Here is a 55,762-nt window from a genome sequence, read left to right as displayed (position 1 = left end):
ACATGCGCCGGATAAGCGAGCAGCAGAGCGCCTGACAACACCAACAGCAACACCAGCAGACGGCGCTGCCAACGCGAAGGGTGCAGCCGGAAATATTGGGGCGGCTGCACGCTTGGCTCGTTGGATTTAGACCTGACTCAAACCCGCTTGAAAACCAGCGAGCCGTTGGTGCCGCCAAAGCCGAAGTTGTTCTTCAGCGCAATATCGATTTGCATCGGGCGCGCGGCATTGGCGCAGTAATCCAGATCGCACTCCGGATCCTGATTGAAGATATTGATCGTCGGCGGCGAAATCTGGTGGTGAATCGCCAACACAGTAAACAAGGACTCCACCCCGCCAGCACCGCCCAACAGGTGGCCGGTCATTGACTTGGTCGAATTGACGACGATTTTCTGCGCCGCATCACCAAAAGCCGCCTTGATGGCATCCGATTCGTTCTTGTCGCCCAGGGGAGTCGAGGTGCCGTGCGCATTGACGTACTGTACATCGGCTGGCGTGACACCGGCATTTTTCAGCGCATTGACCATGGAGCGGCGCGGGCCGTCCATATTCGGCGCGGTGATGTGGTAAGCATCGGCGCTCATGCCGTAGCCGGCGACTTCGGCGTAGATTTTCGCACCCCGCGCCTTGGCATGTTCGTATTCTTCCAGCACCAATACGCCCGCACCTTCGCCGAGCACGAAACCATCGCGGTCTTTGTCCCAGGGACGGCTGGCCGTGGCCGGATCGTCGTTACGTGTAGACAATGCACGCGCCGCGCAGAAGCCGCCCATGCCGAGCGGCGACACCGTCGATTCCGCGCCACCCGCGACCATTACGTCGGCATCGCCGTACTCGATGATGCGCGCCGCCTCCCCGATCGAATGGGTGCCGGTCGTACACGCCGTGACGATGGACAGATTCGGCCCTTTGAAGCCGTACTCGATCGACAGATTGCCGGAAATCATGTTGATGATCGAACCCGGCACGAAGAAGGGCGACACCTTGCGCACGCCGGCGGCGGCGTATTCTTCCTTGGTGGCTTCGATCAGCGGCAAACCGCCAATCCCGGAACCGATCGCTACGCCCACCCGCTCCGGGTCGGCCGCGCCCGCTTGATCCAAGCCCGCATCGCGCACCGCCTGCATACCAGCGGCCAGGCCATAATGGATGAAGGTATCCATGCGGCGAGCGTCTTTGGCGGAAATGTATTGCGTGATGTCGAAATTCTTCACCTCGCCGGCAAACTGCACGGGAAAAGTCGAAGTATCGAAACGGGTAACCGGGGCAATGCCGGACACCCCGGCAATGATGTTCTGCCAGCCTTCGGCGACCGAATTACCGACCGGGGAAATCAGGCCGAGGCCCGTAATAACAACTCTGCGACGTGCCAAGGTGCGCTCCGCATAAAATAGCAAGGCCGGCCTTGCGGGCCGGCCTCGTCAGGTTAAATCCAGTAGAAATGCTTCATCACCGGCCAGGCCGGCAAGGAATTACTTCTTATTGGCGAGGATGTAATCGACAGCTTGCTGAACCGTCGTGATCTTCTCAGCCTGGTCGTCCGGAATTTCACACTCGAATTCCTCTTCCAGGGCCATGACCAGCTCAACGGTGTCCAGCGAATCCGCGCCCAGATCGTCTACAAAAGAGGACTCATTCTTGATGTCCGCTTCGTTCACGCCCAGTTGTTCGGCGACGATCTTCTTGACGCGCTCTACGATGTTATCCATGCAAAAAACTCCTTCCCCTCGGGGGTTCGAAAAAAAACGTGTTGATTCTACCAAAAGCCAAGCCCGGTGTAATCAATCCATAAACATGCCGCCATTCACATGCACGGTGGTACCCGTGACGTAAGCGGCAGCGGCTGAAACGAGAAAACCGACGGCACCGGCGACATCTTCCGGCGTCCCGGCACGGGCCAGCGGAATCGTGGCCAGCATGGCGGCGCGCTGCTCTTCGCTCAGCGCCTGCGTCATGTCGGTGGCAATGAAACCAGGGGCGACGCAATTCACCGTAATGTTGCGGCTGCCCAGCTCGCGCGCCAAAGAACGGGTCAAACCGGCAACACCGGCCTTCGCGGCGCAATAGTTGGCCTGCCCGGCATTGCCGGAATAGCCGACGACCGAAGAAATATTGACGATGCGGCCAAAGCGCAGCTTCATCATGCCGCGCATGACGCCGCGCGACAGACGAAATACCGCTTTCAGATTGGTATCGATCACCGCGTCCCATTCGTCATCGTGCATGCGCAAGGAAAGATTATCGCGGGTGATGCCGGCGTTATTGACCAAGATACCGATCGCGCCAAACTCCTTGGCAATATCGGCGAGCAGCGTATCGGTTTGTGCCGTATCGGTCACATTGAGCACCACACCTTTGCCTCGCACACCAGCTTCAGCAAGATAAGCACTGATTTGCGCCGCGCCGTTTTCACTGGTCGCTGTACCGACCACGGTTGCGCCCTGGCGGCCCAATTCGAGCGCAATGGCACGGCCGATACCACGGGTGGCACCGGTCACGAGGGCAATTTTATCGTTCAGCATGGCTCACTCCAGCGTCAGATTAGCGTCAATGGCTGCCGCATCGGCGAGTGCCACACCGGCCACGCCCTCGGCGCAGCGCTTGGTCAAACCGGCCAGCACCTTGCCCGGGCCGCATTCGGCCACCGTCGTCACGCCCATGGCGGCCATTTTCTGGATGGTTTCCACCCAACGCACCGGTTTATAGGCCTGGCGAACCAAGGCGTCCTTGATACGCGCCGGATCGTTTTCAATCGCCACGTCGACGTTGTTGATGACCGGAATCCGCGGCGCTTTGAAATCCAGTTCTGCCAACCGCGCCGCCAGTTTATCGGCGGCCGGGCGGATCAGCGAAGAATGGAAGGGGGCCGAGACCGGCAGCGCCTTCGCCATTTTCGCACCGCGTTCCTTGCAGGCGACCATGGCGCGCTCGACGGCGGCCTTGTGGCCAGCAATCACGGTCTGACCGTTGGCGTTGAAGTTGACCGGCTCGACCACTTCACCCTGCGCCGATTCGGCACAGGCGGCAACGATACCGGCATCGTCCAGGCCAAGCACGGCGGCCATCGCCCCGGTGCCGAGCGGCACCGCCTCCTGCATGGCGGCGGCGCGCAGGCGCACCAGCGGTACGGCATCCTTGAAGTCGATGACGCTGGCTGCAACCAGCGCCGAGTACTCGCCCAGGCTGTGTCCTGCCACCACGGCCGGTAGGCGACCGCCTTTTTCCAGCCACAAGCGCCAGGCGGCGATGCCGGCGGTGAGCATGACCGGCTGGGTGTTGACGGTTTGCGTCAGCAATTCGGCCGGGCCGTCGGCGACCATCGCCCACAGATCGTCGCCGAGCGCGGAGGAAGCTTCGTCAAAAGTGGCGCGCACCACGGCGGCATCGCCGTAAGCGGCCATCATGCCGACACTCTGTGAGCCTTGGCCGGGAAAAACGAACGCGAAAGACATCTCGGGCATCTCCTGTAATCAGAATTCAAGCAGGGCAGCGCCCCAGGCAAAACCGCCGCCTATCCCTTCGAGCAGCACCTTCTGACCGCGCTGGATGCGTCCGTCACGCACCGCTTCATCCAGCGCCAGCGGCACTGACGCGGCCGAGGTATTGCCGTGGCGGTCGACCGTAACGACAACTTTTTCCGGCGCAATGCCGAGTTTTTTGCCGGTCGCATCGATGATGCGCAAATTAGCCTGGTGCGGAATCAGCCAATCAATCGCCGACGTTGCCACACCGGCTGCGGCGCACACTTCCTCGGCCACTTCCGCCAGTACGCGCACGGCAAATTTGAACACCGCCTGTCCGTCCATGCGCAGAAAAGGGTCGCCCGTCACCTGGCCGCCGCAGACCTGCCCTGGCACGTTGAGGATGCCGGCGTAACGTCCATCGGCGTGCATGGCACTGGCCAGAATGCCGGGGGTTTCGGAGGCCGCGAGGACGACCGCGCCGGCACCGTCACCGAACAATACGCAGGTGCCGCGATCCTGCCAGTCGAGGATGCGCGAAAAGACTTCCGCGCCGATCACCAGGGCTTTTTTATGGCTACCCGAACGGATAAATTTTTCGGCAATCCCCAGCGCGTAAGCAAAGCCGGCACATACCGCCTGCACGTCAAAAGCGGTTGCCCCGCGATTATTGAGCTGCGCCTGAATCAAACACGCCGTACTGGGGAAAATAAAATCCGGTGTCGAGGTGGCAACGATGATCAGATCAAGCTGTTCCGCATCGACTCCGGCCATCTCAAGGGCGCGCCGCGCCGCTTCCAGGCCGAGCTGACTGGCGGTAGTGCCGGGCGCGGCCAAATGACGGCTACGGATGCCGGTGCGTGTCGTAATCCACTCATCCGACGTTTCGATGCCGCGCGCGGCCAGCGCCGCGTTGCTCACCGCCTCCCCGGGCAGATAACTGCCGGTGCCGATAATCCGTGCATACATATTAGGAAACCTCCGCCGCCGGCAAATGCGCCATTTGCTCGGCGATCCGCTCGACCACCCGGTTTTGCGCTGCATCGCGGGCGCGGGCCAGGGCTTGGTAGAAAGATAAAATATCGGCCGAACCGTGGCTTTTTACAGAAATGCCTTTCAAACCCAAGAGCACTGCGCCGTTGTAACGGCGCGGATCGAGCCGCTGCTTGAAACGCTTGAGCACGGGCAAAGCCAGTATGGCGACGGCCCTGGTCAGCCAATTTCGGGAAAACTCGCTTTTCAGCAAGCTGGCCAACATGTGCGCCACCCCTTCCGAGGATTTCAGCGCCACATTGCCCACGAAACCATCGCAAACAATGACATCGGCTTCGTGGCGATAGATGCCGTCGCCTTCGACGTTGCCGACGAAATTCAGTCCGGACGCCTTGAGCAACTGCGCGGCTTCCTTCACCACCTCGTTCCCCTTGATGTCCTCCGAACCGATATTGAGCAGCCCGACACGCGGGCGCTCCAGCTGATCGACGGCGGAGGCCAGCATCGCCCCCATCACACCGAATTGCAGCAAATCTTGCGCCGAACAATCGACGTTGGCCCCAAGATCGAGCATATGCACATGCCCGCCGTCAGCCGTTGGCAAAATCGGGCAAAGCGCCGGGCGGTCGATACCCGGCAACATTTTCAGCACGAAACGGGAAATTGCCATCAAGGCCCCGGTATTGCCGGCCGAGACACAGGCGTCGGCCTCGCCGGCCTTGACGAGATTGAGCGCAACGCGCATCGATGCGTCTTTTTTACTGCGCAGCGCCTGCGCCGGTGCCTCATCCATGCCAATGACCTCTGAGGCATGCTGTAGACGCCAGCGGCTGTTCGCCTCCTCGCCTTGCAGCAAAGGGCGCACCAAAGCCTCCTGACCGACCAGGATGAGCTCAACCGCCGGATTATCCTTGAGAAAACGGAGCGCCGCCGGCACCGTCACCGACGGTCCGTGGTCCCCCCCCATGCAATCAATGGCGATGCGGGTTGTCATGGCAAAAGAAAGGGCAGGCGCTTCGCAAGAAGCCCTGCCCCCACCTCAATGCTTTACTCGCCCTTGCCCTTCATGACTTTCTTGCCACGGTAAAAACCGCTCGGCGACACGTGGTGACGCAAATGCGTTTCACCGGTGGTTTGCTCGATCGCGATCGGCGCAGCGCTCAAAAAATCGTGCGCGCGGTGCATGCCACGCTTGGACGGGGATTTCTTGTTCTGTTGAACGGCCATTTTCTTACTCCAAAAAAATCAGTTGGGCTTACCCTTGAAACCGGCCAGCGCAGCAAACGGATTGATCCGCTCACCCGCCTCGGCGGTACCAGGCAAAACACAGTGTTCGTGGCGCGGTGCCACCGGCAGGGAGAGAAGAATTTCGTCCTCCACCAGTTCCACCACATCCAATTCCTTTTCCAGCGGGAGAAAATCCCGGCTGTCGTCTTCCAGTTCATCTTGGGAAAGCTCGGCATCGACTGGCACCAACTCCAGCAGGTTATCGACTTCCACTTGAAAAGGAATGGCACCCAGACAGCGCTGACAAGCCAGAGGAATCACCCCCTCCACCGTCAAATGCAAGAGGAACTCCCCGCGCGCACCGCGCCGACCTTCCAGTTGCCAACTGAGCTCACCCGACACTTCCGCCAGCAGATCATGCAGGCGCTCCAAACCGGAAACCGCCGTCGTTCCTTGAAGAACGCGAGCTTCACGGGCAAAGAGAAAGGCGTCGTTGATCCTTTTCAATTTGAATCTGTTGCGACTTAAACGGCGGATGATATTATTTTCGGCTCACCAAGTCAAAGAAAAACCCAGCACACGCCATGTCCGCACCGCACGTACCGCTCGTTCTCGCCTCCACCTCTCCCTATCGCCGCGAGCTGCTCGCCCGTCTCGGGCTGCCGTTCACCGTCGCCAATCCGCACACCGACGAAAGCCCCTTACCCAACGAGGCAGCAGAAGCCCTTGCCTTACGCCTGGCCGAAGCCAAGGCCCGCGCTGTGGCCGCCGCCCACCCCGGGGCGCTCATCATCGGCAGCGATCAAGTCGCCGTCGCTCAGGGCAAAATCTACGGCAAGCCCGGCGATCTGGCACGCGCCACGGCGCAGCTGCGCGAACTGTCCGGGCAAAGCGTTACCTTCTACACCGCACTGTGCCTATACGACAGTCGCAACGACCACTGCCAGATCGAGGGCGTGCCGACCCAGGTCGTTTTTCGCGCACTCAGTGAGCGCGACATTGCACACTATCTGAGCCGCGAAGAGGCCTGCAACTGCGCCGGTTCCGCCAAATCCGAGGGCCTGGGGATTGCGCTGCTGGAGCGCATCCGCGGCGACGACCCCAACGCCTTGATCGGACTGCCGCTGATCGCTTTGTGCCGCATGCTGCGCAGCGCCGGCCTCGATCCCCTCACCTGAGCACAGCGATGACCGGCACCCTTTATCTCATCCCGGTGCCGCTTGGCCCCGGCGCGCCGCAAGCCGTACTGGCACCGCAAACGCTGGCCGCACTTCACCCACTGCGCCACTTCGTCGTGGAAAACGCCAAGAGCGCGCGCGCCTTTCTGAAAGCGGCGGGCACGGCGCTTCCTTTACAGGAATTACAGTTAAACGAGCTCAACGAGCACAGCCGCCCCTCTGACATTGCCCCCTTGCTCGCCCCCCTCCTCGCCGGCGAAGATGTCGGCCTGCTCTCGGAAGCCGGCTGCCCGGCGGTGGCCGACCCGGGGGCGGCGCTGGTCGCGCTGGCGCAAGAAAAAAACATCCGGATCCTACCTTTGATCGGCCCTTCCGCCTTGCTGCTCGCCCTCATGGGCAGCGGCCTGGACGGCCAGCGCTTCGCCTTTCACGGCTATCTGCCGGCAAAAGAAGCCGAACGTTCCAGCGCTTTGCGCGAACTGGAAAAAGAATCGCGACACAAGCGCCAGACGCAACTGTGCATCGAAACTCCGTATCGCAACACCGCCCTCTTCGCGGCTTTTCTGAAACACTGCCAGCCCACGACCCGGCTTTGTGTCGCTAGCGATTTAAGCTTGCCCAGTGAAACTATCCGCACGCAGACAATCGCCGCCTGGAAAAAACAAACGCCGCCCGATCTCGAGCGGCGTCCGACGGTTTTTCTACTGCTCGCTTAGTACAGCGTAAACCCCGCCATACGACTGCTCAGCCCCTGCCACAAGCTGTCCATCGCGCCCGCGCCAAAGCGTTTGGCAAAGCGCTCAGCGAGGTTTTCCTTGACAGTGTAGTCGAGCAACTCCTCGTTTTTCACTACCTCGCGCGCCACGCTATCGACCGAACCAAGTGCATCAGCCAGCCCCAGAGCGAGGCTTTGTTCGCCGGTCCACATCAATCCGGAGAAGGTCTGCTCGTCTTCTTTCAAGCGCTTGCCCCGACCTTCGCGCACCACCTGGACAAATTGCGCATGGATATTGGCCAGCAGCGCCTTGGCGTGCGCCGTTTGCCCTTCGACCTGCGGCGAGAAAGGATCAAGAAAACCCTTGTTTTCGCCCGCCGTCAGCAAACGCCGCTCGACGCCCAGTTTTTCCATCGTCCCGGAAAAACCGAACCCGTCCATGAGTACACCGATGGAGCCAATGATGCTGGCTTTATCGACGTAAATCTGATCCGCCGCTGCGGCGATGTAGTAACCGCCGGAGGCGCAAATATCCTCAACCACGGCATACAAGGGCTTGTCCGGATATTTGGCACGCAGACGGCGGATTTCGTCATTGACCATTCCCGCCTGCACCGGGCTGCCGCCGGGGCTGTTGATACGCAAAATCACGGCTTGCGAATTGGGCGCTTCGAAGGCGGAGTTCAGCGACGCCACGAGGTTTTCCGCGCTGGCTTCCGACTGCGGCGCAATCACGCCGCGCAATTGCACTAAGGCGACGTGCTTGTCCGCCACCTTGGCGGCATCCCAATCGACCAGGGCAAACAGGATGAAACTGACGTAAACAAAACCCAGCAGCTTGAAAAAAATCCCCCAACGGCGCTTGGCGCGCTGCTCGCTCAAAGCGGAAAAAGCGAGTTTTTCCAGAGTTTTCCGCTCCCAGGACGGGTCGCTATCTGGGTGGGAAGGCTTATCCATTGAAATATCCTGCATCTGTAGATCAAATGAGAAGCGCGCATCATGCCATTATTTGCGGCGCATTTGTTGCAGCGCACAGATCATGCAACAAGCGCCGGTCAACTCAGCCGTTGACGCGCAACCAGGCATCGAGTTCCGCCACATCCTGCACACAGGCGCGCGGCGCATGAGCGTGCAACTGCACCGCCGGATGTGCGCCATAGCTAACGGCGAGGGCATCGACCCCGGCATTTTTGGCCATCAAGAGATCGTGCGAAGTGTCTCCAATCATCACGGCGGCGGTTTCAGCCATACCAAACTCAGCCAGCAATTCTTCCAGCATCTGCGGGTGCGGCTTGGAGTGACACTCATCGGCGCAACGCGAGGCGGAAAAAAATGTGCGCAAGCCCGAATGATCGAGCGCACGCTCCAGCCCGACGCGGCTTTTCCCCGTCGCCACGGCGAGAATATGCCCAGCATTTTGCAGGCGCGCCAACATCTGCGGCACCCCTTCGAACAAACGCAACTCGTGGTCAGCGGACAAATAATGGAAGCGATAACGCTCGATCATGTCTTGATAATTTTCTGCTGCCAGATCCGGCACCGCATGGCGCATGGCATCGCCCAGCCCCAGACCAATCACATGGCTGGCCTGGGCGCGGCTGGGTACCGGCAACTCGAGATCGGCGCACGCGGCCTGAATGGCGCGCACAATGGCACCGGTGGAATCGAGCAAAGTGCCGTCCCAGTCAAAAACCACCAATTCGTATTTCATTTGTCTGCGTACTCCAGGATTGCTGCGCAGTTTTCTGCTGAAAATTCGCGCGCCATTTGCGCATCGGCCTGCGCCACATAGGTGCGCAAATTGGCGGGCAGCGGCGCACGACATTCCAAGGATTCGCCGTTTATCGGATGCTTGAAGGCCATGCGCCAGGCGTGCAGGCCCATGCGCTTCAAACCTTGCGCGGCCAACTGTTTGTTCAAGGCAAAATCACCGTATTTTTCATCGCCCAGAATAGGAAAGCCCAGGTGCGCCAGATGCACGCGGATCTGATGCGTACGCCCGGTTTTCAACTGCGCTTCCAAAAGACTGCAGCCTGGCCAGCGCGCCAGTAGCCGAAATACCGTATGCGCCGGCTTGCCCGATGCATCCACACGCACCCGCCGCTCACCGTTTTCCAGCAAATATTTATGAAGCGGCAATTTGACCTGCTGCACGCCATTCATCCAGCGCCCTTTGACGAGCACCAGATAGCGCTTGTCCGCTCCCTTGCCGTGCTCACGAAACATGTCGTGCAAGGCGGTCAGGGCAGAGCGTTTCTTGCCGACCAACAAAATACCGGAGGTTTCCCGGTCGAGCCGGTGCGCCAGTTCCAGAAATTTTGCCTGCGGCCGCTGTTCACGCAAGGCTTCGATCACCCCGAAACTGACCCCGCTGCCGCCATGCACGGCAACTCCTTCCGGTTTGTTGATCACCAGCAAGGCGTCGTCCTCGTACAGCACGGGCAGGTCGACTCGCACTTTCGCTGCCGCCGTGATTTCCGCCACCGGCCGCTGTGCCAGACGCAGCGGCGGCAGCCGCAAGACATCGCCCGCTTGCAAGCGGTAAGTGGCATCGACCCGCCCTTTATTGACGCGCACTTCGCCGCTGCGCAAGATGCGATACACATGACTCTTGGGCACGCCCTTGCAGTGGCGAAACAAAAAATTATCCAACCGCTGGCCGACGGCATCCTCGTCGAGTGTCAGATAAGTGACCGAATTGTTTCCTATTGGGTTCATTTTTCTAATATACTGCGCGGGTTTTACGTCGTTGTTTGAAGGGATGCCAAACCATCAGACCATGCGCAGCGTGCTCGTAGGGGAACTTCCCCGGAGGCAGACACCGCGTGGCAGGCCACGAATTCTCTCCCGTGCGAATGGCGCGGGGCAAACCACGACAAACATCGGGTTAAGTTCGCTCACCCAAAGTAGCGATGGTAATAGATTAGCTTGCCACAAGCACGCACGGATCGTCCGTTGCAGGAATTTCAAGCCACGCCCTCTCAAAACCGCGCGGCCATTTAACGATCAGCACACTCATCATCGCCTTGCCTTCCATCTCTATGACGCAACCCGATCACTGAACCTGTCGCTGCCTGCATGGGCGTTTCGCCGTGCTCCGGTAGGCTGGAGCCCCATTACAATGAAACGCATGCTCTTCAATGCGACACAGGCGGAAGAACTCCGTGTCGCCATTGTCGATGGTCAAAAACTGATTGACCTCGACATTGAATCCGCCGCCAAGGAACAACGCAAAAGCAACATCTACAAAGGGGTTATCACCCGCATAGAGCCGTCGCTGGAAGCCTGTTTCGTCGATTACGGCGCGGACCGCCACGGTTTTCTGCCCTTCAAGGAAATTTCCCGCAGCTATTTCCAGCCCGGCGTCGAGCCCAGCCGCGCCAAGATCAACGAAGCGCTCAAGGAAGGTCAGGAGCTCATCGTCCAGGTCGATAAAGACGAGCGCGGCAACAAGGGTGCGGCGCTCACCACCTATGTTTCGCTGGCCGGGCGTTACCTCGTGTTAATGCCGAACAATCCGCGCGGCGGCGGCGTCTCGCGCCGGGTCGATGGCGACGAGCGCACCGAGTTGCGCGAAGCCATGGATCAGCTCGAAGTGCCGCAAGGCATGAGCTTGATCGCGCGCACCGCCGCCATTGGCCGCCAGGCCGAAGAACTGCAATGGGATCTGAACTACCTGATGCAGCTGTGGACGGCCATCGAAGGCGCGGCCAAGGAGCATTCCGGTGCTTTCCTCATCTACCTGGAAAGCTCGCTGGTCATCCGCGCCATTCGCGATTACTTCCAGCCGGATATCGGCGAAATCCTCATCGACACCGACGACGTCTACGAGCAGGCGCGCGCCTTCATGGGCACGGTGATGCCGGGCAACGTCAATCGCGTCAAACGCTATCGCGACGACGTGCCGCTTTTCTCGCGCTTCCAGATCGAACACCAGATCGAAACCGCCTTCGCCCGCCAGGTCAACCTGCCTTCCGGCGGTGCCATCGTCATCGACCACACCGAGGCGCTAGTCGCCGTCGACGTCAACTCCGGGCGCGCCACCAAAGGCGCCGACATCGAAGAAACCGCGCTCAAAACCAACCTCGAAGCCGCCGACGAACTGGCCCGCCAGCTGCGCCTGCGCGACCTGGGCGGCCTGATCGTCATCGACTTCATCGACATGGAAAGCAGCAAGGCCCAGCGCGAAGTCGAAAACCGCCTGCGCGACGCCCTGCGCTTTGACCGCGCCCGCGTCCAGATGGGCAAAATCAGCCGCTTCGGCCTGATGGAGCTATCGCGCCAGCGGCTGCGCCCGGCGCTCGCTGAAACCAGCTACATCGCCTGCCCGCGCTGCTCCGGCACCGGCCACATCCGCTCCACCGAATCGGCGGCGCTACATATCCTGCGCATCCTCGAAGAAGAGGCGATGAAAGAAAACACCGGTGCCGTGCATGTGCAGGTGCCGGTCGACGTCGCCACCTTCCTGCTCAACGAGAAACGCGCCGACATTCAAACCATCGAATTGCGCCACAAGGTCAACATTTTGTTGATCCCCAACATCTACCTGGAAACGCCGGCCCACCAGATCACCCGTCTGCGCCACGAGGATCTCAACAGCGAGGACGAACGTGCCCCCTCGTACAAGATGGTCGACCAACCTGCCGAAGAAGACACGCGCAGCAGCAACCCGGCAGAAAAACAAAAACCGCGCCAGGAAGCCGCCGTCAAAGGCATCACCCCGGCGCAACCGGCCCCGCTGGTCGCTGAAAAACCGGCGGCGCTGCCCGTACCGGCAAGCCCCAGCCAGGGCGGCCTGCTCGGCTGGCTGAAATCTCTGTTCGCCGGTGGCGCTGCTGCCCCCGCCCCGACCGAGCCCGTCACCCCGGCGCAAAAACCGCGCAACGCTCGTAATGGCGAACGTAATGAGCGCCAAGGCAACCGTCGTAATGGGCGCAATAACCGCAATGGCCGCAACGAGGAAAACAGCGAACGTAACGGCGAGCGCAATGAGCGCCAAAGCGGACGCAACAACGAGCGCAACCCCAAACCGGTCGCCGAGGAAAACCTCGCTGCGCCGCAAACCACCGCCAGCACGGGCAATAGCGAACGTCCGGAACGCAAGCGGCGCGAACGGCGCGAACGCACTCCGGCAGAGAACAAGCCACAAACGGAAGTCGCTGCCCTGCCCGTTGCCAACGACAATACTCCTGCCCCTGGCGAGAACACCACGGGCGTCAACAACGACGAGCAAGGTAATTCCCGTCGCCGAGGCCGTCGCGGCGGCCGCAACCGGGGCGAACGCCCAGAGTCTCGCGATGTTGAAACGCCGATCGACAAGCTCGAGAGCAGCACAGCGAGCAAGGAGGCAGACAGCGCGCTCGAAACCGCGGCAGAAACCACCGCCGCCAAATTCCAGCTGACCACACCGCTGCCCACCGCCCTCGTCGCCCTCGACCAGCCGGTCGTGAGCACTGCCGTTGCGCCAGAAAACAGCACTCTGGCAACAGAAGCAGGCACCTCCGAAACCGCTGCGCTACCGGCTGAAATCGCCGCGCCTGCCGTAACAGCAGCTCCGGTAACACCAGCCCCGGTCCTCGCCGCCGATCTCGCCAGCGAGACTGTCGCAGCGCCCACCGCCGACACGCCGCCGTCAAGCTTTACCCCCCCGGCAGCAGTCCTGCCGGAGGCTGCGCCAGAAACCCCGGCGGAAATCGTCACGCCACCGAGCGCGCCCGAAATCGCACCCGAAATCGCGCCCAGCCTTGCCGCGGCAAGCGACACCCCGACAACCAAGCTCGATCTTGACGCAGCGCTTGCCGACAGCGGCCTGGTCATGGTGCAAACCACGACCGCAGCCACCCACAGCGCCGTCGCCGAGCCGCCGAAAAAGCTGGGACGGCCGCGCAAAGCCAAGGCAGCCCCGGCGCAAGAGGAAGCCATGGTGATGATCGAAACGCAAAAATAAGCGCAAGCAAAACGCCTTGCCTGCAAAAACCGGGAAGCCTTCCACTTCCCGGTTTTTTTACGCCGCGCGCCAAGCAAGCGATACGCTACCGGCCTTGCGGCCTGTTTTGCGGCCTCTCGTCATGACAAAATTTGCCAGGGGTTTGCCCTCCGGCCAAACCGCCGCAGCGGAACAATGCTGCGTTACAGGGCGAAAAACGAGAACACCGCGCAAACCTTCCGCGCCGCCGCGTTCTCAGGTGTTTTTCAGCTGTTTCTTGAGCACGATAACCAAGCCCTGCGCAGCGTCCTCGACCATATCGAGTACCAGATCAAACCCGTGGCCGAGGCCGTAATAGGGGTCCGGCACTTCGTGGTCGTCGAAGTTTTTGGCGTATTCCATGAACAGGTGGATTTTTTCCTGTTGTGCTGGTGTCGCCATGCGCTGCAGGTTGTCGCAGTTGTTTTTATCCATGGCCAGAATCAGATCGAAATAATCGAGATCCTGGTACGCCACCTTGCGCGCGCGCAACTGCGACAAATCATAACCACGCGCCGCCGCCGCACGCTGGGTGCGCGGATCTGGTGCTTCGCCAACGTGATAACCGTGCGTCCCCGCCGAATCGATCTCTACCCACTCACCGATACCGGCCTGCCGCACACAATGCCGTAAAACGGCTTCTGCCGTGGGTGAGCGGCAGATATTGCCCATACAAACCAGCAAAACGCGAATTGTCATTGTTGTTTTCCTCCAATCGCGTGTTCTCCTGAAATATCGTGCTGCGCTGCGCCAAAAACCTGTTCACGCAGACGGAACAAGCTGTCGCGTGCTGCTGCCGCTTTTTCGAATTCGAGGTTTTTCGCGCAGTCGAGCATCTCTTTTTCCAGCCGCTTGATCTCTTTTGCCACGGCCTTTTCGCTCATCGTCGCATAATTTTCCCGCTCTTGCGCTACTTTCAGCGTGTTTTGTGCCGGGCCTGCGTCATAAACGCCGTCAATGATGTCCTTGATTTTTTTCGCCACGCTGCGCGCCACGATGCCATGCTGGGCATTGAAGGCAAGTTGTTTTTCCCGCCGCCGCGCGGTTTCGTCGATGGCTTTTTGCATCGACTGCGTCATCTTGTCAGCATACAAAATGGCCGTGCCGTGAATATGCCGCGCCGCCCGGCCAATCGTCTGAATCAGCGAACGCTCGGAACGCAAAAAACCTTCCTTATCCGCATCCAGTATCGTCACCAAGGAAACTTCCGGAATATCCAGACCTTCGCGCAAGAGGTTGATACCGACCAGCACGTCGAATTCGCCCAGACGCAGATCGCGGATGATTTCCACCCGCTCGACGGTGTCGATGTCCGAGTGCAGATAGCGCACGCGTACACCATGCTCCGAAAGAAAATCCGTCAAATCCTCGGCCATGCGCTTGGTCAGCGTGGTGACCAGCACTCGCTCTTGCTGCGCCACCCGCAACTTGATTTCACCAAGCAAATCATCAACCTGCGTTCCCGCCGGACGAACGATGATGTCCGGGTCCACCAAGCCGGTCGGGCGCACCAATTGCTCCACCACCTGCCCAGCGTGCTGTGCTTCGTAATCGGCGGGCGTCGCCGAAACGAAGATGGTCTGCCGCATATGCGTCTCGAACTCATTGAATTGCAGGGGCCGGTTGTCAAGCGCGGAAGGCAGGCGAAAGCCATAGTCGACCAGGTTTTCCTTGCGCGAGCGGTCGCCCTTGTACATGCCGCCGACCTGGCCGATGGTGACGTGCGATTCGTCGATGAACATCAGCGCATCGCGCGGCAGGTAGTCGATCAGGGTGGGCGGCGGCTCGCCCGCCTGGCGTCCAGAAAAATGCCGGGAATAGTTTTCGATGCCCTTGCAAAAACCGATCTGATCCAGCATTTCCAGATCGAAACGGGTGCGCTGCTCGATGCGCTGCGCTTCGACCAGTTTCTGATTGGCGCTGAAAAACGCGATGCGCTCGCGCAACTCGGCCTTGATGGTTTCGATGGCCTTCAAGACCGTGGCGCGTGGCGTGACGTAGTGCGACGCCGGAAAAACGGTAAAGCGCAAGGCTTTATGCAAAAGCTGGCCGGTCAAGGGATCAAAAAACTGCAAGCCTTCGATTTCGTCGTCGAACAAGGCCACACGCAGCGCGTGCTCGGCGTTTTCTGCCGGAAAAATATCGATCACATCGCCGCGCACCCGGAAAGTGCCGCGCTGAAAGTCGATTTCGTTGCGCTCGTACTGCATGTCCGTCAGGCGCTTGAGGATATCGCGCTGATCCATGCGATCACCCACCCGCATGGTAAGGATCATGTTGTGGTATTCGTCGCGGTCGCCAATGCCGTAGATGCACGACACCGTCGCCACGATCACCACATCGCGCCGCTCGATCAGGCTCTTGGTGGCGGACAGGCGCATCTGCTCGATGTGGTCATTGATCGAACTGTCCTTCTCGATAAACAGATCGCGCGACGGCACATAGGCTTCCGGCTGGTAATAGTCGTAGTAGGAAACGAAATACTCGACGGCGTTTTCCGGGAAGAACTCCTTGAACTCCGAATACAACTGCGCCGCCAGCGTCTTGTTTGGGGCCAGCACCAGCGCCGGGCGGCCGCTGCGGGCGATGACGTTGGCCATGGTGTAGGTCTTGCCGGAGCCGGTCACGCCGAGCAAAGTCTGAAAAGAAAGGCCGTCGCCCACCCCTTCGACCAGTTGCGCAATGGCCGCCGGCTGGTCGCCAGCGGGCGGAAAAGGCTGGTGCAAACGGTAGGGGCTGCCGGAAAAAGTCAGCACGGGCGTGCTGTCGGTCGATGCGCTCATGTTAGTATTTTACGTTTTCTGCCGCGCCAACAGGCCCGCAGCATTCCGGCGACCCCGACGGCCGCCGCACATTTATCTTCCCATTATCCACGGAGTCAGTCATGTCCTCTTCGATCTTTGCGGCGGTGGAACTTGCCCCGCGCGACCCCATTTTGGGGCTGAACGAAGCCTTTAACGCCGATGCACGCGATATCAAAGTCAATCTTGGTGTCGGCGTGTATTTCGACGACAACGGGAAAATCCCCCTGCTGGCCGCCGTCAAGGCCGCCGAAGACGCCCGCGTCAAAGCCGCCCTGCCGCGCGGTTATCAACCGATCGAAGGCGTTCCTGCCTATAACAGCGCAGTACAAAATCTGCTGTTCGGCAAGGATTCCGAACTGCTTGCCGCCGGCCGCGTCATCACCGCCCAGGCCATTGGCGGCACTGGCGCGCTGAAAATCGGTGCCGATTACCTGAAACGCCTGAACCCGGACGCCAAGGTCTATATCAGCAACCCGTCCTGGGAAAACCACCGCGCGCTGTTTGAATCTGCGGGTTTCATCGTCGAGGATTACGCCTATTACGATGCCGCCACCCGTGGCGTGAACTTCGCCGGCATGAAGGCCGATCTCAACAAAATGGCTCCTGGCGCCATCGTGCTGCTGCACGCCTGCTGCCATAACCCAACCGGTGCCGACCTGTCCGACGCGCAGTGGGCGGAAGTCGTCGAAATCTGCCAGGCGCGCGGTTTGGTGCCTTTCCTCGACATGGCCTACCAGGGCTTTGCCGACGGCATCGATGCCGACGCCGTGGCCATTCGCGCTTTCTCCGCTTCCGGCCTGCAGTTCTTCGCCTCCAGCTCCTTCTCCAAGAACTTCTCGCTCTACGGCGAGCGTGTCGGCGCGCTGTCCATTGTCACCGCCAGCAAGGAAGAATCGGCCCGCGTGCTGTCGCAGGTGAAGCGCGTCATCCGTACCAATTACTCCAATCCGCACACCCACGGTGCCGTGTTGGTGGCCAATGTGCTGACCTCGCCCGAATTGCGCGCCCAGTGGGAAGGCGAACTCGCCGCCATGCGCGAGCGCATCCGCGCCATGCGCAGCGGCCTGGTGGACGCGATCAAGGCCACCGGCTGCGCGCAGGATTTTTCCTTCGTCACGCAGCAACGCGGCATGTTCTCCTACACCGGCCTTTCCGCTGCGCAGGTCGAGCGCCTGAAAGAAGAATTCGGCATCTACGCCGTTTCCACCGGTCGCATCTGCCTTGCCGCGCTCAACAGCAAAAACATCGGTTATGTTGCCCAGGCAATCGCCAATGTCATCCGCTGACTATTGGCCACGCCAAGGAAAAGGCCGCTGAATGCGGCCTTTTTCTTGGGTATCACTCCGCTTGCCTGCCGTTTGAAGCCTTTCGATCAAGCCGGTTGATGGGCTTGAGCAAACTCGAAACGAATAAGCCTGCAAATTTCAGCGCTCGATCACCACTTCCGGGTTGGGCAGCATGCCGCTGACGCGCACCGGCACACGCAAGGCCGCCACCGAAGAGCGCACATCGACTGTCAGCCGCCCCTCGATCTGCCCGTCTGGCGTATGGCGCAAAGCCCCGCTGGCGCGCATCGCCCCGGCATCGAGATGCAAATCGTGCAAGCCGATGCCGCGTGCATCCGCCTGCACCCGTGCGGCCAGTCGATCAAAGCGCGTATTGCCGGCACGCACCACGCTGCCCGGACCACGCCGCCCGGCCTCGCCAAGATCGATGCCAAACAGGGTGCCGCGCAAAACCGTTGCCTGCATGTCCAGATTCACGCCCGACCATAAAGCGGCCCAATCGCTGCCGCTGCCGTTAAGACGCAAGGGCCCTTCCAGCACGCCAGCCCATTTGAATTTTGGCAAAACACTGCTGCTCAATTGCTGCAAATCTACTCTTGCCAGCTGCAAATCGCCGCGCATGGCCAGCCCCTGTTCGTTCCAACCCAAGCTCCACTCACCCTGCAGCAGACCGCCGAAAATACTGGCCTCAATCTCACGCACCTGCAAGCCTTGCACATCGAGGGTTGCTTTTGCATCGAGCGCGCCAAAGCGCAGCGGCAACGCGGGCGGCTGCCAGGCCCGACCTTCGATGCGTAGCGCAAGCTGCCCAGGGGCTGGATTGATCTCGAGCGCCAAGGATTTATCCTGGTTCTCCAAACGCCCACGCACAAAACGCCCCTGTGCATAGCTCAAAATCCCATTGAATTCGGCAAACACCAGCTGCGGCGCGGCCATCAGCTGCACATGGTTCAGCTTGATCTCGTGCAAGGCCGGCAAAGCCAAGTCACTCGCGCTGGCCACACCGGGTTGCATCAACAAGGCCGGCAGCGACCAACTGACCTGCGACGCTTCCATGTGGCCAAGCTGCGCCCGCCCCGAGGCCCACAACTGCCACGGCGGCGGTAAATCCAAACGTCCAATCCGCCCAAGCTGGGACGCTGCCCCCTCCGGGCCGCCCAGGCGCAGATCGTGTAATTCAAGGTGCGGACGAGGCAGGGCAACAAAAATGATCGCACCGATCGTCACCGGCGTCTGCAACAGCTCGCTCGCCGTTTTTTCCAGCTCGGCACGATGCCTGTCGTAAGGATAGAAAAACACCAGCAGCAGCGCCCCCACGATCAGCGCCAGCACACCTCCCACCAGCCAAGGCAGTAAACGCAAACGGCGGGGCGCATCAAAAACATCCTCCGCATCCTGCTGGCGCTCCTGTTTTACCGCCTGGGCAGTTCGCTGGCTGGCCGCCAACACGGGTTTGCCAAAAGCCGAAAATACGCTGACTGGCCCAGGCTCATCGTGCGTAATGCGCGGCGACTCACGGGTGCCAAAGGTAGAAAACTGCGACAACGCCGAATGCCGCTCCGGCGTCTCCGGCGGCAAACCCACCGCCCATGCGGCGGCTGCCTCGGCTAGCGGGACGATATAACCGCCGCGCTCCAGCTCGCTGATTGCCCCTTCCACCAACCGGGCATTGCCGATTTTGGCCGTCAACTCCTCGACACTGAGCTTGCCGTCGATCTGCACCAACACCAGGCGCAAATTACGCTGCACCACACGCGTACTCTGCCGAACGGCCTCATCGCCAGCCGGCGTTTTTGCATAAACTCGTGCTGAAACCATCGTTCACCTTCCCTCGAAACCCACAACTGGCCTTGACTTTTGTCCATTCTACTACTATAATGCCATCTTTCTATTCCCCGATAGCTCAGTCGGTAGAGCGCCGGACTGTTAATCCGTAGGTCCCTGGTTCGAGCCCAGGTCGGGGAGCCAAAGAAATTCAAGCAAAAAGCCCACATTCTTGTGGGCTTTTTGCTTTTCTGGCCCGCCGTCCGGTCGATCCAACCGCCGCAGTGCAGAAAACTGCGGTGCGCGCAGTAATCAAATCGCGTACGGTGGCAGGTGCCGGGGCAAAGATATGTTTTTTAAGCGCACATAGGCCGGCAAGCCATCAACGAAAGGCGGCAGATCCTCGCCAACGATCAAAGGGCGCAGATAGCGGCGGCAGGCCTCGGTGATGTGAAAACAGTCGGCACTGATGAATTCCGCCGGCAGACGACGCTCGACATTGGCCAAATCGGCCAGAGGAGCGGTGCGAATCTCCCAACGATACGGCATATCGCTGAGGCGGTGCAGAATCGGCGCAACATCGCTCTCCCCCGCCATGGCCAGGCGCAAGGCCGCGGCACCCAGGGCGTAAGCCTGTTCGACGTCGACTTTGGAGGCCAAATGGCGGGCCGAACGCTGCAGGTAGTCGGCCACCGCCAGGTGTTGTTTGTAGCCCAGGTGCACTTCCACCATGTCGGCGATATAGCGGCCGACCGTGCCGGCGCGCCGGCTGGAAACGCCGAAATTGCAGCCTCCCGCATCGCACAGGCCTTCTGCCGTGACCACCACGCAATAACCGTAGGTTTCTACGCATTGCCGCACACGCGCCAGAAATTTGCGATCATCGAAGCCGACTTCCGGAAAGAGCAGGATGTGCGGCGGCTCCCCCGCGGCCTCGCTCGCCAGCCCGGCGGCCGCCGTGATCCAGCCGGCATGGCGACCCATGACTTCGAGCACGAACACCTTGGTCGAGGTCTGCGACATCGATGCCACGTCGTACCCTGCTTCGCGCACCGAGGTGGCGATGTATTTCGCCACCGAACCGAATCCGGGACAGCAATCGGTGAGCGCCATATCGTTATCGACCGTTTTCGGGATACCGATCACTTTCAAAGGCCGGCCGATTTCGCGCATCATCTGCGAGAGATGCCAGGCCGCCCCCATCGAGCCTTCACCGCCGTTGATGAAAAAGTAGCCGACTTCATGCGCATCGAGCACTGCCGCCAGACGTTCATACATGACACGATGCGTTTCCAGCGGCCCCAGATGAAAGCGGCTGGCACCAAAGGCACCGCCCGGCGTCTGGCGTAGGCGGGCAATATCGGCATCGCTTTCCAGACCTGTGTCGATCAAATCCTCGCGCAACGCGCCAAGAATGCCGTCGCGCCCGGCATAGACAGTCCCCATGCGCGTTGGATCGGCCAAATGCTGACGGCGCGCTTCCTCAATGAGGCCGCACGCCGTCGCATTGATTACGGCGGTAGCGCCTCCTGACTGCGCGTAGAAGGCGTTGATTGCCGTCATCGCGTCAGGTCAAGGCACCAAAGGCTGCTGCCGTAATTTGATCGACATTGCCAACACCGGCAATTTTGCGCACTTTCGGTGCCTTGGCGTCGCCCGCAGCGGCCCAGCTGCTGTAAAAATCGACCAGCGGCTTGGTTTGCGAATGGTATATTTCAAGACGTTTTTTGACGGTTTCTTCCTTGTCGTCATCGCGCTGCACCAGGTCTTCACCGGTCACGTCGTCTTTACCTTCCACCTTGGGCGGGTTGAATTTAACGTGATAGGTGCGCCCCGAGGCCAGATGAGCGCGGCGACCGGCCATGCGCTCGACGATATCGCTGTCTGGCACGTCGATTTCCAGAACGAACTCAATCGGCACACCAGCCTCTTTCATCGCCTGCGCCTGCGGGATGGTGCGCGGAAAACCATCGAACAGGTAACCATTTTTACAATCGGCTTCCTGCAAACGATCCTTGACCATGCCGATGATCACCGCATCCGGCACCAGGCCGCCAGCGTCCATATGTTTTTTTGCCTCCAGCCCGAGCGGCGTACCCGCTTTGACCTGGGCGCGCAGCATGTCGCCGGTGGAAATTTGCGGAATGGCAAATTTTTCGCAAATGTATTTGGCTTGCGTGCCCTTGCCGGCACCCGGTGCCCCCAAAAGAATCAGCTTCATGAAACGTCCCTCGTATGAAAAACCAGAAATTCTTGCTTTTTGCACGGCCTTCGCACCGTGGCAGACAGACTGCCGGAACGCTCGAACTTACCCGCTAATTCCGGCAGGGTCAAACAGTTTGCGCACCCGCACTGCGTCTTCCGGTGTATCCACCCCGGCGGCCGGGGCGGTATCGGTCAGGGTAACGCTGATGCGGTAGCCCTGCCAGAGCGCACGCAGCTGCTCCAGCGCCTCGAACTGCTCGCCAGGCGCTTCCTGCAAGCCGGCATAGGCTTTCAAAAAGCCCGCCCGATAGGCATACAGGCCGACGTGGCGGTAGGCGGGAAAATTCTGCGGCAGGCTGCTTCGATCTACCTTGGCAAAATGGTCGCGGGCATACGGAATGGGCGCGCGCGAAAAATACAAGGCATCGCCATCGGCGCGACAAACCACCTTCACCACGTTCGGATTAAAAAACTCTGCCGCGCTATGTATCGGATGCGCCACAGTGGCGATATCCGCACCGCTGGCCGCCAACTGGCGCACGGTTTGCGTGATCAGCGCCGGTTCGATCAAAGGCTCGTCGCCCTGCACATTGACCACCAAGACCTCATTCGTCCAGCCGCGCTGCGCCACCACTTCAGCCAGACGATCGGTGCCGGTGGCGTGATCTGGATGCGTCAAAAGCGCTGCCACGCCGTGTTCGGTACAGGCCGCATGCACCTCTGGATGGTCGGTCGCCACCCAGATTTCTTCCGCCCCTGCCTGGCGCGCGCGTTCGGCAACGCGCACCACCATCGGTTTCCCCCCCAGATCGAGCAGAGGTTTTCCGGGCAGGCGGGAGGAGGCGTAACGCGCCGGAATAACGATCTTGAATGCTGGCACCATCAGGCAACGGCCCTCACGCCGGAGCAAGCCATTGCCGGGCCTCATCGACCAACATCACCGGGATGTCGTCGCGCACCGGATACGCCAGAGCGCAGGGCGCGCAGATCAATTCCTGCGCCGCTTTGTCGTATTCGAGCGGGCCTTTGCACTGCGGGCAGACCAAGATTTCAAGCAGACGAGCATCCACGAAGTTTCTCCACAATCAAATCCATCAGGGCCGGCGGCAAAACTGCGCTGACCGGCAAAACCCAGGCAGCAGCAAGTGCTGCCGGCAAGACAAGCGCGGCGCATTTTACTGCATCCTTTTCCGTCATCAGCAAAATGCTTTGCGCACCAAAATCGAGCTCCGCCGCCAAATAGGCGTGATGGTCGGGAAAAGGATGGGCAACAAAGTCAAAGCCCAAGGCGCGCAAGCTGGCAAAAAACCGCTGCGGCGCACCGATGCCGGCAATGGCGTGTACATTTTTGCCCGCCAACTGCACCGACAACTCTGCCGCAGAGCAACGTTTTTCGGGCGCTCCCAGGGCATAAAAATCCTGCGCCTGCAGCGGCATGGTAAAAGCGGGCCGCTGTGCGGCGAAACCTTCCACCGCACAGCCATTGCCCACCACGGCATCGACTGTGAGCAGACGCGCCAAGGGTTCGCGCAAAGGTCCTAACGGCAAACGCCAGCCATTGCCCGCACTGCGCGTATCGAACACGGCAATTTCGACATCGCGCGCCAGACTGTAGTGCTGCAAGCCGTCGTCACACAAAAGCACATCGACTTCAGGGTGCGCCGCCAACAGCGCTTGTCCGGCGGCCGCACGCGCGCGCCCCACCCACACCGGGCAGGCACTGCGCTGGGCGAGCAAACGCGGTTCATCACCGACTTCCGCCGCCGTACTCGTCGCGTGCACGGCGCGCACCGCCGCCCCCAAATCTGCCCCATACCCCCGGCTGACGATGCCCGGATGCCAGCCCCGGGCGCGCAAATTTTCGGCCAAGGCCAAGGTGAGCGGCGTTTTACCGGCACCGCCGACGACCAGATTACCGACCACCACGACCGGCACCGGCAAGCGCTGCGGCCGCGCCCGCCATTTACGCCAGGCCGCCACACCGACATAGAGCAGCTGCGCCGGCCACAAAAACAAAAACCATAGAGGCCAGGCCAGAAACCACCACGCCGGCCTAGGCCGGCGTGGATACCACAGCTGTTGCACGCCGTGCCCGCGCATTACTCGGCGCTTTGCGTAGCGAAAGAAATATGCGGATACCCGGCCGATTGCGCCGCCTGCATGACATCGATCACGCGCTGGTGCGTCGCCTTGGCGTCTGCGTTGATGACGATCACCGGTTTTTCGCGCCCGCCGGCCGCCTGCTGCAAGGCGGTGGCAATGGCTTGGTTATCGCCTTCGGCCAGAGGTGTTTTATTGACCAAAATTTGTCCGCTGGCGGTTACTGCCACATCGATTTCATTGGGCTGCTCGGCCGTTTGCGAGGCATCGGCAGTCGGCAGATCGATTTCCAGACCGGCATATTTCGAATAGGTGGTCGTCAGCATCAGGAAAATAATGATGACGAGCAACACGTCGATCATCGGAATCAGGTTCAGTTCCGGTTCTTCCCGGCTGCTGTCGCGCTGAAATCGCATGATTTACTTCCGTTCTCCGTGCATGTATTCGACCAGGCGCACCGCCTGCTGCTCCATCTGAATGACGAAACTATCGACCAGCGCGCGGAAATGACGCCAGAAAATCAGTGCTGGCACGGCAATGAAAATCCCGAATCCCGTGTTGTAGAGCGCAATCGAAATACCATGCGCGAGCTGTTGCGGGCTGCCGGTACCCGGCGCTTGCGAACCAAAAATCTCGATCATTCCGACCACCGTGCCAAACAAACCCATCAAGGGGCTGATCGAAGCAATGGTGCCGAGCGTCGTCAGATAGCGGTTGAGATCGTGCGCCACCGCCCCCCCGGTTTCCTCGATCGCCTCCTTCATCACCTCACGCGAGGTGCCGACATTGCGCAAACCCGCAGCCAGCACGCGCCCCAGCGGCGAATGACGCTCCAGGTCATCGAACAAACGCGCGTTATCACCGCCGCGCTTGAATTCGCCCACCGCCCGCTGCAACAAACCGGGCGGCACAATTTTGGCACGGCGCAAGGTGACCAAGCGCTCGATAATCAGGGCGACGGCAATGACCGAGGCCAACAATAAGGGCCAGATCGGCCAGCCTGCTGCTTTAACGATTTCAAACACTTGCCCATGTCCTTGAAAAATTCAGTGCGCAATTTTGCCCTGCCCCGCCCCCTCGAGCAAGCCGTTCGCTATTTTGTTTCGTTGTCACCCCAAAAAAGAAAGCATACTTACCCGCCAAATCTCAGGTCTCTTCCCAGATTTACACGCCATCTCATTGATCGCACAAGAACTCTCCTGCTTATCCCCAAAACCTGTGGATAAGTCTGTGAATGATCTGTGGCAAACCCCTTCGAAACCGCAGCCTTGCAGGAAAAGGTTTGCTCTGCCAAAAAACGAGGCACTCTTTTTGGTGAATTAAAAATCAATGACTTAGCTTTATTTTTTCTTGTCAAGCTGATGCTGAAATAATTTTCCCCGTTAAAATCCCCTCATGCCGAAGCCACCTGATCTTGTCAATAACTCTCCGCTCAGCGTCAGCGCCCTCAACCAGCAGGTACGCCTTTGTCTGGAAACGACTTTTCCCTTGCTCTGGGTGAGTGGGGAGATTTCCAACCTGACCCGCGCCGCCTCCGGACACATTTATTTTTCCCTCAAAGACTCCGCCGCTCAGGTGCGTTGCGTGATGTGGCGCACCCGCGCGCAAACACTCGGCTGGCAGCCGAAAAATGGCGACCAGGTCGAAGCGCGAGCCTTGGTCGCTTTTTATGAACCGCGCGGCGAATTTCAGCTCAACGTCGAAGCCTTGCGTCAGGGCGGGCAAGGCCAGCTCTTCGAACGCTTTTTACGCCTGAAGGCGACACTGGAAGCTGCCGGGCTCTTCGCTCCCGAGCACAAGCGCAGCCTGCCGCCCTATCCGCACAAAATCGGCATCGTCACCAGTTTGCAGGCAGCGGCGCTGCGCGATGTTTTGAGCACCCTCCTGCGCCGCGCACCGCAACTCAAGATCGACATTTTCCCCACGCCAGTGCAAGGCGAAGGGGCGGCGGAACAGATTTGTGCGGCGCTCACCGCCGCCGGCCAAAGCGATTGCGCTTTACTCATTCTCTGCCGGGGCGGCGGCAGTATCGAAGACCTCTGGCCCTTCAATGAAGAAAGCGTCGCCCACGCCATTGCCGCCTGCCCCGTACCGGTAATCAGCGGCATCGGCCACGAAACCGATTTCACCATCGCCGACTTCGTCGCCGACCAGCGCGCCGCCACCCCAACCGCCGCCGCCGAACTTGCCATCCGCGAACGCAGCGCCTTGCTCCACACCCTGCAGCAGCAATCGGCCCGCCTGCAGCGCGCCAGCCAGCGCCGGCTTGCCGATTGGCAACAAAGACTCGATCGCCTCACCGATAAGCTGGCCCATCCGGCCGAGCGCCTGGCCCGACAAAGCGAAAAGCTCGCCGCACTCGCCCTGCGCCTGCAACGTGCCAGTCAGTTTCTGCACGAACAGCAGCGCGCCCGCCTCCTGCGCCTGACCGACAACCTCAAACAGCTCGACCCGCTCGCCGTACTCGGGCGCGGTTACGCCCTCGTGACCAACGAACAGGGGCAGGCTTTGCGTAACAGCACACAAGTGCACATCGGCGACTCGCTACGCATCCGCCTCGCCCACGGCCAACTCGCCGCCCAGGTCAGCGCGCGCAGCGAAGACGATAGAACCCCGCGCGCCGATCCATGAAATCTTCGCGGATCCCCCCCTGAACCAAATTTCATTTTATCGATCAGTCAACCCAGGGCGGCAACAAGGTTGTCGCTCCACATAAAGCTGACTAGAATCAGCCCCTTCCCCCCCTTACTACAACGGAGAAAACGATGGAACATCAACTGCCCGCCCTGCCCTACGCCAAGGACGCCCTGGCCCCGCACATGTCGGCCGAAACCTTCGATTACCACTACAGCAAGCACCACAACGCCTATGTGGTGAACCTGAACAACCTGATCAAAGGCACCGAATACGAGAACCTCGACCTCGAAGCCATCGTCAAGAAGGCCCCGGCCGGCGGCATTTACAACAACGCCGCCCAGGTCTGGAACCATACCTTCTTCTGGAATTGCATGAGCCCGAACGGCGGCGGCGCTCCGAGCGGCGCACTGGCTGAGGCAATCAACGCCAAATGGGGCTCGCTGGACGCCTTCAAGACCGCCTTCCAGACCGCCGCCGTCGGCAACTTCGGCTCCGGCTGGACCTGGCTGGTGAAAAAGGCCGACGGCACGCTCGACATCGTCAACATGGGCGCCGCCGGCACCCCGCTGACCACCGGCGACAAAGCCCTGCTCTGCGTCGACGTCTGGGAACACGCCTACTACATCGACTACCGCAACCTGCGCCCGAAATTCGTCGAAACCTTCCTCAACCACCTGGTCAACTGGAATTTCGCCGCCAGCAACTTCGCCTGATTTTTGCTTCTGTAAAGCTGAAATAAAGTTCCGAAAAACCCAAGGGTGCAACAAAGCCCTTGGGTTTTTTAATGCCGTGCGCCCATGCCGGGAGCACATAAAGATGAAGCCAGCGCGCGGCTGGCTTCTTTAAACTGGTGGGCCCCCCGAGAGTCGAACTCGGCACCAACGGATTATGAGTCCGCTGCTCTAACCAGGCATGAGCTAGAGGCCCGGCAAGGGGTTAGTTTCCGGTCGGATCGAGGAAGCTGCGCAGTTTGTCCGAGCGGCTGGGGTGGCGCAGTTTGCGTAGCGCCTTGGCTTCGATCTGGCGGATACGCTCGCGGGTGACGTCGAATTGTTTGCCGACTTCTTCCAGGGTGTGGTCGGTGTTCATTTCGATGCCGAAACGCATGCGCAGTACCTTGGCTTCGCGGGTGGTGAGGCTGTCCAGGATGTCCTTGGTCACACCGCGCAGGCTGGAGAACATGGCGGCGTCTGCCGGGGCGAGCGTGGTCTGGTCTTCGATGAAGTCGCCGAGGTGGGAATCGTCGTCGTCGCCGATGGGGGTTTCCATGGAGATCGGCTCCTTGGAAATTTTCATGATCTTGCGGATTTTGTCTTCCGGCATGTCCATCTTTTTGGCCAGGGTCGCCGGATCGGGCTCCAGCCCGGTTTCCTGCAGAATCTGGCGGCTGATGCGGTTCATCTTGTTAATGGTTTCGATCATGTGCACCGGAATGCGGATGGTGCGTGCCTGGTCGGCGATGGAGCGGGTGATGGCCTGGCGAATCCACCAGGTGGCGTAGGTCGAGAATTTGTAGCCGCGCCGGTATTCGAATTTATCCACGGCCTTCATCAAGCCAATGTTGCCTTCCTGAATCAAATCAAGGAATTGCAATCCGCGATTGGTGTATTTCTTGGCGATGGAAATGACCAGACGCAGGTTGGCTTCGGTCATTTCGCGCTTGGCACGGCGGGCCTTGGCTTCGCCGGTGGACATCTGCTTGTTGATGTCTTTCAGTTCTTTCAGCGAAATGCCGATGCGTTCCTGCAGGGCGAGGATCTTGCGCTGTTCTTCCTGGATATCCGGCGCGCTGCGGGTGAGCACGGCGACGTAGCTCTTGGGGGCGGCGGCGATCTGCGTGTCGGCCCAATCGAGGTTGATTTCGTTGCCCGGGAAGGACTGGATGAAGTGCGGGCGCGGCATGCGCACGCGGTCCACGCAGATGTTCTGGATTTTGCGCTCGCAACCGCGTACTTCGTCCACCATGGCGCGCACGTTGTCGCACAGGCGTTCGATGGTGCGCGAGGTGAAGCGGATCAGCACCAGTTCGTCGAGCAGCTGCTGCTGCAGTTTGACGTAGGTTTTATCCTGGCTGCCTTTGCTGGAGAGGGTTTTCTGCATTTTGGCATGCAGGCTGCGGACGTTGGCAAAGCGCTCCAGGGCGTCGGTTTTCAGTTGCAGGAGGGAGGCTGCGGCAGCAGCGCCGCTGTTGGTTTCTTCTTCCTCTTCCTCTTCCTCTTCTGCCTCTTCGTTTTCGCTTTCGTTGGCACCGGCGGCGCTGGCCGGAGCTTCCGGGGCGGGGGGTTCTTCGACAGCGTTGGGATCGATCACGCCGTCGACCAGTTCGTCGATGCGGATTTCTTCGTTTTCGACCTTGCTCGCCAAATCGAGGATTTCGGTAATCGTCGTCGGGCAGGCGGCAATCGCCTGAATCATGTGTTTCAGGCCTTCCTCGATGCGTTTGGCGATTTCGATTTCGCCCTCGCGAGTGAGGAGTTCGACAGTGCCCATTTCGCGCATGTACATGCGCACCGGGTCGGTGGTGCGACCAAATTCGGAATCGACGGTAGATAGCGCCTGCTCGGCCTGCGCTTCGACTTCTTCTTCGTCGGCGCTGCTGGCGTTGGTGTCGGACATCAGAATGTCTTCGGCGGCGGGGGCTTCGTCGAAAACCTGGATGCTCATTTCGCTGAAGGTAGAAATGATGGCTTCGATGGCCTCGGCATCGACCAGGTCATCCGGCAGGTGATCGTTGATTTCGGCGTAGGTGAGATAGCCGCGTTCCTTGCCCAGCTTGATCAGCGCTTTCAGGCGCATTTTGCGCGCTTCGGCATCCAGCGGCTGCGGGGTTTCCGCCATGGCTTCCTTGATGGCGGCTTTTTCGCTGGCTTTGTCTTTGGCCTTGCTGTTGGCACGCGCCTTGGGAGCCTCTTTGGTCTCTGCGGCAGCGGGCGGCGCATCTTGGGCAGCGGTTTTGGCTACTCTGGCTTTTTTGCCTGCCTCGGGTGCCGCCGGCGCGCTGACTTCCGGCGGGCTGGCCGGTGCGCCGGTTTTTGCCGCTTCCTCAGCGGCGGCAGCCTTGGTGGGTTTTTTCACGGTTTTTTGCGCAGCTGCCTTTGTGGGCGCTTTAGGGGCCGCTTTAGGCGCTTCCTGCAAGCTGTCTTCGGTTACTTCTTTTGCGCTGCTTTTTGCCTTGGCCATGAACACGATTCCGGGTAGCTGGAAAACCGCAAATTATACCACAACTTTGTAACGTTTATAAGCACTTACGACAAAAGAATGCCGCTGCCGCAGGCGAAATTGCGCTAAAAAAGTCAGGGATTAGCCGTGGGTTTTCGGGTGAGAAGTTGAATGTAGGCTTGTTTTTCTTCGGCGGATAAGCCTGCGACGCCGAATTGCTGGGCCTTGGCTTGCAAATCGGCAAACTGACGCAAACTGGCGCTTTCTTGGAGTTTTTCCAGGGTGGCGCGAAATTCGGCATCCGCTTCGTCTTCGTCAAAGGGCAGGTCGAGAAGTTCCGCCGCGGCCGCTTCAATCTGCTGTTCTTCTGGCTGGCCGCGTAGCTGTTCGCGCAGCAGGGCGTAATTGGCGGTAGTACCGCTGTGTTCCAGACAGGCTTTGAGACGCAACAGCGCCGGACGTTCCGGTGTATCGGGCAGGAGCGCGGCGGGTAATTCGGCGGCCAGCGACGGTTTGTGCAGGATGAGGCGCAGCAAATTGCGCGCGAGCGAAGGCGGGCTGCGCTTGGCGCGCGCCGGCGCAGGGGAGGCGTAGGACTTCAGCTCGCACAGGCGTTCGACTTCGCCCTGGCTGAAGCCGCTGGCCTCGGCCAGGCGTTTGACGAGCTGCAGGCGCAGTAGTGGCGTGGGCAATTTGAGCAAGAGCGGCTTGGCTTCGTAGATCAGCTGGGCGCGCCCTTCGGCGCTGGTGAGGTCGCAGCGCAGCGCCAATTCGCGTAGAAGAAAGTCGGAGAGCGGCGTGGCCTGGGCAATGAGGCGTTCAAATTCGGCTTTGCCGTGGTCGCGGATGTAACTGTCCGGGTCGTGTTCGGCGGGTAGCAGCACGAAGCCGACGGATTTGTTGTCGGCGAGCATTTCCAGGGCGTTTTCCAGCGCCCGCCAAGCGGCCTTGCGCCCGGCGGCGTCACCGTCAAAACAAAATACGATGCGATCAACCTGGCGCAAGAGTTTTTGTACATGGGTGGGGGTGGTTGCCGTGCCCAGTGTGGCCACCGCATTGCCGACGCCGTTTTGCGCGAGAGCAATCACGTCCATATAGCCTTCGGTGACGATCGCCAAGTTTTTTTCGCGCAGCGCCTGCCGGGCTTGCGGCAGGCCGAAAAGTTCGCGACCTTTTTCAAAGAGGGGGGTTTCCGGCGAGTTGAGATATTTCGGCTCGCCCTGGTCGATGATGCGCCCACCAAAAGCGATGGTGTCGCCTTTGGGATTGACGATAGGGATCATCAGGCGGTCGCGAAATCGGTCGTAGCGCCGGCCGGCATCGCTGTCGATGGTGAGCCCGGCCTGCTTGAGCAGCGGGCTGTCGTAATCGCCAAAAACGGCGCGCAGATTTTGCCAGTCATCCGGAGCATAGCCGATGCCGAAACGGGCGGCGATTTCGCCGGAAAGCCCGCGTTTTTTGCAGTATTCGATGGCACGCGTGCTATGGCGCAGCTGTTCCTTGTACCAGTTGGCCGCTTGCGCCATGACTTCGGTCAGCTGGCGGATGTCGCCCTGCGTTCCCGGCGTGCGCACGTCGTCTTCCGGCACGGGCAGACCAAGGCGCCCAGCCAGATCGCGCACGGCATCGACAAAACCGATGCCCTGGTATTCCATGACGAAACCGATCGCCGAGCCGTGGGCACCGCAGCCAAAGCAGTGATAAAACTGTTTGGCCGGGCTGACGGTGAAGGACGGGGTTTTTTCGTTGTGGAAAGGGCAGCAAGCGGCGTAATTGCCGCCCGCTTTTTTCAAAGGGACATAGGCATCCACCAACTCGACGATGTCGGTGCGGGCGAGCAAGTCCTGAATGAAGGCGTCGGGAATCACGAGAAAGCCACCAGCGGAAAAAACAATGGAAATGCCGCAAAAAAACAGCCGCCGGCTTTGAGGGCGGGCGGCTGTTTTATTTGAATGCAGTCGATCAGTACATTTTCGGCGGCAGGGTCAGGCTGCGCAGACGTTTGTTCTGACGTTTGACGGCAGCGGCAGCTTTGCGCTTGCGTTCGGCCGTGGGCTTTTCATAGAACTCACGGGCGCGCAGCTCGGTCAGGAGACCGGTCTTTTCGACCGTGCGCTTGAAGCGGCGGATAGCGGCCTCGAACGGCTCATTTTCCTTGACACGAATATTTGGCATAGTTTCACCCCCTTCCGTAAGGCGTCCGCCGGGTCAAGTACAAGGGCGGTACGCGCAAAATAATATTCCGCTGAGTGCGGAAAGCCCGAGATTTTATGTCAGAAAACCCGCCGGGATCAAGTGTAAAATGCCGGCCATGTTGATCCTGGGTGTCGAATCTTCCTGCGATGAAACCGGCCTGGCGCTTTACGACAGCGCCGCCGGGCTGCTGGCCCACACCCTGCATTCGCAGGTGGCCATGCACGCCGAGTACGGCGGCGTCGTGCCGGAGCTGGCCTCGCGCGACCATGTACGCCGTGTCGTGCCGCTGTTGCGCGCCCTACTCGCACAAACGGGGAAAACCTTGGCCGACATCGATGCCGTGGCCTATACGCGCGGCCCGGGGTTGTCCGGCGCTTTGCTGGTGGGCTGCGCCTTCGCCGAGGCCTTGGCGTTTGCCTTGAACAAGCCGACTTTGCCCGTGCATCACCTGGAGGGGCATTTGCTTTCGCCTTTGCTGTCGGCCGATCCGCCGCGTTTTCCTTTTGTCGCGCTCCTGGTTTCGGGCGGCCATACCCAGCTGATGCGGGTGCGCGGCGTGGGCGATTACGAGATTCTGGGCGAAACCCTGGACGATGCGGCCGGCGAGGCTTTCGATAAAAGCGCCAAGCTGCTGGGCCTGCCCTATCCCGGCGGAGCGCTATTGTCGCGCTTGGCCGAGTCCGGCGCGGCCGGAAAATACACACTGCCGCGCCCCATGCTGCATTCGGGCGATTTGAATTTCAGTTTTTCCGGCCTGAAAACCGCCGTGCTGACCTTGGTGCGCGAGCAGGGCGAAGCGCTGAACGAAAACATCAAGGCCGATATCGCCTGTGCGTTTCAGGAGGCAATCGTCGAAGTGTTGGTGAAAAAATCGCTCAAGGCACTGCAGATCAGCGGTTTGCAAACCTTGGTGGTGGCTGGCGGGGTTGGGGCCAATCGGCAGTTGCGCACGCAGCTTGACGCACAGGCCAAGCGCAAAGGTTTTCGCGTGCATTACCCGGAGCTGGAGTTTTGCACCGATAACGGAGCGATGATTGCCTTGGCCGGTTGTCTGCGCCAGCACGCTGGCGCGCCGCTGAAAGCGCCCGGTAGTTTTTCCGTAGAACCCCGCTGGCCTTTGTTATCGGCTGGCGCAGAAAAAATTGGCATAAACGCCAACGCCAAGGCAGGAGCGCCCTCATGTTGATTAACTGTGTCGCCTACGAACACGGCAGTCGCCTGCGCGATTTGGCGGTGGAAGAAATCAGCGATTTTCTTGCCCGTCCGGACACCTTCGTCTGGGTGGCCTTGCGTGATGCGAGTCCGGAAGAAATGGCGCAGATGCAGGAAGAATTCGGTCTGCACGATCTGGCTGTGGAAGACGCGCGCAACGGCAAGCAGCGCCCCAAGCTCGAAGAATATGAAGATGCCGTGTTTGCCGTGCTGCATTTGGTTGAGCCGCAGGGCGATGATTTCGAAATTGGCGACCTCAACGTTTTCGTGGGCCAGAATTACATTTTGTCGGTGCGTAACCGCAGCCAGCAGGGCTTTTTGGGCGTGCGTGCGCGCTGCGAGCGCGAACCGCACCTGCTGCGCCAGGGAGCGGGTTTTGTTTTGTATGCCTTGATGGATGCGGTGGTCGATCGTTACTTCCCGATCATCGATCATCTGGAAACCGAGCTCGAAGGCATCGAGGAAAATATTTTCAGCGAGGGGGCAGCGCGCAGCAATATCGAGCGTCTCTACGATCTGAAATACAAGGTGATGCGCGTGCGCCACGCCGTGGCACCCTTGCTGGAGGTGGCGGCAAAACTTTCCAGCGGGCGCGGGCCGGCGTGTTGCGCGGCGAGCCGGGAGTATTTCCGCGACGTGTATGACCACTTGCTGCGCATCAATGCCTCCATCGACAGCATTCGTGACACCATAGGCACGGCGATTCAGGTCAATTTGTCGATGGTGGCGATCGGCGATAGCGAGGTGAGTAAACGCCTTGCCGCCTGGGCGGGGATTTTTGCCGTGGCGACGGCCTTTGCCGGCATTTGGGGCATGAATTTCGAAGTCATGCCGGAGCTGGCATGGAAATACGGCTACCCAACCGCGCTGGGCATGATCTGCCTGACCTGCTTTCTGCTTTATCGACGTTTCAAGCGTGCGGGCTGGCTTTAGAACTTAGGGATTTAGCGTTTTTTCTTCTTTTTGGCGGGATGCTGCGTATTTTTATTGCCGCCGATTTTCCCTTCTTGCCCGGCCATCAAGCGTTGCAGATTCACCCAGTGTTTGGCGACAAGGGCCAGGGCAATCAGTGTAACGATGCCAAAAAGCGCTCCGGTGCCGTGCAAACTGGCGGCGTAAATCGGTGCCAGCAGCGCGGCGATGAGTGCTGCCAGCGAGGAATAACGCGAAACATAGGCCACCAGAAGCCAGGTGGCGAGTGTCAACAAACCCAACCAGGGGTCAAGCGCCAGCAATACGCCGGCCGCCGTGGCAACCCCTTTGCCGCCTTTGAATTTGAGAAACACCGGGAAGAGGTGGCCGAGAAATACGGCCAGGGCAACCAGTGCAAGAAAGGTGTCGGACAAGCCGAAACGCTGCGCCAGAAATACCGCCAGCCAACCTTTGAGGGCATCGCCGATGAGCGTGAAGAGCGCGGCTTTTTTGTTGCCGCTACGCAAGACATTGGTCGCGCCGGGGTTGCCCGATCCGTAACTACGCGGGTCGGCAAGGCCGAAAAGGCGCGAGGAAACCAGGGCGAAAGACACGGAGCCCAGCAGGTAGGCAGCAAAAATGGCAAACAAACCGGGAACAAACGATTCGGTCATGGCAAATGGCGCAGCGGCAGCAAAAACAATGCCCCGGATTGTACCGCGCCGCGCGGCGGGCAAAGGCATCCGTGGTTTTGCTGTTAGCGCGCCGGACTATCCGTCGGCATCAATCGCCTTTTGGGGGTGCTTGCGCCAGCCAGCGGACGAGGGTGGCGTAGAGCTGCTCCGGGGAGAAGGGTTTGGCGAGAAAATCGTTCATGCCGGCGCGCATGCAGCGCTCGCGATCTTCGGCGAAGGCATTGGCGGTCATGGCGATGATGGGAATGTGCGCCCCCTCGGGCAGCGCGCGGATGCGTCGGGTGGCTTCCAGCCCGTCCATATTGGGCATTTGCATGTCCATCAAAATGAGCGCATAGGGTTTGCGTGCGGCGAGCTCCAGGGCAATGGCACCGTCGGCGGCGCTGTCGTGCATCAGGCCGACGTCTTCGAGCAGGAGTTCGCTGATTTCACGGTTGATCGGCTCATCTTCGACGAGCAGGATGCGTGTGCCGGAAAACTCGCCGGCAAATTCATTGCGCAAGCGTGCTTCTGCGGCAGTATCGGGGGTTTCGTCGACAGGAGGCGCTGTGTGGCTGCTTTTCTTCAGGCGCACGGTGAACCAGAAGGTGCTGCCGGCACCAGGGGCGCTGATTAAGCCGGTATCGCCCCCCATCATCTGGGCGAGCTTGCGGGTAATGGCCAACCCCAGGCCGGTGCCGCCGTAACGGCGCGTGGTGCTGCTATCGGCCTGCTCGAAGGCGCAGAACAGGCGTTTTTGTGCTTCCGGGGGAACGCCGATGCCGGTGTCGCGCACGGCGAGATAGAGCAACGCGCTGTCGGCATTTTCCTCTTCACAGCGGGCGATGAGCGTGATTGTGCCGTGTTCGGTAAATTTGATCGCATTGCTTGCGTAATTGAGTAAGGCCTGTTGCACGCGCAGCGGATCACCGATGACGCTGGCCGGCAAGGCAGCGTATTCGCTGACCAGCGTCAGCCCCTTGCTCGAAGCGCGTTCGTGCAGTATCGAACTGACATTGGCGAGCACGCTTTCGATGCGAAATGGTCGCGCTTCCAGCACCATGCGGCCGGCTTCGATTTTGGATAGATCGAGGATGCTGTTGATGATCGCCAGCAAATGCTCGCTCGCCGTTTCCAGCTTGTTCAGCTGATCTTGCTGCTGGGCGGCGAGCGGTGCGCGGCGGATGCGCCCGGCCATGCCGGTGATGGCGGCAAGCGGCGTGCGAATTTCGTGGCTCATGTTGGCCAGAAAGGCGCTTTTTGCAATGCTTGCATTTTCAGCGGCCAACTTGGCCTGAACCAATTCGGCACTGCGTTCCTCCACCAGTTCTTCGAGGTGGTTGCGGTGCTGTTCCAGCTCTCGCTCATAGGTAATGCGTTCGCTTAAATCGCGGGCCACACCAAAGGTACCGATCAATACCCCGTCGTGATCGCGTAGCGGCCCCTGGGTCACGTGAAATGTCCGCTCGCCCTGCGTCGTGCGAATGTCTTCGAGTTTTGTTTCCACCCGGCCTTCGGCAAGCAGGCGCTGTTGTACTGCGAGCATGGCTTCGGCCTGCAAGGGCGGAAACAATTCACGCAAGCTGTGACCGATGACGCTATTTGCCGGTTTGCCGATGAATTCCCCGGCGGCGCGGTTAAAAACCAGATAGCGGCCTTCGAGGTCGATGGCGAAAATGGCATCGAGTGAGCTGTTGGCAATGGTTTCCAGCAGGTGCAGGGTGTTTATTTGCTCCTGGACGGCCCGGTTATAGCGCCCCCAGTATTGCGTCAATAGAAAATAAAGCAGGGCGGCCGTCACCAGAACGAACAGCCAGCCTTTGGCGATGCTCAGTTGCAGAAGGGCTTGTTTATCGTCGCTCAGTAGCGTCAAAACCTTGTCGGAAAAAAGAATCCAGAGGCTGGCAAAAAGACTATAGACGCCGATGATTTGTCCAATGGCACGGCCTTGCGCGGCAGGTGAGGCGTTCAATGAGGGAAGTTGTGACATGGCCGCGGACCCTTGGAAAATAGATCGAAGATGCGCTAACCCCGCAGGGCCGCGTTAACGCTTTGCGCATTCAAGGTGTTGCGTACGACGCTGGGTTCGATGCCGACGAGAAATCCGCGCCGGCCTCCGTTAATGTAAATTTTGACCAGGCTAAGGATACTGTGTTCAACAAAAACCGGAAGGGCTTTCTTGGTGCCGAAGGGGCTGGTGCCACCGACCAGATAGCCGGTATGGCGCTGCGCCTGCTCCGGCGTGCAAGGCTCGATTTTTTTACAGCCGATCTGGCGGGCCAACTCCTTGGTAGACACCTTGCAATCGCCGTGCATGAGAACGAGCAGCGGTTTGGCTTTTTCGTCCTCGAAAACCAGGGTTTTGATCACCGTGTGCTCATCGACACCGAGTTCGCGTGCGGAAACGCGAGTACCGCCGTGTTCTTCATAGGCATAGGGATGACTGGTGAAAGGAACACCCTGAGCCTTGAGGAATTGCGTGGCCGGGGTTTCCGAAACGTGGGCGGGTTTACGCATGGGCGGCAGGCTGTGCAAGCCAGTGCAGGAGCGTGCTGTAGAGCCGCTCCGGGTCGATCGGTTTACTGATGTGCTCGTTCATGCCGGCTTCGAGACAGGCCAGGCGGTCTTCGGCAAAGGCATTGGCCGTCATGGCCAGAATGGGGGTGGCCGCGTGGCGGGGCAGCAGACGAATGGCGCGGCTGGCATCCAGCCCGTTCATGCGCGGCATTTGGATGTCCATCAGGATCAGGGCGTAGTCATTTTCTTTGGCAAGAGCGAGCGCAATGACACCGTCTTCAGCGAGATCGACGTCAAAACCAACATCTTCGAGCAGGGCCAGGGAAACTTCACGATTGATCGGTTCATCTTCTACCAGCAGCACACGAGTGCCGGGAGATTGGCTGCGCAAGGCGAGTTCGGCAGTGCATTGGGGGGCATCGGCGCGGGCTTCGCTTGCCGGGGCGGCGGTGTCGTCCAGAACGGGCAGGGTGAGGGTGAACCAGAAGGTGCTGCCTTCGCCCGGGCGGCTGTCGACACCGATTTTTCCGCCCATCAGTTCAACCAGGCGTTTACTGATGGCCAGGCCCAGGCCCGTGCCGCCATGCTCGCGGGTGGTTGAATTATCGGCCTGCTCGAAGGGGCGGAAAAGTCGCGCCAAAACCTCAGGGGCGATGCCGATGCCACTATCGCGCACACTGAAGTGCAGATCGAGCTGGCTGTTTTGCGTCTGCATTCCCGTGAGGCGCAATTCGATGCTACCGGTGTGCGTGAATTTCACGGCATTGCTCGCCAGATTGAGCAGCACCTGCCCGATCCGTGCCGGATCGCCGAGGACTTGGCGTCGCGCCAGTTCGGGGGCGACCACGCTGTGGAGGTGCAAACCTTTGCTGGCCGCGCGGTGACTGAGCAGGCTGAGGGTGTTTTCCAGCACGCTGCTGAGGAGAAAATCGCGCTTTTCCAGATTGATGCGCTCGGCTTCGATTTTTGACAGGTCGAGGATGTCGTTGATGATGTGCAGCAGGTGGCGCGAAGCGTGGTCGATCTTGCCCAGTTGTTCCGCGGCGCTGGCATCCTCGGTGCGGCGGCGCAAAATGGCGGTCAGGCCCATGATGGCGTTCATCGGCGTGCGTAATTCGTGGCTCATATTGGCGAGGAAGGTGCTTTTTGCCCGGCTGGCCGTTTCGGCGGCGTCACGGGCCTGAACCAGATCGCTGGTGCGCAAGGCGACCTCTTTTTCCAGCGTCGCCTGTTGCTCGGTGAGGCGCGCTTCGCTGCGCGCCAGGGCGTCGAGCATGGTGTTGATGGCGTGCCCCAGGCGGGCGGCTTCGTCATCGCCATCGAGCAGCACGCGTTCTAGATGCTCGCCGCGTTCGACGGCATCGGTCACCCGCTTGATCAGTGCCAGACGTCGGGTGAGATAGCTCACCGCAAGATGCGCAAAAAACGCCGCCAGTGCGATAGCCAGGCTGGCGAAGAGATAGGCTTTGCGACTCAGCTGCTGTAATTCTTCTGCCAGCGCCTGATTCACCACCCCGATGCGCAGCCAGCCGATGATCGCCCCTTGCAGACGGACCGGTGCGATGACTTCGAGCGCCAGATGCTGGCTGTAGAGCACGCTTGCACCGGCCTTGGCCTGGGTTTCTGTTGGGAGTTCGAGATAAAGGCCGCGCCGTTTACGTTCGTTGTGGGCGAGAATTTTGCCGCGCGTATCGAGCAAGATCGCGTGCTGCAAGCCCGGATAGCTGGCCAGGCTGTCGATACTTTTTTGCATGCCGGCAAAATCGTGCGCCGCCACCCAGAGCGCGGTCGATGCCGCCAGACTTTGTGCCAAGGCAAGAACCTGCTGGCGCTGCTCGAGGACGGCGCGTTCTTCTTGCCGGTGCAGCAAATTTCCCACCAAAAAGAGCAGGCTGAGCGCAAAAAACAGTGTGCTGCCCAGCGTCAGCTGGCGCTGCAGGCTGCCAAAAAAGAGGGGTCGCAGGCGCTGGGTCATGGTCTGTATTTTAGGGAATTTCTACCGGGCGTACCTCGCGCTCGAAGCGGGCGACGAAATCACTGACGACCGTGTAATCGCGGTCTTCTGCCGGGTGAAAGCGGGCGGTGGCCATGGCGTTGAGAATGTTTTCGCCCTCCCCTTCCGGGCTGAGCGCCAAGAGTTCCTGACGCACAGCGGCGATGAGCTGCGCGGGAAGATCGCGGCGCGCCATGACCGAATTGTTCACCAGGCTGGGCGTCTGCCAAATGATTTTGAGCTGCGCGGCTTCCTCCGGGTGATCTTGCTGAAAAAGGCGCCAGGGCGGCGGCCAAGTGGCGGCAGCGGCGCTCTGACCAAGGTAGGCATTCATGATGGAAGATTCTTGCGAGCCAACGTAGCGGTTGTCGATGTCGCGCTGCACATCGAGCCCGTGCGCGTGCAAAAACTGCTGCGGCAGCATGGCTGCGGCGAGCGCCGTCGGCGAAGGATAACTGACCGCCTGCCCGCGCAGATCCGCTGGCTGCTTGAGCGGGCTGTCGCGACGAACGATGAAAATGCCATGAAAATCTGCCGCATCGCCGGCCATGGCGATCACTTGATAGCCCGCCTTGATCGCTTCCAGGGTTTGCCACGGATTGGGAAGCAGAAATTCGGGCTCCTTGGCACGCAGTTTTGCTTCGAAAGCCGCGTAATCGCGCGAAGCTTCAAGAACGAAATGCGCGCCTGGAATGCGCTGGTTCAAATGCTCGATCAAAGGCTGGTAAGCGCTTGCTAACTTGCCCGGGTTGTGCAGCGGGTGCACGGCAAAACGGTAGATGGTCTCGCTGGTCGTGGGGGCGGTGTGATAATCCAGATTCGGCAAGGCGCTCTCTTTCTGGCTGCAGGAAAGGAGTAGCCCGATCGCGAACGCGCAGCACAGCCCGCGCCAGAGTCGGCCTTGCATGTGCGCGAAAGGAATACGGGGAGAGCGGGACATGGCTGGAGGATGTGTTCTTGGCAAAATTAACTTTGTTAAAAACTAACAGAAAATGCTATTTGAAACAAGATAGCTGGTTTAATTGAGCAAAATTAACAAATTAGCCCGCTTCTTTTTCAGGAAACCAAGGCCGTTTCCCTCGTTCTCTGCCTTGAATTTACTAAACATTACATTTCTATTGCATGTTTTATTTACAATTTGCCCTCGAAGATGCGTTGGTTCGGTTCAGAATGACGAACCAATGGTTTCACAAAACCGATTTTTTGCGGCAATGTCCTTAAGAAAATCGTCGCGATGGATGGATAACATGAAGATGAAAATCAAACAGATTCCCCTGCTTTTGGCAGCCGGCGTTTTTCCCTTGCTGGCCCAGGCACAACCAGCGCAACACGCCGCACCGGCTTCTACCGTGCAGCAGGCCTTGCGCGATATCGCCCAGCAGGCCGTGCTGAAAAGTCCGGAAGTCACCACCAAGTGGCACAACTACAAGGCAGCAGAAGAAGAAATCGGTGTGGCGCGCGGCGGTTATTTTCCGCGTGTCGACCTAAACGCTGGCGCCGGGCGTGAAAGCCTGAAAGCGCCGGGAAATGATCGCGATTCCTACAATCGTCGCGGTTACGGCTTGACTCTGAACCAGATGCTATTCGATGGTTTTGCCACGCGCAGCGAGGTACGCAAACTCGATAAAGCGCGTCTGGTGCGTTATTACGAATTACTCGAAGCCTCGGAAAATGTGGCGCTCGAGGCGGGGCGCGCTTACCTCGACGTGCTGCGTTACCGCAACTTGCAGCAGTTGGCGGAAGACAACTATGTGCGCCACAAGGCGACCTACGAACAGTTGAAGATTCGCACCGCCTCCGGCGTCGGCCGTCGCGCCGACCTGGAACAGGCCGGCAGCCGTCTGGCCTTGGCCGAAGTCAATCTGACCACGGAAACCGCCAATCTGCACGATGTTTCAGCGCGCTATCAGCGTTTGGTGGGGAGCATGCCGCCGGCCAGCATCACGGATCCGGAACTGGTGCGCAGCAGTCTGCCGACCTCGGGAAAAGCGGCAATGGAAACGCTTTATCAGCGCAATCCGACCTTGCATGCGGCGATTGAAAATATCGAAGCAGCCCAGCACGACATTAGCGCCCGCCGCGCGGCCTATTCGCCCAAAGTGGATTTTCGGGCACGCACCGAGAACATCAACAACTACCAGGGTGTGCGCGGTGATCGCGATAACAACGTGGCAGAAGTGGTGCTGAATTGGAACCTCTTGAACGGCGGTTCGGACCGGGCGCGCGAGCGGCAATACATGGAGCGCAAAAATCTGGCGGTCGAGATGCGCGAAAAAGCCTGTCGCGATACACGCCAGACCCTGCAAATTGCCTATAACGACGTGGCGCGCCTGGGCGAGCAGGCAAAATACCTGAAAACACAGGTGGAATTGCAGAACAAAACGCGCGATGCTTACCGCGACCAGTTCAACGTCGGCCAGCGTACCCTGCTCGACTTGCTGGATACGGAAAACGAATTGCTCTCTGCCCGCCGCTCGCTGGCCAATGCCGAGGTCGATCTGAGTCTGGCCTATCTGCGCACCTACGCCGGCATGGGCACCCTGCTCGAATTCATGGGTCTGCAAAAACTGGAAACAGAAACCCCGGCGGCGAGCGAATTGGCCGCCGTAGATGCCGCCGCGCTGTGCCCGGCAGATATGGTCGATGTGAAATCGGCTTCTTACCCGGAGCTCGATGCCCGCGCTCAGGAAATGCTGGCGGCCACCCGCACCCCGGCCTTTGTGCCCGCGCCGGTGGCGCCGGCCGGCCCGGATGCAGACCTGGAAAACAGCGTGCGCTCCTGGGCGGCAGCGTGGTCGGCTAAGGATTATGCGGCTTATACGGCTTTTTATGCACCGACCTTCACGCCGGATGGAGGGCTCAACCGGGAAGACTGGAACACGCTGCGCCGCAAACGCATCACGCCGCGTGAAAATATTTCGGTCACGCTGGAGCAGATCGTGGTCAAGATGGAAAGCGCCGATCGTGCGCGTGTCGAATTCACGCAGAACTACCGTTCCAGCGAGTTTAACGACCGCGTATTCAAGACCCTCGAAATGATCCGTGTGAATGGCCGCTGGCTGATCAACCGGGAAAATTCGCGTCCTTGCGAAGGCAACACCGTAGGCGGCTGCCGCGGCATGGCAAATAACTAACCCCCCCCTGAGCGATGCGCGCATCGCTCGAACCCAGCAAAAACGCCGCTTATCAGCGGCGTTTTTGCTGGGTGCTTTGGATCACCTGTCGCGCCAGCGTTTGATCAATGGGTCAGCCAACCGACCAACGGCACTACCGCCACACCGGCGGCGATCCACAGGCTTTGGCGGACGAAACTGTCGCCCTGTTTATGTAACAGCGGAAAAATGTCGGCGAGTGCAACGTAAATGAAGCTGGAGGCCGCAATCACCAGCACATAAGGCAGGGCGGCGCTGACGCTGCTCAAGATGAAAAAGCCCAAGACACCGCCCAATACCGCGCTCAAACTGGAGGCCGCATTCGCCAGAAAAGCCTTGGCATTGCTCCAGCCGGCATTTTTGAGCAGCACAAAATCTCCCATTTCCTGCGGCACCTCGTGGGCGATGATCGCCACCGTCGTCGTAATGCCGAGCATGGGGTCGGCAATGAAGGCGGCGGCGATTAAAACGCCATCGACAAAATTATGAAAACCATCGCCGACCAAAATCAGCAAAGGTGCGGTAACGGTGGCGTGGTGACCGTCGTGTGCTTTGCAATCGCCGTGCGAATGCCGCCACAGCGCCAGGCGCTCCAGGGTAAAAAAGGCGAAGAGGGTGGCCAGCATGACGGCAAACAAGGTCGCCGCCGGACCACCATGGTGGTGATGCGCCACTTCCGGAACTGCCGCGGACGGCGCTTGCCCACTGTGGTCATGCTCGTGGTCGTGCTCGTGGTCATGCGGATGCTCGGGCATGGGCTCGGCCAGCTGTGCCGAGACGGCGTGGCTATCCTCGTGCAGGCTACCGAAGGCCTCCGGCAACACATGCAAGAATGCCGAAGACAGCATCACCCCGGCGGCAAACGCCACAAGAACAGCGGTGGCGCGGTGTGACAGGCGAAAAACGACGGCGGCCGCAGCGGCCATGCTGATCAAACCGCCCAGCAGACAGGCGAGCAGGATCATGCTCAAGGGGTGCATCATGGGTTCCAAAACAAGGGAAAAGTCGCTAGACCTGGGGCGGCGATGTTATAACAAATCGCTGCGTTCGCGCTCGACCCGGATGATATAGCGCTGGATATCGTGTGCTGCGCCGCGCGGCAGCTGCTCAAAACAGAGACCGATGCGCCAGTTGTGCACCCCGCTTCGCCCTTCAACTGCGCTGACATGGCGCACCTGCGCCGCACAATGTAGCGGCGCGCTGGCCTCGCCCAGCTGAAAACTGCAATGCGGCAAGGTCGTGCCGCACCCTAGGTCGGGTGCGGCAAGCGGAGCACTCACGCCGATGCCTTCGACTGAAATGTCATGCACCGACCACTGAAGCGCCGGCCGGTCTTCATGCGCTAAAACCTGAAAACTGAGCGGGCGGCTGCGCGGGGCAAAAATGCGAAAACTCTCGCGCCGCTGCAGGCGCAAAATATATTCCGGCAGTGTCGCGGCGAAAGCCGGCCGGCCGGCATAGGTCACCGCCCGCACCTCCGTTACTGCAAACTGCACCAGCACGCCTTCCGGGCGCGCCACCAAGGTGCACCGCCCCCATTCTTGCAGGTGACGGTTCAAAATTTCTGAACCACCTTGATCGAAAATCACCACGCCGTTCTGCGCATTGGCGGCAAGCAGCGTGGTCAGCATCAACTCCTGCCCGAAATGCGCCGTAAAGCGCTCCACTGACCGCGCCAAACCTTCCAGCGTCAGCGCTATGGCGCGCGGGCCGGTGATATGAAAGCGTTCTTCGATTTCCGCTTCAGAAAGCAGGGCCAGCTGGCTCATTGCCCCTCCAGTACGCGCAATAAGGACGCCGTATCATCCTTGCCCCAGCCCGCCCCCTGCAAGGCATTCAACTGCTGCCCGACACAGGCGGCCAAGGGCGTCACACTGCCGCTGGCGCGCGCCGCCGCCAGCAACAGGCCAAAATCTTTGTGATGCAAACGCGCTTCGATGCCCGCTGAAAAATCCCGTTCAACCATGCGTTTACCCATGATTTCGAGCACCCGAGAGGCTGCCGAACCGCCGGCCAGGGCCTCTCGCACCTTGCCCACATCGACCCCGGCAGCGCGCGCCAGATGCAAGGCTTCGGCCACGGCTTCGATCGCCGCCACCATGATCATCTGGTTACAGGCTTTTGCCACCTGCCCGGCCCCGGCCGGACCCACATGCACGATGCGCGGCCCGAGTTTTTCCAGCAAAGGGCGCACCCGCTCGAGCACCGCTGCCGCACCGCCGACCATGATCGCCAGACTGGCTGCACGCGCCCCCTGCTCGCCGCCGGAAACCGGCGCATCGAGCATATGCACATGGCGCGCCGCCAAATGCGCAGAAATATCGCGCGCCACCTGCGGCGCGATGGTCGAGCAATCGACCAGCACCGTCCCCGCTGCCATGCCGTAAATCAGGCCATGCTCACCCAGGGTGACGATGCTCACGTCCTCGCTCGAAGTGACCATGGTAAACACCACCTCGCACGCCGCACCCAGCGCCGCCGGCGTGGCATGGATCTGCGCCGGCAAGCCCTGACAACTCGCGGCGCGGCGCGCCCAGACATGCAATTCGTGCCCGGCATCTGCCAGATGTTGCGCCATCGGCCGCCCCATCACGCCCAGACCAATGAACCCGACTTTCATGGCCGACCTCCTGAAAGCTGCTCCAGCACCTGTAAAACGGCGACCGAATCTGCCTCGCCCAAACCTTGGGCCAGGGCGGCGGCAAAAAGTTGCTCGGCCACTGCGGCCCCTGGCAAACCGACCTGCAATTCATGCGCCGTTTGCATGACGATGTGCAAATCCTTGGCGTGCATCCAGCTTTTGAAACCCGGCGTGAAATTGCGCGCGATCATGCGCTGACCGTGGTTTTCAAGAATTTTCGAAAATGCAAAACCGCCCAAAAGCGCCTCGCGCACGCGCGCGGGATCGACACCGTTTTGCTGCGCAAAATTAAAGGCTTCGGCCACCGCCACCACGCCCATACCGGTAACGACCTGATTCGCCGCCTTGGCCACCTGCCCGGCCCCCGGCCCACCGACATGGACGATGCTCTGCCCCATCGCGGCAAAGGCCGGCAAGGCGTGGGCAAAGGCCTGCGCCGAGCCGCCCGCCATGATCGACAAACTACCGGCAATCGCTCCCGGCTCGCCGCCGGAAACCGGTGCGTCGATGAAGTCGATGCCTTTTGCCTGCAAATCACCATGAATTTCCCGCGCCGCCGCCGGTGCGATAGTGCTCATATCCACGGCCACCAGGCCGGGCTCGGCGGCACTGGCCATGGTCTGCATGACGGCGGCCACATCTGGCGCATCGGCCACCATGGAAATGACCATGTCTTGCCCCTGGGCCAGGGCCGCCAGATCGTGCGCTGCCCGCGCCCCGGCCTCCAATAATGGCGGCAGAGCCGCCGGGCGGCGCGCCCAGACGGTTAATTCATGCCCGGCGCGCAAGAGATTGAGCGCCATCGGACGCCCCATGATGCCCAAGCCAACGAAACCAATTTTCATGCGGGCGCACCTCCACGCGGTATGTTGCTCAAGCCACTATGGCTTTAGTCATATATGGGCTTCATCTTCCCCGTTTGTCGCAAAACTTGTCAAGCCTTGCGGCACAAACGAAAACGGGGTGCGCGGCGATTTTGGCACGGCGCACCCCGTCTGAATAAAAAGCCCGGATTCAGGTAAGCAGGCGTTTTTGCAATATTTCCAATTGCGCCACATGTTCGGCTTCTTCTTCGACAAACTCCTGCGCCATGGCCACCACGCGCGGATCGGCGGAAGCATCGGCGACACTCTGGTAGTAAGCAAGCCCCTGACGTTCGCTGGCGAGCGCCAATTCAAGCGCAGCGGGAATGTCCATCAAGGCATCGACTCCCCACCAGGCAGCAGCTTCCGGCGATTCACCGTCGGGCCAGTCGTAGCCGTCGGCCGGCAAATCGCTGATGTAGCGAAAACCGCCGCGTGCCATGGCTTCCTTCAAATGTAGGCGGGAAAAATCGGCAAACTGGCGAAACAGCGCGCCCACCTCGTCATTGCCCAAGGTGTGCAGATGCTCGGCCAATTCATCAAAACGGCGGGCGGCCTCGGCCTCTAGGCGCACGGCGTGGGCGAGAAAACGGCGAATGCTGTCCATCGTCACCTCAGCCGAATTTGAATAAAATGCCGAACCCCCCGCGCGGGTAGTTCCAATCCACGTTGCCGGTATCGCAAATCAGCCGGCAGGTGCCGCATTCCAGGCAGCCGTCGACCACCAGCTCGATGCCGCCGTTATCGTCGATACGCCAACAACCGGCCGGGCAACACACGGTGCAGGCTTTGCTGTCGCAGCTGACGCAGGTTTTTTCGTCGCGCACTTGAATGTGCGGGCGGCCGGTATCGACCCGGTAACGGTTCTGGAACAGCTTTTCCTCGACATTGAGCGCCGGCGCGACAAAGGTCGTCGAACTCATTTGAAAGTCCTCCAAAAACGGTAGGCATCGCCCAAAAGCCCCAGCAAGGAGCGCTTGTTTTTAAGTGCCGCCATAATTTTTTCCTGTTTGGCGCGCTTGCTGACCCCATCGACGGTGAGCAGCTCGCGCGCCGCATCTCCAAGAAAACGCGGGTACATATTGAGCATGTGCGGCTGCTGCGTGAGCAGTGTCGGCACGTCCTGATATTTTTTCATGTCGTCCATGACGAAACTCTCGTCCAGGGCGCGTTTGTATGCGGCCAGATTGGCTGCGCTGCAAGGTTTTTCGGCTTTTTTCAGCGCAATTACGGTTTCTGCCGCCATGCGTCCGGAAGTCATGGCGAGGTTGGAGCCTTCGCGGTGCACGGCATTGACGAAGCCGGCGGCATCGCCAGCGATCATCCAGCCGTCACCATAGAGCTGCGGCAGCGTTTTATAGCCGCCCTCCGGGATCAGATGGGCGGAGTATTCCTTCATTTCCGCCCCTTCGATCAAGGGTTGAATACTCGGATGGCGCTTCAGGGCTTCGAGCAACTGGAAGGGCGTGAGCGACTGTTTTTTCATGTCGGACAACATGCAGCCGATGCCAATCGCCAAGGAATCCTTGTTGGTGTAAAGAAAACCCGTACCCAGCATGCCGTGCGTGACATTGCCGGCAATTTCGATGACCACCCCTTGCGCGCCGCTGATGTTGAAACGCGCCTCCACCACCTCTTTGGGCAGAAACAGCACCTCCTTGACCGCCAGCGCCATGTCCTCGGCTTTGATTTCCGGGCGCAGGCCGGCACGGCTGCCGACCAGGGAATTCGCCCCGTCGGCAAGGATGACGCAATCGGCGTAGATGTCACCCTGCTCGCGTTCGGTGCGCACGCCGATCACCTTGCCGGAGCCGTTACGCAGCAATTCCGTGACCGTGGTTTCGCACACCACCAAAGCCCCCGCCTTCTTCACCTGCTCGGAAAACCAGCGGTCGAAACGCGCGCGGATGATGGTGTAACGGTTGTAGGGCGGCTGCGCAAAGCGCGCATCGCGATAACTCATGCCGGTGCAGGTCTGGTCTTCATCCATCAGCCACATGCGCTGCTCGATGATATGGCGCTCGAGCGGGGCGCTGTCGCGAAAATCAGGGATGATTTTTTCCAGGGCGTCAGAATACAAAATCGCTCCCTGCACGTTCTTGGTGCCAGGCGATTCGCCGCGCTCCAGCTGCAAAACCGAGAGGCCGGCCTTGGCGAGCGTATAGGCTGCGCCGTTACCGGCAGGGCCGGCACCGACGACGATAACGTCAAATTTTTCCATCATTGCGCTCCTTGCGTTGTCGCGGCAAGCTCGGCCCGTTGCTGGCGAGCTGCGCTCAGGCGCTTGGCAAAAGCGGCCTCCAGCGCGGGCAGCAATTCGAGCGCATTGCCCACCAGGGCGTAATTGGCAAAATCAAAAATCGGCGCCTTGGCATCGACGTTGATGGCGGCAATGGCATCCGCGCCTTCCATGCCCACCCGATGCTGCACCGCGCCGGAAATACCGGCGGCGATGTAGAGCTTGGGGCGCACCGTTTTACCCGACTGACCGACCTGGCGCTCCGGATCAGTCCACCCGGCATGCACCGCCGGGCGCGAAGCACCAACTTCGGCCCCCAGCACCTTGGCGAGGCCAAATACCTTTTCAAAGTTTTCCGGCTTGCTCAAACCACGCCCGCCGGAAACGATGAAATCGGCGAAAGCGAGCTGCGGTTTGTCCGCCCGGGCATCCGGGATGAAATCGATGACCTTGGTCACCACGGCCTCTTCCGCCAGGGTGAACGGGTGTTCGATGACGCGAATGTCCCGCCCGCTCTGACGTGCCGGCATGGGCATGACGCGCGGACGCACGGTAGCCATTTGCGGCCGGGTGGCAAGATTGACGATGGTGCACATCAGGCTGCCGCCAAACGTGGGCCGACTGGAAAGCAGAGATTTGTCGCTCGGGTCGATTTCCAGACCGGTGCAGTCGGCGGTCAAGCCGGTCAGCAGGGTGGTCGCCACCGAGCCGGCCAGATCGCGGCCTTGCGCCGTCGCCCCCAAAAGCAAAATTTCCGGCTGATAGGCATTGACCAGCTCGGTCATGCCGACGGTGTAAGTCTGGTTGCGGTAATCGGCCAGCACCGGGCTTTGCATCAGATAGCACAGATCGGCACCGTAACAGGCCGCTTCGTCGACCAGGGCACGCACAGCCGGGGCCGGACCGCCAAGAATCGCCACGCCCAATTCACAGCCCAGGGTATCGGCGAGCTTGCGCCCTTTGCCGAGTAATTCCCAAGAAACAGGATGCACATAGCCATGTTCGTGCTCAACGAAAACCCAAACATTTTTGTAGGTTTTGAAACGCTCCGGCAAGACCCGTTTGGGTTTTTTGATCGGTTTGGCGATATCGGTATCGTCGCTCATGCCTGTTCTCCTTGTTGTTTCCCTTGCCGCTCACCCTGCTGTGCCGCCAGTTGATCGAGGTGGGCAATCAGTTCGTCTTCCAGCTGCGGAAAATCGGCAAACAGCTGCGCAACGAAGGCTTCCGCCATCGCCGCCGGTGTCTCGCCGACAATGTGCTGCGCCTTCACCGCTTTCGGTTTCGGGCCAAACACCTGGGCGACCGCCGTCGGCGAGCCTTTCAGACCGACTTGCGTAAGATCGCTGACGCCGGCCGTATCGCGATTCCACACCTCCACCGCTTGGCGGGCCGCGCGGAACATGCCGGGCATGTCGGCAAAACGCATTTCATTGCCGCCTTCGAGCATGGTGATCACTGCCGGCAAGGCGGACTGCAAAACCTGCACGCCACCTTCGGCACGCCGCTCGACCACCAGACGGCGCGCCGCCGGATCAAGTTCGCGAATTTTGGAAACGTAGGTGAGCAGCTGATAGCCCAAGCGAATGGCAATCCCCGGGCCGACCTGCGCCGTGTCGCCGTCGATGGTCTGCTTGCCGGTAAAAATGAGATCGAGCGGCTCGCGTGCATCGAGCGTGCGCAGGGCAGCGGCGAGCACGAAAGAAGTGGCCAGCGTATCAGCCCCGGAAAACACCTTGTCGGTAATCAAAATCGCTTGATCCGCCCCGAAAGACAGACACTTGCGCAAGGCTTCCTCGGCCGGCGGCGGCCCCATGGTCAGCACGGTGACCTTGGCCCCGGTGGCATCCTTGATGCGCAGCGCTTCTTCCAGCGCAAACAGATCGAAGGGGTTGACGATGGCCGGTACCCCTTGGCGCATGATGGTGTTGGTCACCGGGTGTACGCGAATCTGCGCGCTGTCCGGAACCTGCTTGATACAAACGGCAATATGCATGGTTGATCCCGATTAAAGAAAAAGGCGGGCCGCAAAAAAAACGGCTATTTTAGGGTTTACTGATCGTTGCGTCATGGTCTTAGGCACAGGCAGGCGAGTTTTAGGGCTGAAAACGGTAACCCACACCGATTTCCGTCAAGATATGGCGAGGCTGCGCCGGGTTGGCTTCGATTTTCTGGCGCAAATGGCCGACATACACCCGCAGATACTGATGATTTTCCACCGCCTGCCCCCCCCAAACGCGTGCCAAAAGATGCCGATGCGTCAGCACCCGCCCCGGATTGGCGGCCAGATAAGCGAGCAGACGGTACTCAATCTGGGTCAGATGCAAGGGCTCACCGGCACGGCTCACCGTCCGCTTGACGCAATCGATCAGAAAATCACCGAATGCGAGCTGCGCATCGCTCACCTGCTCATCCGGTCGCCGGCGCAATAAAGCGCGCACCCGGGCGAGCAGCTCCGCCATGCCAAAGGGTTTGCTCAAATAATCATCCGCCCCGGCATCGAGTGCATCCACCTTGCTGTCTTCCGCGCTGCGCGCCGACAAGATCAGAATCGGCGTCGCCGACCAGGCGCGCAGATCGCGAATAAAATCTACCCCGTCACGATCCGGCAAGCCCAAATCGAGGAGAATCAAGGCCGGCTTGTGTTGCGCCACCTGCTCGCTCGCCCGCGCCGCATTGCCCGCTTCACAGGTGGCAAAACCTTCGCACTCCAGCGCCAGCGCAATGGTTTCCCGAATCTGACGCTCGTCTTCCACCAGCAAAATCATGGCCGTTTCTGCGCTCATGCCGCCCTCGTTTCGTTGATTTCGTCCATAAAGGCCGGCGGCACCCCCAGCGGCAGGCGGATGGTGAAACAACTGCCGCCTTCGCTGCGCCCAGCGACAGCAATGTTGCCGCCGTGCGCACTGACAATGCTATGGGCAATCGACAAACCCAAACCCGTGCCGCTCACCGCAGACTCACTGCGTCCGCGCTGAAAGGCGGCGAACAAGCGCACGCTATCGGCGGCATCGACCCCGGAACCCGCATCGCACACCGCCAGAAACAGACTCTCGGCATCACGCCTGACCTCTATCGTGACCGGCTGTTCCGGCGGCGAATATTTCGCGGCATTGTCGAGTAAATTCCATAGCGCCCGCTCCAGAAGTACGGCATCGATTTCCAGCGGCGGCAAGTTTTCTGCGATACGGGTGAGAAACACACGCTGCGGCCACTGCTCCCGCGCCTGCTGCAGGCTCGCCCCCACCACTTCCTCGATCGGCTGCCAAGCCTTCTGCAAGCGCACCGGCCCGCTGGCGAGCTTGGCCATATCGAGCAAATTATTCATTTGCCGGCTCAAACTCAAGGCCTGCTCGCGCAAAGTATCGAGCAAGGCCGCTTGGCGCGCCGGTGGCAGTTTCGCCATTTGCAAAGTTTCTGCTTGGCTGACGAGCGCCGTCAAAGGCGTGCGCAAATCGTGCGACAAGGCGGCCAGAATGGAACTGCGCAGACTTTCGTCGGCATGCTTTAACTCGGCCGCCCGCATCTGCTCATGCAAGGCCGCACTTTCCCGGCTTTGGCGGCGCGCCAGATCGGCATGGCCGCGCAAACGCGTCGTCACCTGGCCAACCGACAAAGCGATGCTGAACAACAACAGCGCGCTCAAAATCTCGCGCGCGCCTTGCGCCACGGAAAAAAATCCCATATAGGCCGCACTACCCGCCAAGGCAGCGAGCACGGCCGGCCCCGTGCCATAGCTGATGGCCACGGCAATCACTGCCAGCGCATAAAGCAAAATCACCGTCGCCGCCGTCACCGCCTGTTGCCAAGGGGCCAGCAGCAGACTGCCGCCGGCGATGCCCAGCACAGCCCACAGATAACCCGCCCACAGATTGAATTTTGCGCGATCCGACATGGTCGTGATGCTAAAGAGCTGCGTATAAAAATGCTATCAACGGCGGCCGAGAGAAGCTTGGGGCAAAACAAAGACGCGCCGGTACGCATTGTTGCAAACCGTTACTTGAGATTCATTCTCGCAGACCGTATCGTTCACCCATGTGCTGAACAGACATCAGCCCTGACGGTGAAAGCCCTCCTCTCCCTCACCCCAACACCGTCCCGAAAGCCCTGTACATCCCCCAGTACAGGGCTTTCTTCTTTTTAGCGGGGCTTTTCTGGCGGGCTTTCCCCACCGCCGTTCATAACGCGCAGCGGGGAAAAGCCATTTACCAGGAGGGTGTTTCCACCGCGGCCGGAGGCGGCGGCTCCGGCAACCAGAGTCCGCTGCCACCATAGACCACCAAACCTGCCACGGCTACCGCCAGCAGCACGGCCAATGCGCCGCCACCACGGGCCGATTCACCGTGTTCGCTCTCTTTCCAGCCGAGCAGCATCGGTTTGACGAGATTGTCTTTTTTCACATGGGCGTAAAAAAGAATCGCCGCCACATGTAAGCCCACCAGCGCCAACAAAACATTGACGCTCCAGTGATGCCAGCGCGTGGCCAGATTGCTCAAATCACGCCCGACCAAATCGTAGAGTGGCCCGGTAAAAGCGATGTCGTCATTGGCGACCAAACCGGTCAGCACTTGCACCAACAAAACCCCAAGCAAGGCAAATACTGAAAAAGCCCCCAGAGGGTTATGACCGTGTCCGCGCCACTCTCCGCGCAAGTACGCACTTACTTTTTTCGGCGTCGGAAAAAAACTCCAGAAGCGCGCATAGCTCGAGCCGAAAAAACCCCACAGCAAACGGAACACGAGCAGCCCCAAAACCGCCAGGCCGATGCGCCCATGCCAGTTGATCCAGCCACCGCCCAGTTTGCCGCTGATCACCAGCGCCAGCACGGCGAATACCAGCAGCCAGTGGAACAGCCGCGTCGGCACATCCCAGATCAAAATTTTGCGCATTCCTTGCATGCTCGATCTCCCCTATAAACCCACTGAAACGGCAACAGCCAAACAAAAAGGGCACCTCGCGGCACCCTTGGCATCAAGGTCTGGCGAAATTACTTGGTGCGGTAATCGTCGTGGCAGCTCTTGCAGGTGCCCCCCACGGCCTCGAAGGAAGTTTTCACGGCACCCGCATCGCCTGCCGCAGCGGCTTTGGCGAGCTCATTGGCCGCCTTGTTGAAATCGCCGGCAATCTTGCCGACTTTCGGGCCGTCGGTAAACAAAGCCGGTTTGACACGGGTATCCACCCAGCCCTTGCCCTTGTCGCTGCCCGGCACATACAGAGCACCCATGCCCGAATTGGCAATCGCTTGCAGCACCGTCGCCGCCTTGAGCACGTCTTCCTTGTCGTACTTGCCTTGCAGGTTGGCATCGATCCGCGCCATGCTCCAGCTCATGGTGGCGTAGGCCGACTGGCGCCATTTGATCGCATCTTCCGGCTTCACTTGCGCCTGAGCGCTCAGCGCCGAAGTGGCCAGCAAGGCGGTAAGGATGAGCTTGTTTTTCATGCTGAGATTCTCCGTCGATTAAAAAAACGAAAACCCGCCGAATTGCACCGACGAGTTTGATTTACCGCAAAATTGTAGCCCAGTTTGCGCCCTTTTTGCCGTTTCGATACATCTTGTTACGCAAGATGAATAAAACCCCGGTCAGCCAGCACCGGGGTTTTTATGCGCTAGGTCAGATCAGCCGCGCGCCGCTTTCAAGGCTGCGTTCAAGGTCGGGCTCGGGCGCATGACGGCCTTGCATTTCTCGGAATCAGCTTTGTAATAGCCGCCGATATCCACGGCTTTGCCTTGCACGCTCTTCAATTCCGCCACGATGGTTGCCTCGCTGTCGGCCAGTACCTTGGCGAGTTTGGCAAACTGCGCGGCCAGCTCGGCGTCTTCTTTTTGCGCGGCCAGCTCCTGCGCCCAATACATGGCGAGGTAGAACTGCGAGCCACGGTTGTCGAGTTCGCCGGTTTTGGGCGACGGCGACTTGTTGTTGTCGAGCAGCTTGCCGGTGGCCGCATCCAGCGTTTTGGCCAGCAGCTTGGCGCGCGCGTTGTTTTCCTTGATACCGAGGTCTTCCAGCGACACCGCCAAAGCCAGGAACTCACCGAGCGAATCCCAGCGCAGATGGTTTTCCTGCGTCAGTTGCTGCACGTGCTTCGGGGCCGAGCCGCCGGCACCGGTTTCGTACATGCCGCCGCCGTTCATCAGCGGCACGATGGACAGCATCTTGGCGCTGGTACCCAGCTCCATGATCGGGAACAGGTCAGTCAAATAATCGCGCAAGATGTTGCCGGTCACCGAAATGGTGTCCAGCCCGCGGGCCACGCGCTCCAGCGTGAAACGCATGGCACGCACCTGGCTCATGATGTGGATTTCCAACCCGTTGGTGTCGTAATCCTTGAGGTAGGTTTTGACTTTTTTAATCAACTCGTTTTCGTGCGGCCGATAGGGATCGAGCCAGAACACCGCCGGCATCCCGGAATTACGCGCACGGGTGACGGCGAGCTTGACCCAGTCGCGGATCGGCGCATCTTTCACCTGGCACATGCGCCAGATGTCGCCAGCTTCGACGTTTTGCGTCAGCAGCACTTCGCCGGTGTCGATATCGACGACATTGGCGATGCCGTCTTCGACGATTTCATAGGTCTTGTCGTGCGAGCCGTATTCTTCGGCCTTCTGCGCCATCAGGCCGACGTTGGGCACGGTGCCCATGGTGCGCGGATCGAAATTACCGTTCCATTTGCAGAAGTTGATCATCTCCTGATAGATGCGGGCAAAAGTCGATTCCGGCATGACGGCCTTGGCATCGTACTGCTTGCCGTCGGCCCCCCACATCTTGCCGCCCTGGCGGATCATGGCCGGCATCGAAGCATCGACGATGATGTCATTGGGCGAATGGAAGTTGGTGATGCCCTTGGCCGAATCGACCATCGCCAAACGCGGACGGTGCTCCTGGCACGCGTGCAGATCACGGATGATTTCGTCGTGCTTGGATTCAGGCAGGGTTTTGATCTTTTCATACAGATCGACCATGCCGTTATTGACGTTGATGCCCAGCTCGGCAAAGGTTTGCGCGTGCTTTTCAAAGGCTTCCTTGTAGTAGATCTTGACGCAGTGACCAAAGACGATAGGGTGCGACACCTTCATCATGGTCGCCTTGACGTGCAGCGAGAAGAGGATGCCGGCTTTGCGGCAATCTTCCAGCTCGCGCTCGTAGAAGGCGCACAGCGCTTTCTTGCTCATGAACATGGAATCGATGATTTCGCCGTCCAGCAGCTTGACTTCCGGCTTCAAAACGGTGTTTTTGCCCCCTTTGCCGATCAACTCCATGCGCACGCGGCGCGCCTTGTCGAGGGTCAGGGATTTTTCGCCGTGATAAAAATCGCCGCCGTGCATGTGCGAAACGTGGGTTTGCGACCACTGTTTCCACTCCCCCATGGAGTGCGGGTGTTTTTTCGCGTAGTTTTTCACCGCGCCGGGGGCACGACGATCCGAGTTACCTTCGCGCAGAACCGGATTGACCGCCGATCCCAGGCACTTGCCATAGCGGGCGGCAATGTCTTTTTCTTTGTCGGTGCTGGGATTTTCCGGGTAATCGGGCAGTTTGTAGCCCTTTTCCTGCAATTCCTTCAGGCAAGCCTTCAACTGCGCCACCGATGCCGAAATATTCGGCAGCTTGATGATGTTGGCGTCCGGATCGAGGGTTTTCTTACCCAGTTCGGCCAGGGTATTGGGCAGGCGCTGATTTTCTTCGAGAAATTCCGGAAACTCAGCAATCATGCGTGCCGACACGGAAATATCGGCCTTTTCAATGGCAATCCCCGCCGCTTCGGTAAAGGTGCGGACGATGGGCAAAAAAGCACAAGTCGCCAGCAGCGGCGCCTCGTCGGTGAGCGTGTAGATAATCTTGGACTTGCCTTGCGACATGCTAACCCCCTGAG

The 55,762-nt window shown here is 59.9% G+C and carries 53 protein-coding genes and 2 tRNA genes (1 of these 55 cut by a window edge); 10 read left to right on the top strand and 45 right to left on the bottom strand.

The window, feature by feature from the left end; genetic code table 11:
- The 9 genes from ACM62Q_RS05215 to ACM62Q_RS05175 form a co-directional block, all read right to left on the bottom strand.
- A protein-coding gene (locus tag ACM62Q_RS05215; protein ID WP_415034269.1) for a protein YgfX crosses the window boundary here: on the bottom strand, nt 1–110 show its beginning. It extends 343 nt beyond the left edge of the window; 110 of the gene's 453 nt are visible here — the first part of the coding sequence; its start codon is at nt 108–110; its stop codon lies beyond the left edge, outside the window.
- Nucleotides 111–137: 27 nt separating this feature from the next.
- On the bottom strand, nt 138–1,373 hold the full coding sequence (gene fabF, locus ACM62Q_RS05210) for a beta-ketoacyl-ACP synthase II (RefSeq protein WP_415034267.1): 1,236 nt from the start codon (nt 1,371–1,373) through the stop codon (nt 138–140).
- 99 nt (nt 1,374–1,472) lie between these two features.
- Nucleotides 1,473–1,709: an acyl carrier protein gene (gene acpP, locus ACM62Q_RS05205; RefSeq protein ID WP_027458475.1), complete on the bottom strand. Its 237-nt coding sequence runs from the start codon at nt 1,707–1,709 to the stop codon at nt 1,473–1,475.
- Nucleotides 1,710–1,781: 72 nt separating this feature from the next.
- Nucleotides 1,782–2,522, bottom strand: coding sequence for a 3-oxoacyl-ACP reductase FabG (fabG, locus tag ACM62Q_RS05200; RefSeq protein ID WP_415034265.1), 741 nt, complete (start codon nt 2,520–2,522; stop codon nt 1,782–1,784).
- A 3-nt stretch (nt 2,523–2,525) separates the two neighbouring features.
- Entirely contained in the window at nt 2,526–3,452 is a 927-nt protein-coding gene (fabD, locus tag ACM62Q_RS05195; protein WP_415034263.1) for an ACP S-malonyltransferase, read from the bottom strand.
- A gap of 18 nt (nt 3,453–3,470) precedes the next feature.
- On the bottom strand, nt 3,471–4,430 hold the full coding sequence (locus ACM62Q_RS05190) for a beta-ketoacyl-ACP synthase III (protein WP_415034261.1): 960 nt from the start codon (nt 4,428–4,430) through the stop codon (nt 3,471–3,473).
- Between the two features lies 1 nt (nt 4,431).
- Nucleotides 4,432–5,448: a phosphate acyltransferase PlsX gene (gene plsX / locus ACM62Q_RS05185; RefSeq protein ID WP_415034259.1), complete on the bottom strand. Its 1,017-nt coding sequence runs from the start codon at nt 5,446–5,448 to the stop codon at nt 4,432–4,434.
- Between the two features lie 53 nt (nt 5,449–5,501).
- Nucleotides 5,502–5,681, bottom strand: a complete 180-nt coding sequence (gene rpmF, locus ACM62Q_RS05180) for a 50S ribosomal protein L32 (RefSeq protein WP_415034257.1) — start codon at nt 5,679–5,681, stop codon at nt 5,502–5,504.
- An 18-nt stretch (nt 5,682–5,699) separates the two neighbouring features.
- Nucleotides 5,700–6,188: a YceD family protein gene (locus ACM62Q_RS05175; protein WP_415034255.1), complete on the bottom strand. Its 489-nt coding sequence runs from the start codon at nt 6,186–6,188 to the stop codon at nt 5,700–5,702.
- 77 nt (nt 6,189–6,265) lie between these two features.
- On the opposite strand from ACM62Q_RS05175, the gene ACM62Q_RS05170 reads away from it, so the two are divergent.
- Together ACM62Q_RS05170 and ACM62Q_RS05165 are read left to right on the top strand one after the other, a co-directional pair.
- The gene (locus tag ACM62Q_RS05170; protein ID WP_415034253.1) at nt 6,266–6,859 is read left to right on the top strand and encodes a Maf family nucleotide pyrophosphatase; all 594 of its coding nucleotides are present in this window, start codon (nt 6,266–6,268) and stop codon (nt 6,857–6,859) included.
- A gap of 8 nt (nt 6,860–6,867) precedes the next feature.
- Nucleotides 6,868–7,575 carry an SAM-dependent methyltransferase gene (locus tag ACM62Q_RS05165; protein WP_415034251.1) on the top strand — a complete coding sequence of 236 codons (708 nt, stop codon included), beginning with the start codon at nt 6,868–6,870 and terminating at the stop codon, nt 7,573–7,575.
- Here ACM62Q_RS05165 and ACM62Q_RS05160 read toward each other — a convergent pair.
- The 3 genes from ACM62Q_RS05160 to ACM62Q_RS05150 all read right to left on the bottom strand — a co-directional run bounded on the left by ACM62Q_RS05160 (nt 7,572) and on the right by ACM62Q_RS05150 (nt 10,292).
- On the bottom strand, nt 7,572–8,531 hold the full coding sequence (locus ACM62Q_RS05160; RefSeq protein WP_415034249.1) for a S49 family peptidase: 960 nt from the start codon (nt 8,529–8,531) through the stop codon (nt 7,572–7,574). The two genes, ACM62Q_RS05165 and ACM62Q_RS05160, sit on opposite strands and share 4 nt — an antisense overlap.
- A gap of 103 nt (nt 8,532–8,634) precedes the next feature.
- Nucleotides 8,635–9,285: an HAD family hydrolase gene (locus ACM62Q_RS05155; RefSeq protein ID WP_415034247.1), complete on the bottom strand. Its 651-nt coding sequence runs from the start codon at nt 9,283–9,285 to the stop codon at nt 8,635–8,637.
- Complete coding sequence (locus tag ACM62Q_RS05150; protein WP_415034245.1) at nt 9,282–10,292, bottom strand: RluA family pseudouridine synthase; 1,011 nt, start codon at nt 10,290–10,292, stop codon at nt 9,282–9,284. The genes ACM62Q_RS05155 and ACM62Q_RS05150 overlap by 4 nt, the downstream gene beginning before the upstream one ends.
- 403 nt (nt 10,293–10,695) lie before the next feature.
- On the opposite strand from ACM62Q_RS05150, the gene ACM62Q_RS05145 reads away from it, so the two are divergent.
- On the top strand, nt 10,696–13,521 hold the full coding sequence (locus ACM62Q_RS05145; RefSeq protein WP_415034243.1) for an Rne/Rng family ribonuclease: 2,826 nt from the start codon (nt 10,696–10,698) through the stop codon (nt 13,519–13,521).
- 234 nt (nt 13,522–13,755) lie between these two features.
- Here ACM62Q_RS05145 and ACM62Q_RS05140 read toward each other — a convergent pair whose 3' ends face one another.
- Complete coding sequence (locus tag ACM62Q_RS05140) at nt 13,756–14,238, bottom strand: low molecular weight protein-tyrosine-phosphatase (protein ID WP_415034241.1); 483 nt, start codon at nt 14,236–14,238, stop codon at nt 13,756–13,758.
- On the bottom strand, nt 14,235–16,322 hold the full coding sequence (gene uvrB / locus ACM62Q_RS05135) for an excinuclease ABC subunit UvrB (protein WP_415034239.1): 2,088 nt from the start codon (nt 16,320–16,322) through the stop codon (nt 14,235–14,237). The genes ACM62Q_RS05140 and uvrB overlap by 4 nt, the downstream gene beginning before the upstream one ends.
- Nucleotides 16,323–16,423: 101 nt before the next feature.
- Here uvrB and ACM62Q_RS05130 point away from each other — a divergent pair, with 101 nt between their 5' ends.
- Nucleotides 16,424–17,629: an aromatic amino acid transaminase gene (locus ACM62Q_RS05130; protein WP_415034237.1), complete on the top strand. Its 1,206-nt coding sequence runs from the start codon at nt 16,424–16,426 to the stop codon at nt 17,627–17,629.
- Nucleotides 17,630–17,767: 138 nt separating this feature from the next.
- On the opposite strand, the gene ACM62Q_RS05125 is transcribed toward ACM62Q_RS05130, so the two are convergent.
- A complete protein-coding gene (locus ACM62Q_RS05125; RefSeq protein WP_415034235.1) occupies nt 17,768–19,447 on the bottom strand; it encodes an AsmA-like C-terminal region-containing protein in 1,680 nt (559 codons plus the stop codon).
- A 74-nt stretch (nt 19,448–19,521) separates the two neighbouring features.
- Here ACM62Q_RS05125 and ACM62Q_RS05120 point away from each other — a divergent pair.
- Nucleotides 19,522–19,597: transfer RNA gene (locus ACM62Q_RS05120), tRNA-Asn, on the top strand.
- Between the two features lie 108 nt (nt 19,598–19,705).
- On the opposite strand, the gene ACM62Q_RS05115 is transcribed toward ACM62Q_RS05120, so the two are convergent.
- The 7 genes from ACM62Q_RS05115 to ACM62Q_RS05085 form a co-directional block, all read right to left on the bottom strand.
- Nucleotides 19,706–20,956, bottom strand: coding sequence for a 6-phosphofructokinase (locus ACM62Q_RS05115; RefSeq protein ID WP_415034233.1), 1,251 nt, complete (start codon nt 20,954–20,956; stop codon nt 19,706–19,708).
- A 4-nt stretch (nt 20,957–20,960) separates the two neighbouring features.
- Nucleotides 20,961–21,614, bottom strand: coding sequence for an adenylate kinase (gene adk / locus ACM62Q_RS05110; protein ID WP_415034231.1), 654 nt, complete (start codon nt 21,612–21,614; stop codon nt 20,961–20,963).
- 87 nt (nt 21,615–21,701) lie between these two features.
- On the bottom strand, nt 21,702–22,481 hold the full coding sequence (gene kdsB, locus ACM62Q_RS05105) for a 3-deoxy-manno-octulosonate cytidylyltransferase (protein WP_415034229.1): 780 nt from the start codon (nt 22,479–22,481) through the stop codon (nt 21,702–21,704).
- A 13-nt stretch (nt 22,482–22,494) separates the two neighbouring features.
- On the bottom strand, nt 22,495–22,668 hold the full coding sequence (locus tag ACM62Q_RS05100; protein ID WP_415034227.1) for a Trm112 family protein: 174 nt from the start codon (nt 22,666–22,668) through the stop codon (nt 22,495–22,497).
- On the bottom strand, nt 22,649–23,608 hold the full coding sequence (gene lpxK, locus ACM62Q_RS05095) for a tetraacyldisaccharide 4'-kinase (protein ID WP_415034225.1): 960 nt from the start codon (nt 23,606–23,608) through the stop codon (nt 22,649–22,651). The genes ACM62Q_RS05100 and lpxK overlap by 20 nt, the downstream gene beginning before the upstream one ends.
- 89 nt (nt 23,609–23,697) lie before the next feature.
- A complete protein-coding gene (locus tag ACM62Q_RS05090) occupies nt 23,698–24,114 on the bottom strand; it encodes an ExbD/TolR family protein (protein WP_415034223.1) in 417 nt (138 codons plus the stop codon).
- Nucleotides 24,115–24,117: 3 nt separating this feature from the next.
- Nucleotides 24,118–24,723, bottom strand: a complete 606-nt coding sequence (locus tag ACM62Q_RS05085; protein ID WP_415034221.1) for a MotA/TolQ/ExbB proton channel family protein — start codon at nt 24,721–24,723, stop codon at nt 24,118–24,120.
- Nucleotides 24,724–25,093: 370 nt separating this feature from the next.
- On the opposite strand from ACM62Q_RS05085, the gene xseA reads away from it, so the two are divergent.
- The gene (gene xseA, locus ACM62Q_RS05080; protein ID WP_415034219.1) at nt 25,094–26,329 is read left to right on the top strand and encodes an exodeoxyribonuclease VII large subunit; all 1,236 of its coding nucleotides are present in this window, start codon (nt 25,094–25,096) and stop codon (nt 26,327–26,329) included.
- A 134-nt stretch (nt 26,330–26,463) separates the two neighbouring features.
- Complete coding sequence (locus ACM62Q_RS05075) at nt 26,464–27,048, top strand: superoxide dismutase (protein ID WP_415034217.1); 585 nt, start codon at nt 26,464–26,466, stop codon at nt 27,046–27,048.
- Nucleotides 27,049–27,183: 135 nt separating this feature from the next.
- Here ACM62Q_RS05075 and ACM62Q_RS05070 read toward each other — a convergent pair.
- The 4 genes from ACM62Q_RS05070 to rpsU form a co-directional block, all read right to left on the bottom strand.
- Nucleotides 27,184–27,262 (bottom strand) — tRNA-Ile (locus tag ACM62Q_RS05070).
- Nucleotides 27,263–27,271: 9 nt separating this feature from the next.
- Entirely contained in the window at nt 27,272–29,410 is a 2,139-nt protein-coding gene (gene rpoD / locus ACM62Q_RS05065) for an RNA polymerase sigma factor RpoD (RefSeq protein ID WP_415034215.1), read from the bottom strand.
- A gap of 218 nt (nt 29,411–29,628) precedes the next feature.
- Nucleotides 29,629–31,362 carry a DNA primase gene (gene dnaG, locus ACM62Q_RS05060; RefSeq protein WP_415034213.1) on the bottom strand — a complete coding sequence of 578 codons (1,734 nt, stop codon included), beginning with the start codon at nt 31,360–31,362 and terminating at the stop codon, nt 29,629–29,631.
- A 94-nt stretch (nt 31,363–31,456) separates the two neighbouring features.
- Nucleotides 31,457–31,669, bottom strand: a complete 213-nt coding sequence (gene rpsU / locus ACM62Q_RS05055) for a 30S ribosomal protein S21 (protein ID WP_205204215.1) — start codon at nt 31,667–31,669, stop codon at nt 31,457–31,459.
- A gap of 136 nt (nt 31,670–31,805) precedes the next feature.
- Here rpsU and tsaD point away from each other — a divergent pair, with 136 nt between their 5' ends.
- Nucleotides 31,806–32,876 (top strand): tRNA (adenosine(37)-N6)-threonylcarbamoyltransferase complex transferase subunit TsaD, encoded by a 1,071-nt coding sequence (gene tsaD, locus ACM62Q_RS05050; RefSeq protein ID WP_415034281.1) that lies wholly within the window; start codon nt 31,806–31,808, stop codon nt 32,874–32,876.
- Complete coding sequence (gene corA, locus ACM62Q_RS05045) at nt 32,870–33,835, top strand: magnesium/cobalt transporter CorA (RefSeq protein WP_415034211.1); 966 nt, start codon at nt 32,870–32,872, stop codon at nt 33,833–33,835. Before tsaD ends, corA begins: the two co-directional genes overlap by 7 nt.
- A gap of 11 nt (nt 33,836–33,846) precedes the next feature.
- On the opposite strand, the gene plsY is transcribed toward corA, so the two are convergent.
- The 5 genes from plsY to ACM62Q_RS05020 form a co-directional block, all read right to left on the bottom strand.
- A complete protein-coding gene (gene plsY / locus ACM62Q_RS05040; protein ID WP_415034209.1) occupies nt 33,847–34,488 on the bottom strand; it encodes a glycerol-3-phosphate 1-O-acyltransferase PlsY in 642 nt (213 codons plus the stop codon).
- A 109-nt stretch (nt 34,489–34,597) separates the two neighbouring features.
- Nucleotides 34,598–36,478 (bottom strand): response regulator, encoded by a 1,881-nt coding sequence (locus ACM62Q_RS05035; RefSeq protein ID WP_415034207.1) that lies wholly within the window; start codon nt 36,476–36,478, stop codon nt 34,598–34,600.
- 35 nt (nt 36,479–36,513) lie between these two features.
- The gene (gene ybaK, locus ACM62Q_RS05030) at nt 36,514–37,005 is read right to left on the bottom strand and encodes a Cys-tRNA(Pro) deacylase (RefSeq protein WP_415034205.1); all 492 of its coding nucleotides are present in this window, start codon (nt 37,003–37,005) and stop codon (nt 36,514–36,516) included.
- Complete coding sequence (locus ACM62Q_RS05025) at nt 36,998–38,980, bottom strand: ATP-binding protein (RefSeq protein WP_415034203.1); 1,983 nt, start codon at nt 38,978–38,980, stop codon at nt 36,998–37,000. The genes ybaK and ACM62Q_RS05025 overlap by 8 nt, the downstream gene beginning before the upstream one ends.
- A gap of 10 nt (nt 38,981–38,990) precedes the next feature.
- Nucleotides 38,991–39,938 carry a phosphate/phosphite/phosphonate ABC transporter substrate-binding protein gene (locus tag ACM62Q_RS05020; RefSeq protein ID WP_415034201.1) on the bottom strand — a complete coding sequence of 316 codons (948 nt, stop codon included), beginning with the start codon at nt 39,936–39,938 and terminating at the stop codon, nt 38,991–38,993.
- Between the two features lie 313 nt (nt 39,939–40,251).
- On the opposite strand from ACM62Q_RS05020, the gene ACM62Q_RS05015 reads away from it, so the two are divergent.
- Entirely contained in the window at nt 40,252–42,132 is a 1,881-nt protein-coding gene (locus ACM62Q_RS05015) for a TolC family outer membrane protein (protein ID WP_415034199.1), read from the top strand.
- Nucleotides 42,133–42,236: 104 nt separating this feature from the next.
- On the opposite strand, the gene ACM62Q_RS05010 is transcribed toward ACM62Q_RS05015, so the two are convergent.
- The 14 genes from ACM62Q_RS05010 to ACM62Q_RS04945 form a co-directional block, all read right to left on the bottom strand.
- Nucleotides 42,237–43,133, bottom strand: coding sequence for a ZIP family metal transporter (locus ACM62Q_RS05010; protein ID WP_415034197.1), 897 nt, complete (start codon nt 43,131–43,133; stop codon nt 42,237–42,239).
- 45 nt (nt 43,134–43,178) lie between these two features.
- Nucleotides 43,179–43,919: a flagellar brake protein gene (locus ACM62Q_RS05005; RefSeq protein WP_415034195.1), complete on the bottom strand. Its 741-nt coding sequence runs from the start codon at nt 43,917–43,919 to the stop codon at nt 43,179–43,181.
- Nucleotides 43,916–44,770 carry an NAD(P)-dependent oxidoreductase gene (locus ACM62Q_RS05000; RefSeq protein WP_415034193.1) on the bottom strand — a complete coding sequence of 285 codons (855 nt, stop codon included), beginning with the start codon at nt 44,768–44,770 and terminating at the stop codon, nt 43,916–43,918. Before ACM62Q_RS05000 ends, ACM62Q_RS05005 begins: the two co-directional genes overlap by 4 nt.
- The gene (locus tag ACM62Q_RS04995; RefSeq protein ID WP_415034191.1) at nt 44,767–45,636 is read right to left on the bottom strand and encodes an NAD(P)-dependent oxidoreductase; all 870 of its coding nucleotides are present in this window, start codon (nt 45,634–45,636) and stop codon (nt 44,767–44,769) included. Before ACM62Q_RS04995 ends, ACM62Q_RS05000 begins: the two co-directional genes overlap by 4 nt.
- A 169-nt stretch (nt 45,637–45,805) precedes the next feature.
- Entirely contained in the window at nt 45,806–46,261 is a 456-nt protein-coding gene (locus tag ACM62Q_RS04990) for a ferritin-like domain-containing protein (RefSeq protein WP_415034189.1), read from the bottom strand.
- A 7-nt stretch (nt 46,262–46,268) separates the two neighbouring features.
- Nucleotides 46,269–46,577, bottom strand: a complete 309-nt coding sequence (locus ACM62Q_RS04985) for a ferredoxin family protein (RefSeq protein ID WP_415034187.1) — start codon at nt 46,575–46,577, stop codon at nt 46,269–46,271.
- A complete protein-coding gene (locus tag ACM62Q_RS04980) occupies nt 46,574–47,875 on the bottom strand; it encodes an FAD-dependent oxidoreductase (RefSeq protein ID WP_415034185.1) in 1,302 nt (433 codons plus the stop codon). Before ACM62Q_RS04980 ends, ACM62Q_RS04985 begins: the two co-directional genes overlap by 4 nt.
- Entirely contained in the window at nt 47,875–48,999 is a 1,125-nt protein-coding gene (locus ACM62Q_RS04975; protein ID WP_415034183.1) for an electron transfer flavoprotein subunit alpha/FixB family protein, read from the bottom strand. The genes ACM62Q_RS04980 and ACM62Q_RS04975 overlap by 1 nt, the downstream gene beginning before the upstream one ends.
- On the bottom strand, nt 48,996–49,889 hold the full coding sequence (locus tag ACM62Q_RS04970) for an electron transfer flavoprotein subunit beta/FixA family protein (protein WP_415034181.1): 894 nt from the start codon (nt 49,887–49,889) through the stop codon (nt 48,996–48,998). Before ACM62Q_RS04970 ends, ACM62Q_RS04975 begins: the two co-directional genes overlap by 4 nt.
- A 100-nt stretch (nt 49,890–49,989) precedes the next feature.
- Entirely contained in the window at nt 49,990–50,679 is a 690-nt protein-coding gene (locus ACM62Q_RS04965) for a response regulator (RefSeq protein ID WP_415034179.1), read from the bottom strand.
- Nucleotides 50,676–51,788, bottom strand: coding sequence for an ATP-binding protein (locus ACM62Q_RS04960; RefSeq protein ID WP_415034177.1), 1,113 nt, complete (start codon nt 51,786–51,788; stop codon nt 50,676–50,678). Before ACM62Q_RS04960 ends, ACM62Q_RS04965 begins: the two co-directional genes overlap by 4 nt.
- Before the next feature lie 310 nt (nt 51,789–52,098).
- The gene (locus ACM62Q_RS04955; RefSeq protein ID WP_415034279.1) at nt 52,099–52,782 is read right to left on the bottom strand and encodes a cytochrome b/b6 domain-containing protein; all 684 of its coding nucleotides are present in this window, start codon (nt 52,780–52,782) and stop codon (nt 52,099–52,101) included.
- 98 nt (nt 52,783–52,880) lie between these two features.
- On the bottom strand, nt 52,881–53,333 hold the full coding sequence (locus ACM62Q_RS04950; protein ID WP_415034175.1) for a c-type cytochrome: 453 nt from the start codon (nt 53,331–53,333) through the stop codon (nt 52,881–52,883).
- 177 nt (nt 53,334–53,510) lie between these two features.
- Nucleotides 53,511–55,748: an NADP-dependent isocitrate dehydrogenase gene (locus ACM62Q_RS04945; RefSeq protein ID WP_415034277.1), complete on the bottom strand. Its 2,238-nt coding sequence runs from the start codon at nt 55,746–55,748 to the stop codon at nt 53,511–53,513.
- Nucleotides 55,749–55,762: the final 14 nt, after the last annotated feature.

Origin of the sequence: Azonexus sp., assembly GCF_047638095.1 — a bacterium.
Taxonomy (GTDB): Bacteria; Pseudomonadota; Gammaproteobacteria; order Burkholderiales; family Rhodocyclaceae; genus Azonexus.
This window is presented reverse-complemented; position numbering and strand designations above follow the sequence as displayed.

What these genes read in the sequence shown, in the direction of transcription:
- ACM62Q_RS04950 (WP_415034175.1), bottom strand. Translation starts at nt 53,333, where the DNA reads ATGAAAAACAAGCTCATCCTTACCGCCTTGCTGGCCACTTCGGCGCTG.
- ACM62Q_RS04985 (WP_415034187.1), bottom strand. Translation starts at nt 46,577, where the DNA reads ATGAGTTCGACGACCTTTGTCGCGCCGGCGCTCAATGTCGAGGAAAAG.
- ACM62Q_RS04965 (WP_415034179.1), bottom strand. Translation starts at nt 50,679, where the DNA reads ATGAGCGCAGAAACGGCCATGATTTTGCTGGTGGAAGACGAGCGTCAG.
- ACM62Q_RS05160 (WP_415034249.1), bottom strand. Translation starts at nt 8,531, where the DNA reads ATGGATAAGCCTTCCCACCCAGATAGCGACCCGTCCTGGGAGCGGAAA.
- ACM62Q_RS04955 (WP_415034279.1), bottom strand. Translation starts at nt 52,782, where the DNA reads ATGCGCAAAATTTTGATCTGGGATGTGCCGACGCGGCTGTTCCACTGG.
- ACM62Q_RS05170 (WP_415034253.1), top strand. Translation starts at nt 6,266, where the DNA reads ATGTCCGCACCGCACGTACCGCTCGTTCTCGCCTCCACCTCTCCCTAT.
- xseA (WP_415034219.1), top strand. Translation starts at nt 25,094, where the DNA reads ATGCCGAAGCCACCTGATCTTGTCAATAACTCTCCGCTCAGCGTCAGC.
- ACM62Q_RS05020 (WP_415034201.1), bottom strand. Translation starts at nt 39,938, where the DNA reads ATGTCCCGCTCTCCCCGTATTCCTTTCGCGCACATGCAAGGCCGACTC.
- fabD (WP_415034263.1), bottom strand. Translation starts at nt 3,452, where the DNA reads ATGTCTTTCGCGTTCGTTTTTCCCGGCCAAGGCTCACAGAGTGTCGGC.
- ACM62Q_RS05190 (WP_415034261.1), bottom strand. Translation starts at nt 4,430, where the DNA reads ATGTATGCACGGATTATCGGCACCGGCAGTTATCTGCCCGGGGAGGCG.
- ACM62Q_RS05115 (WP_415034233.1), bottom strand. Translation starts at nt 20,956, where the DNA reads ATGACGGCAATCAACGCCTTCTACGCGCAGTCAGGAGGCGCTACCGCC.
- ACM62Q_RS05130 (WP_415034237.1), top strand. Translation starts at nt 16,424, where the DNA reads ATGTCCTCTTCGATCTTTGCGGCGGTGGAACTTGCCCCGCGCGACCCC.
- tsaD (WP_415034281.1), top strand. Translation starts at nt 31,806, where the DNA reads ATGTTGATCCTGGGTGTCGAATCTTCCTGCGATGAAACCGGCCTGGCG.
- plsX (WP_415034259.1), bottom strand. Translation starts at nt 5,448, where the DNA reads ATGACAACCCGCATCGCCATTGATTGCATGGGGGGGGACCACGGACCG.
- ACM62Q_RS04960 (WP_415034177.1), bottom strand. Translation starts at nt 51,788, where the DNA reads ATGTCGGATCGCGCAAAATTCAATCTGTGGGCGGGTTATCTGTGGGCT.
- ACM62Q_RS05025 (WP_415034203.1), bottom strand. Translation starts at nt 38,980, where the DNA reads ATGACCCAGCGCCTGCGACCCCTCTTTTTTGGCAGCCTGCAGCGCCAG.
- kdsB (WP_415034229.1), bottom strand. Translation starts at nt 22,481, where the DNA reads ATGGTGCCAGCATTCAAGATCGTTATTCCGGCGCGTTACGCCTCCTCC.
- ACM62Q_RS05150 (WP_415034245.1), bottom strand. Translation starts at nt 10,292, where the DNA reads ATGAACCCAATAGGAAACAATTCGGTCACTTATCTGACACTCGACGAG.
- corA (WP_415034211.1), top strand. Translation starts at nt 32,870, where the DNA reads ATGTTGATTAACTGTGTCGCCTACGAACACGGCAGTCGCCTGCGCGAT.
- rpsU (WP_205204215.1), bottom strand. Translation starts at nt 31,669, where the DNA reads ATGCCAAATATTCGTGTCAAGGAAAATGAGCCGTTCGAGGCCGCTATC.
- ACM62Q_RS05165 (WP_415034251.1), top strand. Translation starts at nt 6,868, where the DNA reads ATGACCGGCACCCTTTATCTCATCCCGGTGCCGCTTGGCCCCGGCGCG.
- ACM62Q_RS05075 (WP_415034217.1), top strand. Translation starts at nt 26,464, where the DNA reads ATGGAACATCAACTGCCCGCCCTGCCCTACGCCAAGGACGCCCTGGCC.
- ACM62Q_RS05125 (WP_415034235.1), bottom strand. Translation starts at nt 19,447, where the DNA reads ATGGTTTCAGCACGAGTTTATGCAAAAACGCCGGCTGGCGATGAGGCC.
- plsY (WP_415034209.1), bottom strand. Translation starts at nt 34,488, where the DNA reads ATGACCGAATCGTTTGTTCCCGGTTTGTTTGCCATTTTTGCTGCCTAC.
- adk (WP_415034231.1), bottom strand. Translation starts at nt 21,614, where the DNA reads ATGAAGCTGATTCTTTTGGGGGCACCGGGTGCCGGCAAGGGCACGCAA.
- ACM62Q_RS05010 (WP_415034197.1), bottom strand. Translation starts at nt 43,133, where the DNA reads ATGATGCACCCCTTGAGCATGATCCTGCTCGCCTGTCTGCTGGGCGGT.
- ACM62Q_RS05145 (WP_415034243.1), top strand. Translation starts at nt 10,696, where the DNA reads ATGAAACGCATGCTCTTCAATGCGACACAGGCGGAAGAACTCCGTGTC.
- ACM62Q_RS05140 (WP_415034241.1), bottom strand. Translation starts at nt 14,238, where the DNA reads ATGACAATTCGCGTTTTGCTGGTTTGTATGGGCAATATCTGCCGCTCA.
- ACM62Q_RS05090 (WP_415034223.1), bottom strand. Translation starts at nt 24,114, where the DNA reads ATGCGATTTCAGCGCGACAGCAGCCGGGAAGAACCGGAACTGAACCTG.
- ACM62Q_RS04975 (WP_415034183.1), bottom strand. Translation starts at nt 48,999, where the DNA reads ATGAGCGACGATACCGATATCGCCAAACCGATCAAAAAACCCAAACGG.
- ACM62Q_RS05005 (WP_415034195.1), bottom strand. Translation starts at nt 43,919, where the DNA reads ATGAGCCAGCTGGCCCTGCTTTCTGAAGCGGAAATCGAAGAACGCTTT.
- ACM62Q_RS04970 (WP_415034181.1), bottom strand. Translation starts at nt 49,889, where the DNA reads ATGCATATTGCCGTTTGTATCAAGCAGGTTCCGGACAGCGCGCAGATT.
- ybaK (WP_415034205.1), bottom strand. Translation starts at nt 37,005, where the DNA reads ATGCGTAAACCCGCCCACGTTTCGGAAACCCCGGCCACGCAATTCCTC.
- ACM62Q_RS05155 (WP_415034247.1), bottom strand. Translation starts at nt 9,285, where the DNA reads ATGAAATACGAATTGGTGGTTTTTGACTGGGACGGCACTTTGCTCGAT.
- ACM62Q_RS04990 (WP_415034189.1), bottom strand. Translation starts at nt 46,261, where the DNA reads ATGGACAGCATTCGCCGTTTTCTCGCCCACGCCGTGCGCCTAGAGGCC.
- ACM62Q_RS05015 (WP_415034199.1), top strand. Translation starts at nt 40,252, where the DNA reads ATGAAAATCAAACAGATTCCCCTGCTTTTGGCAGCCGGCGTTTTTCCC.
- ACM62Q_RS05035 (WP_415034207.1), bottom strand. Translation starts at nt 36,478, where the DNA reads ATGTCACAACTTCCCTCATTGAACGCCTCACCTGCCGCGCAAGGCCGT.
- acpP (WP_027458475.1), bottom strand. Translation starts at nt 1,709, where the DNA reads ATGGATAACATCGTAGAGCGCGTCAAGAAGATCGTCGCCGAACAACTG.
- ACM62Q_RS04980 (WP_415034185.1), bottom strand. Translation starts at nt 47,875, where the DNA reads ATGGAAAAATTTGACGTTATCGTCGTCGGTGCCGGCCCTGCCGGTAAC.
- ACM62Q_RS04995 (WP_415034191.1), bottom strand. Translation starts at nt 45,636, where the DNA reads ATGAAAATTGGTTTCGTTGGCTTGGGCATCATGGGGCGTCCGATGGCG.
- fabG (WP_415034265.1), bottom strand. Translation starts at nt 2,522, where the DNA reads ATGCTGAACGATAAAATTGCCCTCGTGACCGGTGCCACCCGTGGTATC.
- ACM62Q_RS05000 (WP_415034193.1), bottom strand. Translation starts at nt 44,770, where the DNA reads ATGAAAGTCGGGTTCATTGGTCTGGGCGTGATGGGGCGGCCGATGGCG.
- ACM62Q_RS04945 (WP_415034277.1), bottom strand. Translation starts at nt 55,748, where the DNA reads ATGTCGCAAGGCAAGTCCAAGATTATCTACACGCTCACCGACGAGGCG.
- uvrB (WP_415034239.1), bottom strand. Translation starts at nt 16,322, where the DNA reads ATGAGCGCATCGACCGACAGCACGCCCGTGCTGACTTTTTCCGGCAGC.
- rpmF (WP_415034257.1), bottom strand. Translation starts at nt 5,681, where the DNA reads ATGGCCGTTCAACAGAACAAGAAATCCCCGTCCAAGCGTGGCATGCAC.